47 protein-coding genes and 1 riboswitch (2 of these 48 running past the window's edge) are annotated in these 57671 nt (G+C 60.0%); of the genes, 35 read left to right on the forward strand and 12 right to left on the reverse strand.

The annotated features are described in order from the left end of the window. The 5 genes from LOH53_RS01915 to LOH53_RS01935 all read left to right on the forward strand — a co-directional run. Positions 1–3114 carry the 3' portion of an FtsK/SpoIIIE domain-containing protein gene (locus LOH53_RS01915; RefSeq protein ID WP_230066019.1) on the forward strand. Its footprint begins 1323 nt before the window's first position, so 3114 of the gene's 4437 nt are visible here — the last part of the coding sequence; its start codon lies off the left edge, out of view; its stop codon occupies positions 3112–3114. Positions 3115–3302: 188 nt separating this feature from the next. Then, the gene (locus LOH53_RS01920) at positions 3303–3569 is read left to right on the forward strand and encodes a hypothetical protein (protein ID WP_230066020.1); all 267 of its coding nucleotides are present in this window, start codon (positions 3303–3305) and stop codon (positions 3567–3569) included. 84 nt (positions 3570–3653) lie between these two features. Then, positions 3654–5993 carry an NAD-dependent DNA ligase LigA gene (ligA, locus tag LOH53_RS01925; RefSeq protein WP_230066021.1) on the forward strand — a complete coding sequence of 780 codons (2340 nt, stop codon included), beginning with the start codon at positions 3654–3656 and terminating at the stop codon, positions 5991–5993. Continuing rightward, on the forward strand, positions 5990–6826 hold the full coding sequence (locus LOH53_RS01930; RefSeq protein ID WP_230066022.1) for an inositol monophosphatase family protein: 837 nt from the start codon (positions 5990–5992) through the stop codon (positions 6824–6826). The genes ligA and LOH53_RS01930 overlap by 4 nt, the downstream gene beginning before the upstream one ends. A gap of 38 nt (positions 6827–6864) precedes the next feature. Further along, entirely contained in the window at positions 6865–7416 is a 552-nt protein-coding gene (locus LOH53_RS01935) for a DUF2087 domain-containing protein (protein WP_230066023.1), read from the forward strand. 48 nt (positions 7417–7464) lie between these two features. Here the strand turns inward: LOH53_RS01935 and LOH53_RS01940 are convergent, their stop codons facing one another. Next, positions 7465–8400, reverse strand: a complete 936-nt coding sequence (locus tag LOH53_RS01940) for a hypothetical protein (RefSeq protein WP_230066024.1) — start codon at positions 8398–8400, stop codon at positions 7465–7467. Here LOH53_RS01940 and LOH53_RS01945 point away from each other — a divergent pair. The 8 genes from LOH53_RS01945 to LOH53_RS01980 all read left to right on the forward strand — a co-directional run bounded on the left by LOH53_RS01945 (position 8399) and on the right by LOH53_RS01980 (position 15861). Then, entirely contained in the window at positions 8399–8635 is a 237-nt protein-coding gene (locus LOH53_RS01945; protein WP_230066025.1) for a hypothetical protein, read from the forward strand. The genes LOH53_RS01940 and LOH53_RS01945 overlap by 2 nt on opposite strands. After that, positions 8632–9129, forward strand: a complete 498-nt coding sequence (locus LOH53_RS01950; protein WP_230066026.1) for a GNAT family N-acetyltransferase — start codon at positions 8632–8634, stop codon at positions 9127–9129. Before LOH53_RS01945 ends, LOH53_RS01950 begins: the two co-directional genes overlap by 4 nt. Before the next feature lie 87 nt (positions 9130–9216). Next, positions 9217–10569 (forward strand): LssY C-terminal domain-containing protein, encoded by a 1353-nt coding sequence (locus LOH53_RS01955; protein ID WP_230066027.1) that lies wholly within the window; start codon positions 9217–9219, stop codon positions 10567–10569. A 65-nt stretch (positions 10570–10634) separates the two neighbouring features. Continuing rightward, positions 10635–10931: an Asp-tRNA(Asn)/Glu-tRNA(Gln) amidotransferase subunit GatC gene (gene gatC, locus LOH53_RS01960; RefSeq protein ID WP_230066028.1), complete on the forward strand. Its 297-nt coding sequence runs from the start codon at positions 10635–10637 to the stop codon at positions 10929–10931. Between the two features lie 3 nt (positions 10932–10934). After that, the gene (gatA, locus tag LOH53_RS01965) at positions 10935–12473 is read left to right on the forward strand and encodes an Asp-tRNA(Asn)/Glu-tRNA(Gln) amidotransferase subunit GatA (protein ID WP_230066029.1); all 1539 of its coding nucleotides are present in this window, start codon (positions 10935–10937) and stop codon (positions 12471–12473) included. Then, complete coding sequence (gene gatB / locus LOH53_RS01970) at positions 12473–13981, forward strand: Asp-tRNA(Asn)/Glu-tRNA(Gln) amidotransferase subunit GatB (RefSeq protein WP_230066030.1); 1509 nt, start codon at positions 12473–12475, stop codon at positions 13979–13981. The genes gatA and gatB overlap by 1 nt, the downstream gene beginning before the upstream one ends. 108 nt (positions 13982–14089) lie before the next feature. Further along, complete coding sequence (locus tag LOH53_RS01975) at positions 14090–14902, forward strand: hypothetical protein (protein WP_230066031.1); 813 nt, start codon at positions 14090–14092, stop codon at positions 14900–14902. After that, positions 14899–15861 carry a phosphotransferase family protein gene (locus LOH53_RS01980; RefSeq protein WP_230066032.1) on the forward strand — a complete coding sequence of 321 codons (963 nt, stop codon included), beginning with the start codon at positions 14899–14901 and terminating at the stop codon, positions 15859–15861. Before LOH53_RS01975 ends, LOH53_RS01980 begins: the two co-directional genes overlap by 4 nt. Here the strand turns inward: LOH53_RS01980 and LOH53_RS01985 are convergent. The 3 genes from LOH53_RS01985 to LOH53_RS01995 form a co-directional block, all read right to left on the reverse strand. Next, entirely contained in the window at positions 15820–16728 is a 909-nt protein-coding gene (locus LOH53_RS01985; RefSeq protein WP_230066227.1) for a formylglycine-generating enzyme family protein, read from the reverse strand. The two genes, LOH53_RS01980 and LOH53_RS01985, sit on opposite strands and share 42 nt — an antisense overlap. 204 nt (positions 16729–16932) lie before the next feature. Beyond that, positions 16933–18294: a C1 family peptidase gene (locus LOH53_RS01990; RefSeq protein WP_230066033.1), complete on the reverse strand. Its 1362-nt coding sequence runs from the start codon at positions 18292–18294 to the stop codon at positions 16933–16935. A 65-nt stretch (positions 18295–18359) separates the two neighbouring features. Continuing rightward, positions 18360–19292, reverse strand: coding sequence for a LysR family transcriptional regulator (locus tag LOH53_RS01995; RefSeq protein ID WP_230066034.1), 933 nt, complete (start codon positions 19290–19292; stop codon positions 18360–18362). Between the two features lie 117 nt (positions 19293–19409). On the opposite strand from LOH53_RS01995, the gene tdh reads away from it, so the two are divergent. From tdh to LOH53_RS02055, 12 genes are all read left to right on the forward strand, one after another. Next, on the forward strand, positions 19410–20459 hold the full coding sequence (tdh, locus tag LOH53_RS02000) for an L-threonine 3-dehydrogenase (RefSeq protein ID WP_230066035.1): 1050 nt from the start codon (positions 19410–19412) through the stop codon (positions 20457–20459). 31 nt (positions 20460–20490) lie between these two features. After that, positions 20491–21708: a glycine C-acetyltransferase gene (locus LOH53_RS02005; RefSeq protein ID WP_230066036.1), complete on the forward strand. Its 1218-nt coding sequence runs from the start codon at positions 20491–20493 to the stop codon at positions 21706–21708. A 5-nt stretch (positions 21709–21713) separates the two neighbouring features. After that, positions 21714–23678: a PucR family transcriptional regulator gene (locus tag LOH53_RS02010; protein WP_230066037.1), complete on the forward strand. Its 1965-nt coding sequence runs from the start codon at positions 21714–21716 to the stop codon at positions 23676–23678. 157 nt (positions 23679–23835) lie between these two features. Beyond that, positions 23836–25440 carry an ABC transporter substrate-binding protein gene (locus tag LOH53_RS02015; protein WP_230066038.1) on the forward strand — a complete coding sequence of 535 codons (1605 nt, stop codon included), beginning with the start codon at positions 23836–23838 and terminating at the stop codon, positions 25438–25440. Beyond that, positions 25437–26477, forward strand: coding sequence for an ABC transporter permease (locus tag LOH53_RS02020; protein WP_230066039.1), 1041 nt, complete (start codon positions 25437–25439; stop codon positions 26475–26477). Before LOH53_RS02015 ends, LOH53_RS02020 begins: the two co-directional genes overlap by 4 nt. 1 nt (position 26478) lies before the next feature. Beyond that, positions 26479–28308, forward strand: a complete 1830-nt coding sequence (locus tag LOH53_RS02025; protein ID WP_230066040.1) for a dipeptide/oligopeptide/nickel ABC transporter permease/ATP-binding protein — start codon at positions 26479–26481, stop codon at positions 28306–28308. Then, positions 28305–29144: an ABC transporter ATP-binding protein gene (locus LOH53_RS02030; protein ID WP_230066041.1), complete on the forward strand. Its 840-nt coding sequence runs from the start codon at positions 28305–28307 to the stop codon at positions 29142–29144. The genes LOH53_RS02025 and LOH53_RS02030 overlap by 4 nt, the downstream gene beginning before the upstream one ends. Beyond that, on the forward strand, positions 29141–32554 hold the full coding sequence (locus LOH53_RS02035; protein ID WP_230066042.1) for a serine hydrolase: 3414 nt from the start codon (positions 29141–29143) through the stop codon (positions 32552–32554). The genes LOH53_RS02030 and LOH53_RS02035 overlap by 4 nt, the downstream gene beginning before the upstream one ends. Continuing rightward, positions 32547–33749, forward strand: a complete 1203-nt coding sequence (locus LOH53_RS02040) for a M20 family metallopeptidase (RefSeq protein WP_230066043.1) — start codon at positions 32547–32549, stop codon at positions 33747–33749. Before LOH53_RS02035 ends, LOH53_RS02040 begins: the two co-directional genes overlap by 8 nt. Next, a complete protein-coding gene (locus tag LOH53_RS02045) occupies positions 33746–34534 on the forward strand; it encodes a GNAT family N-acetyltransferase (RefSeq protein ID WP_230066044.1) in 789 nt (262 codons plus the stop codon). Before LOH53_RS02040 ends, LOH53_RS02045 begins: the two co-directional genes overlap by 4 nt. Beyond that, a complete protein-coding gene (gene menC / locus LOH53_RS02050; RefSeq protein ID WP_230066045.1) occupies positions 34531–35679 on the forward strand; it encodes an o-succinylbenzoate synthase in 1149 nt (382 codons plus the stop codon). The genes LOH53_RS02045 and menC overlap by 4 nt, the downstream gene beginning before the upstream one ends. Before the next feature lie 184 nt (positions 35680–35863). Continuing rightward, positions 35864–36691 carry a M55 family metallopeptidase gene (locus LOH53_RS02055; RefSeq protein WP_230066046.1) on the forward strand — a complete coding sequence of 276 codons (828 nt, stop codon included), beginning with the start codon at positions 35864–35866 and terminating at the stop codon, positions 36689–36691. Positions 36692–36764: 73 nt separating this feature from the next. On the opposite strand, the gene LOH53_RS02060 is transcribed toward LOH53_RS02055, so the two are convergent. Next, entirely contained in the window at positions 36765–37406 is a 642-nt protein-coding gene (locus LOH53_RS02060; RefSeq protein WP_230066047.1) for a LysE family translocator, read from the reverse strand. Positions 37407–37541: 135 nt separating this feature from the next. Here LOH53_RS02060 and hutI point away from each other — a divergent pair, with 135 nt between their 5' ends. The 6 genes from hutI (at position 37542) to LOH53_RS02090 (ending at position 43712) form a co-directional block, all read left to right on the forward strand. Continuing rightward, on the forward strand, positions 37542–38747 hold the full coding sequence (hutI, locus tag LOH53_RS02065) for an imidazolonepropionase (protein WP_230066048.1): 1206 nt from the start codon (positions 37542–37544) through the stop codon (positions 38745–38747). 192 nt (positions 38748–38939) lie between these two features. Then, positions 38940–39854 carry an SIS domain-containing protein gene (locus LOH53_RS02070; protein ID WP_230066049.1) on the forward strand — a complete coding sequence of 305 codons (915 nt, stop codon included), beginning with the start codon at positions 38940–38942 and terminating at the stop codon, positions 39852–39854. A gap of 221 nt (positions 39855–40075) precedes the next feature. Further along, entirely contained in the window at positions 40076–41044 is a 969-nt protein-coding gene (locus LOH53_RS02075) for an ROK family protein (RefSeq protein WP_230066050.1), read from the forward strand. After that, positions 41041–42003 (forward strand): 1-phosphofructokinase family hexose kinase, encoded by a 963-nt coding sequence (locus LOH53_RS02080; RefSeq protein ID WP_230066051.1) that lies wholly within the window; start codon positions 41041–41043, stop codon positions 42001–42003. Before LOH53_RS02075 ends, LOH53_RS02080 begins: the two co-directional genes overlap by 4 nt. Before the next feature lie 9 nt (positions 42004–42012). Then, positions 42013–42852 carry a class II fructose-bisphosphate aldolase gene (locus tag LOH53_RS02085; protein ID WP_230066052.1) on the forward strand — a complete coding sequence of 280 codons (840 nt, stop codon included), beginning with the start codon at positions 42013–42015 and terminating at the stop codon, positions 42850–42852. A gap of 68 nt (positions 42853–42920) precedes the next feature. Beyond that, a complete protein-coding gene (locus tag LOH53_RS02090; RefSeq protein WP_230066053.1) occupies positions 42921–43712 on the forward strand; it encodes a DeoR/GlpR family DNA-binding transcription regulator in 792 nt (263 codons plus the stop codon). A gap of 49 nt (positions 43713–43761) precedes the next feature. On the opposite strand, the gene efeB is transcribed toward LOH53_RS02090, so the two are convergent. The 4 genes from efeB to LOH53_RS02110 form a co-directional block, all read right to left on the reverse strand. Beyond that, positions 43762–45090, reverse strand: a complete 1329-nt coding sequence (gene efeB, locus LOH53_RS02095) for an iron uptake transporter deferrochelatase/peroxidase subunit (RefSeq protein WP_230066054.1) — start codon at positions 45088–45090, stop codon at positions 43762–43764. Then, complete coding sequence (gene efeO / locus LOH53_RS02100; protein WP_230066055.1) at positions 45090–46319, reverse strand: iron uptake system protein EfeO; 1230 nt, start codon at positions 46317–46319, stop codon at positions 45090–45092. The genes efeB and efeO overlap by 1 nt, the downstream gene beginning before the upstream one ends. Positions 46320–46526: 207 nt before the next feature. Beyond that, complete coding sequence (efeU, locus tag LOH53_RS02105) at positions 46527–48077, reverse strand: iron uptake transporter permease EfeU (protein WP_230066056.1); 1551 nt, start codon at positions 48075–48077, stop codon at positions 46527–46529. A gap of 211 nt (positions 48078–48288) precedes the next feature. Further along, positions 48289–48966 (reverse strand): histidine phosphatase family protein, encoded by a 678-nt coding sequence (locus tag LOH53_RS02110; protein ID WP_230066057.1) that lies wholly within the window; start codon positions 48964–48966, stop codon positions 48289–48291. A gap of 164 nt (positions 48967–49130) precedes the next feature. Between LOH53_RS02110 and LOH53_RS02115 the strand changes: the two genes are divergently transcribed. Next, positions 49131–49883: a CPBP family intramembrane glutamic endopeptidase gene (locus tag LOH53_RS02115; protein WP_230066228.1), complete on the forward strand. Its 753-nt coding sequence runs from the start codon at positions 49131–49133 to the stop codon at positions 49881–49883. 188 nt (positions 49884–50071) lie between these two features. On the opposite strand, the gene LOH53_RS02120 is transcribed toward LOH53_RS02115, so the two are convergent. Beyond that, positions 50072–50710 carry a VOC family protein gene (locus tag LOH53_RS02120; protein WP_230066058.1) on the reverse strand — a complete coding sequence of 213 codons (639 nt, stop codon included), beginning with the start codon at positions 50708–50710 and terminating at the stop codon, positions 50072–50074. Between the two features lie 141 nt (positions 50711–50851). Between LOH53_RS02120 and LOH53_RS02125 the strand changes: the two genes are divergently transcribed. From LOH53_RS02125 to metX, 3 genes are all read left to right on the forward strand, one after another. Beyond that, the gene (locus LOH53_RS02125) at positions 50852–53380 is read left to right on the forward strand and encodes a Tex family protein (RefSeq protein WP_376992034.1); all 2529 of its coding nucleotides are present in this window, start codon (positions 50852–50854) and stop codon (positions 53378–53380) included. A 178-nt stretch (positions 53381–53558) separates the two neighbouring features. Next, a riboswitch (SAM riboswitch) is annotated at positions 53559–53674 on the forward strand. Positions 53675–53757: 83 nt separating this feature from the next. Further along, positions 53758–55074: a bifunctional o-acetylhomoserine/o-acetylserine sulfhydrylase gene (locus tag LOH53_RS02130; protein ID WP_230066059.1), complete on the forward strand. Its 1317-nt coding sequence runs from the start codon at positions 53758–53760 to the stop codon at positions 55072–55074. Between the two features lie 43 nt (positions 55075–55117). Beyond that, positions 55118–56317 carry a homoserine O-acetyltransferase MetX gene (metX, locus tag LOH53_RS02135; protein WP_230066060.1) on the forward strand — a complete coding sequence of 400 codons (1200 nt, stop codon included), beginning with the start codon at positions 55118–55120 and terminating at the stop codon, positions 56315–56317. A 57-nt stretch (positions 56318–56374) separates the two neighbouring features. Here the strand turns inward: metX and LOH53_RS02140 are convergent, their stop codons facing one another. Both LOH53_RS02140 and LOH53_RS02145 read right to left on the reverse strand, forming a co-directional pair. Then, positions 56375–56854: a hypothetical protein gene (locus LOH53_RS02140; protein WP_230066061.1), complete on the reverse strand. Its 480-nt coding sequence runs from the start codon at positions 56852–56854 to the stop codon at positions 56375–56377. 170 nt (positions 56855–57024) lie between these two features. Further along, positions 57025–57671 carry the 3' portion of an SGNH/GDSL hydrolase family protein gene (locus tag LOH53_RS02145; protein WP_230066062.1) on the reverse strand. It continues 220 nt past the right edge of the window, so the window shows 647 of its 867 coding nt (coding positions 221–867); its start codon lies beyond the right edge, outside the window; it ends in the stop codon at positions 57025–57027.

The raw sequence follows: 57671 nt of genomic DNA on the forward strand, positions 1-57671 counted from the left end.
ATGACGTCCATGGAATCCAAGGCTCGCTGGGAATGGTTGCAGTGGCTACCCCACGTGGGCTCGGTGCACTCTCCGCTGGCGGCGGACCACCTCGGTGCCGGCACCGGTGCGGCCAGCATCTTGCTTGCGGCCCTCGAGGACTTGATCGTCACCCGAGGCGCCAGCCTGGCAGCCAACTCTGCTGCCCACCGCGGGCCAATCGTCGAGGACAAGGAAAAAGTCCCCGTCCCCGTGGTTCCCGCACTGCTGGTCATCGTCGAAGATGACGTCAAAGTGGACCGCGCCAGACTGACCCGTCTGGCCGAGCATGGGGCCGACGTCGGCGTGCACATTTTGTGGGTGGCCAGTTCCCTGCAAGCACTACCGGCCAGCTGCCGAGATTTCATTCACGTTGCCGAAACCGCCACCACCGGACAGGTCAGACTAGGCGCCCTGACGTTCCCGGTCAGCTGTGAAAGTGTCGACGCCGAGCTGGCAGCTACGCTGGCACGCATGTTGGCACCCGTGGTGGATGTGGGTAAACCGGTGGATGATGATTCCGATCTGCCCCGCAGCGTCTCCTATGTGGCTCTTGCCGGACACGAGCTGGTGGAGGGTACCTCCACGATCGCAGACCACTGGCTGGAAAATAACTCTGTGTCATCCCGGGCCGTCAAGAACCGCAAGTACCAGGGTTCTTTGCGTGCCTTGGTCGGCTCAAAGGGTGTGGCACCGATGTACCTGGACCTGAAAACTGAAGGTCCGCACGCACTCGTCGGAGGGACCACGGGAGCGGGAAAGTCAGAGTTTCTCCAGGCATGGGTTTTGGGGATGGCCGCGGCCTATAGCCCGGATCGGCTTTCTTTTCTCTTCGTGGATTACAAAGGTGGGGCGGCCTTCGCTGACTGCGTTAAACTTCCGCACACCGTAGGACTTGTCACCGATCTCTCTCCGCACTTAGTACGCCGGGCCTTGACGTCGCTACGAGCGGAACTGCACTACCGCGAGCATCTGCTCAATCGCAAAAAGGCGAAGGACCTGCTCGCCATGGAGCGAGAAGCGGATCCCGAGGCGCCGCCGTCGTTGGTGATCGTGGTCGATGAGTTCGCCGCGCTGGCCAAAGAAGTGCCGGAATTCGTCGACGGCGTGGTGGACGTCGCAGCCCGCGGCCGCTCACTTGGCCTGCACCTGATCCTGGCCACGCAGCGTCCCTCCGGCGTCATTAAGGACAACCTTCGAGCCAACACCAATATGCGCATCGCCTTGCGCATGGCCGACGTGGATGACTCCCAAGATATTTTGGGGGAGCCGACGGCGGCGTACTTTAGCCCCAGTATCCCCGGCCGTGGAGCCGCGAAGACCGGGCCTGGCCGCATTCAGGGATTCCAGACCGGCTATGCCGGTGGCTGGACGACCCGAACGCCACAGCGTCCCCGCATCGACATTGTGGAAATGGACTTTGGTGCAGGCGCGGCATGGGAGCAAGAACTCGAACAGGTTCCCGTAGAGGATTCCGCCGGGCCCAATGACATTTCCCGGGCGGTAGCCAATATCTCCTTGGCCGCCGTCGAACTGGGTGTGAAACCGCCACGTAAACCATGGCTCAGCGAGCTTCCGGACACGTACGATTTCTCCAAGCTCCCGAACCCGCGTACGGATGAAAAACTGTTGCTGGGCGTCATGGACGATCCTGCCCACCAGTCCCAGCCCACTGTGTTTTTCGAGCCGGACCGGGACGGAAACATGGCGATCCTCGGTGCCAGCGGTTCGGGCAAATCCGCTGCCCTACGCACCCTCGCGATCTCTGCTGCGATCACCCCGCGCGGCGGACCCGTGCAAGTTTACGGAATTGACGCCGCGTCCAACGGTTTGTCGATGCTTCAGGTGCTCCCGCACGTGGGCGGCATAATCAACTCCGAGGACGCCGAACGCGTGGGCCGGCTCCTGCGGCATGTGCGCGGGATCATCGAGGAGCGCTCCGAAAGTTTCGCGGCCCAAAAAGCTGGCAGTATTGCCGAATACCGGCGACTGGCGGGAAAGCCGGACGAGCCGCGCATCATCATTATGGTCGATGGCCTGGCCACGTTCCGGGAACAATACGAATTCCGGGTGGGCATGAACCAATTCGAGACGCTGCAACAAATCGCCACAGACGGCCGTCCCATGGGCGTCCACATTGTCATTGCCGGAGATAGCGCCAAGTCCTTGCCCGCATCGCTAGCCGCCTCGGTACAGCGACTGTTGGTGCTGCGTATGGCCACGATGGACGACTACTCCAATCTGGGCCTGCCCCGCGATGTGCTCAATGCTGCTTCCCCTCCCGGGCGGGGTTTGATCGACAACGGAGAAATCCAGTTAGCGATCTTTGGTGGCAATGCGAACTTAGCCCTGCAGGCGCGGCAAGTGGAGAAACTCGCCGAAACATTGAGGCGTCAAGGCGTGGCACAGGCACCGCGCATCGAGTCGTTGCCGGAGTCGCTGGACTTGAACGTGCTGCCCGCCGGGACCCCGGGAAACGCCATCATCGGCGTGGACGACTACAACCTGGAACCGGCGTCACTGCTGGCAAACGGTGCACTCATGCTGACCGGTCCGCCCGGATCCGGACGCACCACGGCGCTGGTCACGCTCGCAGAGGCCCTGAAGCGTTCGACGCCGGCCGTCCGTCGGGTGTATCTCGGATCGCGGAAGTCAGCCATTGCGCACATGCCAGTATGGGACGAATCGTTTACTACCAATCATGGCGTGGAGCCGGAGCTTGGGCGTCTGATCGAACTGGTGGAATCCGAAAGCGTGGATGTGGCGCTCTTCATCGAAGGGGTGACTGAATTTGCCGACTCCGAGGTCGAAATGGACTTGGTGAACCTGATCAAGGCGGCTGTGAAGGCGAACCATTTCGTGGTGGGTGAAGCTGAATCCTCCACCTGGGCCGGTGCGTGGAGCCTCTCCGGACTGTTCAAGTCCGGACGTCGTGGTTTGCTCATGAACCCAGGAGACCTCGAAGGGGATTCCCTCATGAGCACTCCGCTAGGAAGGCTGCACAACAACAAGTTCGTCCCCGGCCGTGGCTACGTGGTGGGCCGAGGCAAAGCGTTCAAGCTGCAGGTCGCCACCACCATGGACCACGAGCGGTAGTTGTTTCATTTTGCTCCGGTCTTGTTCCGGTCTTGCTCCGGTCTTGTTGTGGGATCGGATGGGGAGAGCTATATGGGGAGTCCAGCCCATCGACGGAGATCGCCTGCGTGGGATAGATTCATATCAGTCGCCACCCGGAAACCCGGGGCTGCGAATCACTGACAACTTCGATTCAAAGGATGTGCATCATGGCCGGTTTGATTGGTAATGACCCCCAGGACATGGCGGATTTGGCAAGCAAGATTGCCCACGCAGTCGATCAGATCCACACCATCACGAGCACCTTGGATTCCAAGGCAAACTCCGTTCAGTGGCAGGGTCCGGATGCTAGCCGCTTCAAGACCAGCGACTGGCCTTCCTACAAGAGCTCACTGACCCGCGTGGCAGCTGACCTCGAGACGGTCAAGGCCACTGTGCTCAAGCAGAAGCAGCAGCAGGAAGCAGCTTCCGCTTAAGTCACGCAGAAACATTTTTTCCAAGAGGCCCGGCATGAATTTCATGCCGGGCCTCTTGCCTGTCTTGACAGTCCTTACAGCGGCATGGCTGGATCATGCGGCATTGAAGGAAACGTGCGGCGCTGGGCGGAACGGCCCCGGATACGGCAAGATGGAAGAGTGACTAGCCAGCCGGATTCCGCCCAGACCCCTGCCCCGAGCCAAGCCCAGGATTCGCCCGTGCCCCCGGCGCCTGAACGGGAACGGCATGGCGAACTCGTCGAACTGATCCAGAAGTACCGGGCCGCCTATTACAACGACGACGATCCGCTGATCAGCGACGCTGAATTCGACGTTCTCTACAGTGAACTTGAGCGGCTGGAGGGGCTTCACCCGGAACTGGCGAGCAATGACTCGCCAACCCAAGTGGTAGGCGGGGATGTCTCGGTGGCGTTCGCCGCCGTCGAACATCTGGCACGGATGTACTCACTGGAGGACGTATTTTCCCTTGAAGAGCTCACAGCGTGGCTGGCGAAGACAGAAGCATCCGTAGCCAAACTGCATGGGAAGTCTCCCCAATGGCTGACGGAATTGAAGATCGACGGTCTGGCCGTGAACCTGCTCTACCGTGACGGCGTTCTGGTGCGCGCTGCCACCCGCGGGGATGGAACCACGGGCGAGGACATTACACACAACGTCGCCACCATAAAGGACATCCCTCAACGTCTGCACGGCAGCGGTTTTCCGGCGGAGGTGGAGATTCGCGGAGAAGTATTTATTGCTTCGGCGGATTTCATCGCCCTCAACGAGTCAATGGTAGCGGCAGGCAAAGCACCGTTTGCGAACCCGCGAAACTCAGCGGCAGGCTCCTTGCGGCAGAAAGATCCGGCGGAAACTGCCAAACGGCCCCTGAGTATGTATGTTCACGGCATCGGCGCCCGCGAGGGGTTATCGACGCTCAGCCAGTCAGAGACGTATGAGCTGCTGAAATCTTGGGGCATGCCCACCAGCCCATACTTCAAGGTCTTGTCTTCGTTTGAAGAAGTGCTGGACTTCATTGCACACTTCGGCGAACACCGTCACGACCTGATCCATGAAATTGACGGAATTGTGGTGAAAGTGGACGACTTCGGCACGCAGCGCGCCTTGGGACACACTTCCCGGGTTCCGCGCTGGTCAGTGGCCTACAAATACCCGCCTGAAGAGGTCAATACCAAACTGCTGGATATCCGGGTCAACGTGGGCCGCACGGGCCGGGTCACCCCCTATGGGGTGATGACGCCGGTGAAAGTGGCTGGTTCTACTGTGGAAATGGCCACCTTGCACAATCAAGAAGTGGTCAAGGCTAAGGGCGTTTTGATTGGTGACACTGTGGTGCTGCGGAAAGCGGGGGATGTCATACCCGAAATTGTTGGGCCGGTAGTTGCGCTGCGTACCGGTGAAGAACGCGAATTTGTGATGCCAACGCACTGCCCATCCTGCGGGACCGCTTTGGCACCAGCCAAGGAAGGCGACATCGATATTCGCTGTCCCAACGCCCAGTCCTGCCCCGTCCAGCTGACCGAACGCGTGGCACACCTGGCGGGACGTGGAGGATTCGACATTGAGGCGTTGGGTTACGAAGCCGCGGCGGCACTGACGACGGGGCCGGGGCCGAACCCAGCTGACGGCGCCGGAGCCATCACTCCGGCGGGGCCTGGTCCGTTGAGAAGTGAAGCGGACGTCTTCTCCATCGGCGAACTTGACCTGTCCGGCGTCGTGGTGTGGCGTGAGATCCGGGCCAACGGTGCCGGGACTGGCCGCTTCCACCAAGTCCCTTACTTTTACACCAAGGCGACCCCGAAGAAATCGTCAGTACCAACCAAGACCACGGAAAAACTGTTTGAGGAATTGGAAAAGGCTAAGGCGCAGCCGCTCTGGAGGGTGTTGGTCGCCCTGAGCATTCGGCATGTGGGGCCGACGGCCTCACGCGCGCTTGCCACAGCATTTGGTTCCATGAAGGGGATTCGGGAGGCGTCCCAAGAAACTTTGGCGGGCGTGGACGGCGTTGGAGCTATCATTGCTGAAGCCTTGATCGAGTGGTTCTCCGTTGACTGGCATCGCGACATTGTTACGGCGTGGGATGCCGCGGGCGTGCGAATGACTGACGACACCGATGAATCTACGCCGCGCACCTTGGCAGGGCTGACCATTGTGGTCACCGGAACGTTGCCTAACTTCAGCCGTGACGAAGCCAAAGAGGCCATCATCACCAGAGGCGGCAAGGCCTCCGGATCGGTCTCCAAAAATACTTCCTATGTTGTGGCCGGGGAGAACGCGGGCACCAAATTGGACAAAGCCGAATCGCTGGGCCTCACCGTTTTAGACGAGGACGGTTTTGTGAAGTTGCTAGCTCACGGTCCGGCACCGAAATTTGAAAACGACGCACACGAGGAGGACGCATGAATCAGACACCATTGGACGAATTGCTGGAGGTGGCGTTGCGGGCAGCCGCAGCTGGAGCGGACGTGTTGGCGAAACGCGATCCTTCCGGTTTCAGTGCACAGGAAAAGTCGTCTGACGCCGACTGGGTGACGGCGTTCGACGTCGCAGCAGAGCGTGCCGTGCGTACCGTGATCGAAGAGGCACGCCCACACGACGTCATCACGGGTGAGGAGTTGGCCCCGGCGCTGCCGCAGTCGCCCTCCGGTTACCGATGGAGCGTGGACCCACTGGACGGAACCATGAACTTCATTCGCAACATCGCCTATTACGGCACATCGGTGGCCGTGATGGGACCCGCCGGGGAATGGCTGGCAGGGGTCGTCCATGCCCCTGCACTTCGACGAATCTACTTCGCTTCCAAAGGAGAGGGCGCCTGGCTGAAGGAAACCCGGGCCGACGGCGTCGAATCGATCCGCCAGCTCACAGGACCGCTCGAAGCCCGTGGAGGCACACTACTGTCGACGGCGTTGACGTATGAGCCAGCTGTCCGGCGTCGGCTAATATCTGAACTGGACGGACGCATGGACCACTTCGGTGATTTTCGCCGCCTTGGGTCCGCCGCCTTAGAGCTGTGCGCCGTAGCCGAAGGCGGGGTAGACGCCTACCTCGAATACGGACTCTTCGAGCATGATTTCGCTGCCGGGGGACTCATTGCGCAGGAAGCCGGCGCCTGGGTGCACCGCCCTGAGCTCAGCCCAGCTATGAGTGGACTACCCACCCGCGCGGAAGTGCTCGCCGTGTGGACAGCTGCTTGTGTTCCCGGATTAGAAGGATCGTTCGCGCCAAAGAAGTGAGCGGCTCTTCTGAAGTGTTGATGCGCGGTAAGGAAGCTATGAGAACGGATGCCCAGATTTCGGATCAGAAACCGCACCAATCCCTGCCCTGGCAGCCGGTACTGGCGGCGCTGGCTAACGAGTACGCCATGAAGGTTTATGCGCGGCAAGTGCTTATCGATACCCCAGCGGGGATGGCTGAAACGGGAGTTCCTTACCCGGTTGATGCACGTGAGCGGCAGGCGCTGAATAGATTAGTAGCGGTGGGTTTACTTGATCCTGACACCTTTTTACCAATACCTGGAGCCCTCGCTAGGGTTCTTGCGGCTAACGCGACGCCGAAGCGAGAAGGCATTGAGAGGTTTTTTGAAAGCGGAATGCTTACCCGGCTGCCGATGAACGCGGCGCAGCGCCTGGAAGTGCTCGAGCATCTGGCCCAGCGACTGATCCCGACCGAGACTGACCTGGCTGAACTGGATATCAATCGTCTCCTGGCAACCGTAACGCGGGATATTCCCACCCTGCGCCGTGCGCTGGTGGACCATGGGCTGCTGTTGCGCAACGTTGAGGGGAGCCGGTATCGCTCGCCTTCGCATTCATTTGGCAGCTGATGCGGGTTCGGGCGCCGTGGACCCGCATCAGATGCACAATGAGTGGAGTCAGCCTGGCCGCCATCCGTGCTGAGCCAGAGCCTGGGCGAACATGGCAGCTACGTGTTTCTGGCCCCGAGCGAAATCTGCGCCGTACACTTTCACCTGTAGCCACCCGCGGGCGGCAGCGCGCTCGTCACGGGTCCGGTCGTAGAGCTGTTTCCTCGTTGTCTGGTGAATAGCCCCTTCATATTCGCCGCACACCTTGTACTTTTCACACGCCAGATCCGGGTAGGCATCGTATTCTCCTGGTTCGCCATAGATGGTGTGGTTTGGCACAAATTCGGGCAACCCGGCGCTGCGAAGTAGAAGCCGCAATTTAGTCTCTGGAGGCGAGTCAGCCCCCACCCGCATCAACCCCATTGCTTCACGGGCCCTGCCTAAACCCGGCAAATGAAACTTTTCGCCAATGTAGTCCCGCAATTTAGCCTCTGGGACGATTGCGCGCTTGCGTGCTTCAAAATGACGATTGTGTGCACAGATGAGGAAGTCCGCGACCGCGACTAAATCATCCAGATCCAGCACGGAAGCCAGATCCAAGAACGTCCGAGCTGGAGTTGTCACCGGTACGCCGTGGATGGTCATGATCTCACTTCCAGAAAGCAGCATGCTGTGTCCGGTGGCGCCCTTCCGCCGGGGCGTCGACATCCCCGGTTGTCGAGTGAGATGAAGTGTCTTGATATCTTCTGCAAACCACGGCAGCGGCATACCGTGAATCAACGCCGCCGTCACATGGGAAATGCAGACGTCCTGACCCAGATGCACATAGGGCCGGACCCGTTCCACCAACGTTTGCGGGGCATCGTAGGGAACCCGTATTCCCCGGCTGGGACACTGGAGGTCTTTAGCTCGCAGCCGGCTCAGCGTTGCACCTGCCGCCAGCCCCTCACGGAAAGTAAAGGACTGGCTGGCAAGTATGCCGGGAAGTCGGGGTCTAACCACCATGAAAGAAGTCTCGCCTAAAAAGGGAAACCGTGATCTGAGTTATCCACAGGGGCAGTGCTGCTGGCATTTCCGCTCGATTCATTGTGCAGCAGATGCGGGTAAGAGCCGCCTGCACCCGCATCTGCTGCACAATGAATCCGGTGTGCACGTTAAGGACCAGATGAGTGCGGCAGAATGGGAAGGTGCCCTCACCGGCACGTCAACCTGCAAAGTACAAGGAAAATCCCGCGCATGAGTCTGACCGTCCGCCCTATAACACCAACCGACTACGACGCCGTCGCTCGCATCACAGCAGATGCATACCTGGGCGCAGGATACTTTGACAGCACTCAACACCCGTATATGCAAAAGATTCTGCGAGTGGGAGAACGGGCTGCCTTGGCGCCAATCATTGTTGCCGAGAACGGTGACGGGGTCGTTGCTTCGGCAACTTTGGCCCTGCACGGGGATGAATGGGCCGACATCGCGCTACCTGACGAACTTGAATTCCGGCTTCTTGTGGTGGACCCAAATCTCCAACGTAGCGGTGCAGGGACCACCATGGTGAAAGCCATCCTTGAACGGGCACGGGCCATGAATGGTATTTGTGCCGTCAGTCTTACGACGGGCGATGACTGGCACGGTGCCCACGCACTATACGAAAAATTAGGATTCGTCCGCGAACCCGAGCGGGACTGGGTTGTCCCCGAAAACGGCAAACAACTCCTTGTCTATCGCTTGGGACTATAGGGAATCGATGTTGGGGCGCCAGGGCCAGATAACGGAAGAACGTTTCGCCAGCGGATAGGATGAAGTCGACTAATTGGAGGCGGGCGAATGCCACGGACGATGACAACTTCTCGAAGGCACCTCACCGCTGAAAGGCGCCCTGACGCCAACTTCGTTTGGGATAACATCTTCTTTGCCCTCAGCGGCTTGGGCGCACTATGGCTCGCATGGTTGCTGCTCTCGGAATCTCTTTCAGTTGGTTGGTATCTGGTTCCGCTATTCATAGTCTTCTGGCTGGTACTTGCCTACTTGGTGCTGCCACGACTGCACCGGATACTCACATCCATTTACGTCCCCGACTATTTCATTGGTCGTGCCCGCACCAGTGACGGACTTTTGGGAGATCCGATCAACGTGGCTGCCGAGGGCTCCGAAGCTCAGGTTCACGCCGCTATGGTGAGGGCGAACTGGATCAAAGCCGATGATGTGGACCTGCACTCGAGCTGGCGCATCATTACCTCAACGGTGCTGCATCGCAGTTATGACGAGGCTCCGGTGAGCCCACTACTGCTCTTTGGTCGCCAGCAGGACTTCGCCTACCAGCAGGAAGTCGAAGGAAATCCGGCCAAGCGCCACCACGTCCGGTTTTGGCGTTGCCCGGAAGGTTGGTTGCTGCCGGGCGGGTACAAGGCCGACTGGATGGCTGCCGGAACGTTTGACCGGGCCGTGGGCTTTTCCTTGTTCACCTTGCAAATAACGCACAAGATCGACGCCGATACGGACATTGAACGCGACCACATTGTCAAAACGTTGAGCCATAGCGATCCTGCTGTGGGCGTACGGACCATCAAGGATTTCTCCACCGGGTACCACTCACGCAACGGTGGCGGGGACAGCATTGAAACAGACGGCCACTTGCCCGTCGTCGAACTTGGTGAGGTAGATGCCAGCGGTGCCCCGTCATTCATCGGGGCTAAGGCGCAGCAAAAAGCCCGTGCGCGAAAGCGTCCTGTCTCCACACTGATGGGCGTGCTGCTGATGATATTGCGGGTGGTGGTGGGACTAGTTGCAGTGGTCACACTCGAAATGGAACATCAGCAAATCCTCGCAGAGTTGACGTCCGGGGCCGACCCTCTTGAGCGTGAAGTAGTGGATGTGATTTTCAACATCGGGGTTGTGATTTCGGGTATTTGGGCTGTATTTTATCTGTTTCTGGCCATCAAAGTCTTCCAGGGTAGGAACTGGGCCAGGATTACCGCCATGGCGTTCAATGCGTTGACCATTGTGATTACGGCCATAACATTTTTCGGCGGAACGTCAGTGACTCTGCTGGGGGACGTCTTCGGCCTTCCGCTAGATATCCTGATCCTTCTGGCACTTTCGGCCCGGCACTCCAGCATCTGGTCTCGACGCAAGCGTTCCCCCAAGCCCGCTTTGAAAGCGGCCAGGAGCGCACTGTGAATCAACCTGTGGCACGGGCGATAAGCTAGAGGGATACATTTTCTTTTTTCTTACAGGGGAGATCCATGGCTGCGATCAACCGTGAGGACGTGGCGCACCTAGCGCAACTGGCTCACATCGAGATGAGTGACGACGAACTGGACCGCATGGCCAATGAACTGGCAGTGATCGTGGACGCCGTTAAGAGCGTCAGTGAGGCTGCCGGAGACGACGTTCCGGCTACCTCTCACCCAATTCCGCTGACGAACGTCATGCGTGAGGACGTGGTGGGTCATGTGCTCACCGCCGAAGAGGCCCTCTCCGGTGCCCCCGACGCCCAGGACGGCCGCTTCAAGGTGCCCGCAATTTTGGAGGAGAGCTAATCCATGAGTGCCAATGAATTGATCCGTTCCAGCGCCGCCGTGATGGCCGCGAAGCTGGCCGCCGGAGAAGTAACTTCCGTTGAGCTGGTGCAGGCGCACCTTGATCGCATTGCGGCCGTCGACGGCGGCGATCGGGGCGTCCACGCTTTCCTGCACGTCAACACCGAGGAAGCCCTCGCTGTTGCTGCCGACGTCGACGCCCGCCGTGCTGCCGGCGAAGAATTGCACGAACTTGCAGGTGTCCCCATTGCCGTCAAGGACTTGATCGTCACGAAGGGCCAGCCCACTACGGCAGGCTCAAAGTTCCTTGAGGGTTGGATGAGCCCCTATGACGCAACTGTCATCAAGAAGCTCCGCGCCGCCCGTATGCCAATCCTGGGTAAAACCAACCTTGACGAATTTGCCATGGGTTCCTCCACCGAACACTCGGCCTACGGTCCCACCCGCAATCCGTGGGATTTGGACCGTATCCCCGGCGGTTCCGGCGGTGGCTCTGCGGCCGCAGTCGCCGCCTTCGAAGCGCCACTTGCACTGGGCACTGATACGGGTGGTTCCATCCGCCAGCCAGGTGCCGTCACGGGCACCGTTGGCGTTAAGCCGACTTACGGTGCGGTTTCGCGCTACGGAGCCATCGCTATGGCCTCCTCGCTGGATCAGATTGGCCCGGTCTCACGCACGGTCCTGGACTCGGCTTTACTCCAAGAAGTTATTGGTGGGCACGATCCCTTCGATTCAACATCGCTGAGTGACCCCTCCACAGGGCTTGCCGCCGCTGCCCGCTTGGGCAATGTTGAGGGCATGAAGATCGGCATCATCAAGGAACTGCACGGTGAGGGCTACCAGAGCGGGGTTGAGACTCGTTTCAACGAATCCCTGGAGCTGTTGCGCGGTGCTGGCGCCGAGATCATCGAGATCTCCTGCCCGAATTTTGGCTACGCCTTGGGCGCCTACTACCTGATCATGCCCTCTGAAGCGTCTTCGAATTTGGCCAAGTTCGACGGCGTCCGCTTCGGTATGCGCACATTGCCCACCGAGGGTTCAATCACCATTGAGCGGGTCATGTCCGCCACCCGCGCAGCTGGTTTTGGTGATGAAGTTAAGCGCCGCATTATCTTGGGCACCTATGCTCTTTCGGCTGGTTACTACGACGCCTACTATGGTTCCGCGCAGAAGGTGCGCACGCTGATCCAGCGAGACTTTGCTGCAGCCTTTGCTCAGGTCGATGTACTGATATCCCCGACGACGCCCACAACGGCGTTCAAACTTGGCGAAAAGATCGATGACCCGTTGTCGATGTACCTGAACGACGTCGCTACCATCCCGGCGAACTTGGCCGGAGTTCCGGGCCTGACGTTGCCAGGGGGGCTGGCTGACGAAGATGGGTTGCCCGTCGGCATTCAGTTGCTGGCTCCGGCACGTGAAGATGCCCGACTGTACCGCGTGGGCGCTGTGCTGGAGTCCTTGCTCGAGGCCCAGTGGGGCGGACCCCTGCTTGACCGTGCACCTGCGTTGGCACAAAATTCAGCCAAGGAGGCTAACTAATGAGCGTTGATACCATCTTGAGCTTTGAAGAAGCCATGGAAAAGTATGATCCCGTCTTGGGCTTTGAGGTCCACGTGGAGCTGAACACCAAGACCAAGATGTTCTCCTCCGCGCCTAACGAGTTTGGCGATGCGCCGAACACCAACGTCAACGAGGTGTGCCTGGGACTGCCCGGGGTGCTCCCGGTGGTCAACAAGAAAGCAGTGGAGTCCTCGATCCTGATCGGTTTGGCGCTGAACTGCAAGATTGCTGAGCATTGCACCTTTGCTCGTAAGCAGTATTTTTATCCTGACACCCCGAAGAACTTCCAGACCTCCCAGTACGAGGACCCGATCTGCTACGACGGTTGGTTGGACATTGAATTGGAAGACGGCACGATCTTCCGTGTGGAGATCGAACGCGCCCACATGGAAGAGGATGCTGGCAAACTCACTCATATGGGTGGTGCTACGGGTCGTATCCAGGGCGCAGACTTCTCCTTGGTGGATTACAACCGCTCCGGCGTGCCGCTGGTGGAAATCGTCACCAAGCCAATCGAGGGAGCGGGTTCCCGCGCCCCTGAACTGGCGAAGGCTTACGTCGCCGCTGTGCGGGAGATCGTGAAGAACTTGGGCGTCTCGGATGCCAAGATGGAACGTGGGAATGTGCGTTGCGACGCCAACGTTTCATTGCGTCCGTATGGCCAGGAAAAGTTTGGGACGCGTACAGAGACGAAGAACGTGAACTCCTTGCGCGCCGTCGAGAACGCTGTGAAGTTTGAGATTCAGCGCCATGGCGCCGTTCTGGATTCTGGTGTGAAAATTATTCAGGAAACCCGCCACTGGCACGAGGACACCAAGTCGACGACGTCCGGGCGCCCCAAGTCCGACGCCGACGATTACCGGTACTTCCCGGAGCCGGATTTGGTGCCGATTGTCACCACATCCGAATGGGTGGAAGAATTGCGCTCCCGCCTGCCCGAGCCGCCAGCTGCCCGCCGCAAGCGTCTGCAAGCGGATTGGGGCTACACGGATCTGGAGTTCCGCGACGTTGTCAACGCCGCACTGTTGGACGAAATTGAGGAGACGGTCACTGCCGGAGCCTCGGCTGCGGCAGCCCGCAAGTGGTGGATGGGTGAGATTGCTCGGCGCGCAAAGCTGGCCGACGTCGACCCCGCAGCTTTGGGTGTCAGCCCTGCCGTCGTTGTGGAAATTGAGAAGCTCATCGCTTCCGGTGCCATCAATGACAAGCTGGCCCGCAAAGTTCTGGACGGCGTTCTTGAAGGTGAGGGGACGCCGAGCGAAATCGTTGCGAAGCGTGGCCTCGCAGTGGTTTCCGACGATGCCCCGCTGCAAAAGGCGATCGATGAGGCACTAGCTGCACAGCCCGATGTTGCTGCGAAGATTCGCGCTGGGAAGATTCAGGCAGTCGGAGCCATCGTGGGCGGTGTCATGAAGGCCACCCGTGGACAGGCCGACGCCGGCCGCGTGCGTGAGCTGATCTTGGCCACACTTGGAGTCGAAGGCTAACACCAGGTCATGGCGGCGCCTGTTTGCGCTTTTCGCGCCCGGTTAACCGGGCGCGAAAAGCGCAAACAGGCGCCGTTGCTGTAACTGGCGGCATGGGAGGATGAACGCATGAGTTATGTTTGGGAAATCCGTGCCCGAGTCCAGTTCGAGGGGGACTCCCACGTCATGGAGGACAGCTGTGGATTTTTCGGCCGGCACGCGTGGGTGATCGACGGTGCCACACCATTACTTGAACAAATAGGACTACCTGCAAGTTCTGACCCGCAATGGCTGGCCCAGACACTGTCTCTGGCGTTCGCTACGGCCGCTCTCCATGCTGCTGATAGCCGTTCGCTACTTGCGAGTGCTCTAGAGGCCATTGATGCTGCCGCTATACCGTTGGTAGGTCACGAAATTACGCGTTTTCCGAGTGCGGCCGTCTCAGTTTTGACCCTGACCGACGACGGCGTAGAGGTCGCTGGGCTGGCGGACTGCACCGTGGTGGTCGGCACCCTGGAAGGTGGAGTGCATATGGTGCGTGCCGAAGCTGCGGATGCTCGGGTGGACCTTGAGGCTGCACGCCGCACCGTGGACGCGCCAGAACGGCACCGACTCCTTCGGCGTGATCGTGAATTGCGCAATACGCCCGGCAATTTGTGGGTGGCGCGGAGGGAAGCCAGAGCGGCGGACCATGCCCACGTGGAGCGTTTTGGGATGCCCGAAATCGTAGTTTTGGCCAGCGATGGAGCGTGGCGTGCGGTGGACCTTGGCTTGGTCAGCGGCCCCGAGGAGTTTCTTCAGCGCACCAGTTCCACTCTTGGTGCGCTGAATTTGATGCACGAACTACGGCGCAAACAAGCTGATATCGGCGAGGTTTCCGACGATGCAACGGTGCTGACGCTGGCTCCCATCCCGGTCCAGGCACTGATCCCCTCGCCGTGAACACGCGCATGGGTTGGCTGGAGTTGCCGCCGAACGTCAGAACTGGCGTCGAGGAACTGCTTGGAGAGCGGGTGATCGAGGCGGCCACACAATCTGGTGGTTTCTCTCCGGGCTCCGCGGACCGGGTGCGCTTGGCCTCCGGCCGGCGGGTATTTGTCAAAGCCGTCAGCTCCGAAGTCAACCTGGACTCCGCGCTCTTGCACCGCCGCGAAGCCATTATTACCGCAGCGCTCCCGCCAGGTGTACCCGCGCCGGATCTGCTGGGCATCTACGACGACGGCATCTGGGTCGCGTTGGCCTTAGCCGACGTTGACGGATCGCACCCGCGTAGACCGTGGGCTGATGCGCAGGCTTCCTCGGTGCTGACAGCGTTGGAGGAAATTGGTGCGGTGCCCCTGCCTCCCGGGTTGGAGTTGGCGCGCAGCGAAGTTACTTTGCGGAGAGCGTTTATGGGTTGGGAAAAGCTGCACAAGCACCCACTCGACTCATTGGATTCTTGGGCGGACAGCAATCTGGAGTTGCTGATTCAACTGGCCCGCCGAGGGACAGCCGCCATGGCGGGGGAGTCGTTGGTCCACGGGGATCTAAGGGCTGACAACATTCTCTTAACCACTCAGGGCGTCATGTTGATCGACTGGCCCCACGCAAATCGGGGTGCTCCTTGGCTTGATTGCCTCTCAGTGCTCATTGATGTCAATACTGACCACCCGCCCGGTCATGCGCAGTCAATGGTGGCTCGGTCTAGAATCCTGGCTGGGGTCGATCCGCGTGATGTGACTGGAGTCCTCGCTGGCTGGGCCGGCTACTATTTGGAGATGTCCCGACGGGAGCCACCTCCCGGTATTGACTCATTGCGCAGTTTCCAGCGAAAAGTGGCCGACGCCCTAATCCGGTGGTTGCGTCAACGCCTGGGCAACTCACCCGGCGACGGTGCGGAATCCGGCGTTGCCACTGGCTGATTCGGGGGAGTTGGAACTACGGGCTGCCAGACGGTAGCGGTTGCAGTAGGACTCATGGCATAGGTAGGAACCTCCGCGCATGACGCGCCCACGCCCGATCGTTGGTCCGGGAGGATCATCAACGATGCCTTTGGCGAGGCAGCTTTTATAGTATTTGGGTAGGAACCAATCAGCACACCACTCCCACACATTCCCGCTGGTTTGGAATAGTCCGTAGCCGTTGGGCAAAAAGCTGCGCACCGGCGCTGTGGTGAGAAAACCGTCCTCGCCCGTGTTCTCGTCCGGGAACGTGCCCTGAAAAATATTGCAATGGTGAAGTGTGCGTCCGTCCTCGGCCGTGCCATGCAACTCGTTGCCCCACGGATACCGGTTCTGTGTCAGCGTGCCCCGGGCGGCGTACTCCCATTGGGCTTCAGTGGGCAGCGCCCGCCCGGCCCAGGCACAGTAAGCAAGTGCATCGTTGTGGGATACCTGTGTCACTGGATGATCCGGGATCTCGACCCAGTTCGAGGAAGGGCCGGCGGGGTGTGCCCAGTCGGCGCCGCGCACGTTAAGCCACCACGGCGTTCCGGCGGCGGTGCCAAGAATGTCTTTCTTTTGGGCCGCAACGGCTAAATGAAATACTGCGGAGCTGCCGTAAACTTCCGATTCCGTGCGGTGGCCGGTGGCATCAACGAACTCCGCAAACTGGGCGTTGCTGACGGCGGTCGCATCGATTCTGAACGCGGAAATATTTACTGGGTGGACGGGTGTCTCTCCGTCGGCTGGATAACCTTCGTCAAAAGGGTCACCCATACTAAAACAACCGGCGGGAATGGGAACGTCACGGTTGCTGGCCCCTGTGCTGGCAGAAGTGCGTGCAGACATCGGGTTGGCCGCCGGGTGCCGTCCCACACTGAGGGGGGACGGCACCGCGATTCCGGGCTGTTCGCCGGTGATGGGGGGACGTTCGCCTGGGCTGCAGCAACCTGACAATGTGCTCTCCTTCGAAGGGTGATTGATGGTGAGTTTTTGATGTCGGCGGCAAAACCCAAGTAAGTCGTATCTTGCACAAGCTAGGTGAGCACCAGCTTATGCGAGTGCGCCCATGGGATCCCATGCTGGCAGCACGGTGGGTTCGGTCTCAAGTGCCTGCACTAGCTCTGAAGATAGACGGCTCTTCTCCACCACAATCTCGAAGACGTAGTCATCGAACCAGTTGTCGGCCATGGTGTAAAAGCCTTGGTCACCATTTTCTTCGCCCCAGCTGTTCTCTACGCGCCAGCGGCGAGTCTGGCCTTCAAGAACATCCACACCGGTCAGTAGCATGGCGTGCGTCATAGCTGATGCCCCGTAACGGACGCGGGTTTCTTTATCCATGGCTAGCTCGGCGTCGTAGAGACCCGCGTAGTCGTAGAGACGTGCATCCCAGATCCCGTCTTTTCGCGCCATCTGAGGTCCTACATCACAGCCGAACCAAACGGGCTGCCCGTCCAAAATGGCTTCCTTGGCTAAACGTTTGGCAAGGCTGATGTCCACGTTCAGGTAACGTACCGGTGCCGCCCCCACCACATTGCCCAGGTGTTCCACTGTTAGAGTGCTGCCCTTGGGATGCTCGGCTCGAGGATCATCAACCAAGCAGACATAGTCGCTAAGAGTGATGGTGGTGTATTTGGCTAGGAATTCCTGCGGGGTCAGCACTCCCTCGCGATGGAACACTTTCTTGTCATCGCTATAGTCCCATTCGAAGGAAGTGGGCGGTGTGCCAAGGTGCAGGGAGAGGATCCGGTGAACTTCGGTGATGATCCGTTCACGTGCCTGATCTTCGCCGGCCACGTCACCGGCATTGCGCAGAGTGCGTAATTCATGTGCGCCGCGGCGCAATAAGGAGGCGAGAACTGAATTCATCCGGCCAGTGTTGGAGGAGGATTCAGTTTCCGGCATGGCGGACTTGGGGACGGCACCGTACTTGGTGAAGATGTTCACGGCCATGTCCCACTGGCCGCCGTCGCCCATCACCGTCTGGAGCAGGTAGGAAACCAGGCGGTCGTCCTCGGGCCGCTCCGCGGTTTCCAGGATGGACTGCATAAAGTAGTTGGCGCGCTCCAACTTATCGAAGTACATGGCGTAATTTTGGGAGAATTCAAACTCTTTGACATCCATGACCTCCTTGGCGCCGGTGCGCAAAAGGTTCAATGCTGCGAAGAGCCAGCACCTTCCGGACTTCTTCTGGTTGGTGACTTTCCAGTCATCGATGCGGTTGGAGACAGTAGTGGAAAGAGAAGTGGCCAGCTGATGGTCGACGGCGAGCTCGTCAACGCTGACTCGTGCAATGGCATTTTGCGTACGTTTGAGGACCGGATCGGCGGCGAATGAGTTGTGCAGGGCCGCGACGTGACCGGGAGTCAGGGAAGAGGCGTGGGAAGTGACGGAGAGATCTGTGATCGTAGTCATGTCTTCCGTTCTATCCTGATTCGGGTGCCGCAGCAAACTTCCAGCTAAGACTGATAGTGCGAAGTTCAGCGCACCATCTCGCTCATGACGAGCGCGAGGGCATCAGCGACCAGCATCACAGATGTGCGTTTTAGATTCTCCGGACGGACCAACAGGTCGATCCGGCGTCGCGTGCTGATCCCTGTCAGCGGCCGTAGCGTCACGCCGGGGCTCAGCGCGGGACTTGACGTGAACCGGGGAAGTAAGCCGATGACGTCCCCGGTGGAGACCAATGCTGCTGCCGTGGAGTAGTCGTTGATCCGATGAACCACATTTACCGGGCGGCTGGCCACCGCACCAATAGCGGAAAGGACGTCGGCAGGAGAGTAACCGCTGCGGCTGGCAACCCACGGATAGTTCACCACGTCCTGTGGGGACAAAGACTCGTGCGCTGCCAGGGGGTGATCCACGGCCAAGGCGATATCCAAGGGTTCGTGGGCGAGAGGGATCACGTGGACTTGCTTCTGTGGCCAGGCAGGGCTGTGATCCATCCTGTGTGCTAGCACCAGATCGTAGCGCGCCGTCAGTGCGGGAAAGTCTTGCTGGGCAACGTCCTCGTCGGTGAGCCGGACCCGGGGAACGCCCGCTGCGCCGTCGCTCTCATTCTCACGCAGTAGCGCCAGCCGGCGCACGAGTGGGGCGAAGAGCGCCTGGCCTGCGCTGTGGAAGCCGCTCACAGAGACGGTGCCGGAGCCGTCGTGCTGGTAAACGCCAATGGCAGCGTGTGCCGTGGCCATGGCGTTGATGACGTCGGCGCCGGCGTCGGCCAGTACCTTTCCAGCATCCGTGAGGACCAGATTTCTGCCGTCTTTGCGGGTCAGCGGCGTATCAACTTGGCGTTGCAGGAGGGAGATTTGCTGGGATACGGCGGATGGGGTGACAGACAGGGCCTCGGCGACAGCTTTGACACTCCCCAGTTCGCCGAGCTCGCGCAGCATTTGCAGTTGATGAAGTTCCACGCCGCCAGCTTATCATTTAGCATTCGCTTAATCGATGATGGAGTAAATGTCGATTGTGCTAAATGATTTTAAAGACTGTAATGGGTAAGCCAACCCCTAAGAACAGGAAAGTCGCCCATGAAAGCTCTGTATAAGTCCGGCGCTCACGCAGGATTCGAACTTGTCGACCGTCCCGAGCCGGAACCTGGTGTCCGCGACGTGAAAATTAAGGTCGCAGCAGCGGGCCTCTGCGGCACTGACTTACACATCCAATCTTGGGACGCATGGGCCGCCGCAAACATTAACGCTCCGCTGATTGCCGGGCACGAATTTTACGGAGAAGTTGTAGAGGTTGGCCGGGACGTCCACAGCGTGGCGGTGGGAGACCGGGTATCCGGAGAAGGCCACGTGGTCTGCGGAATGTGCCGCAACTGCCGTGCGGGCCGCCGCCATATGTGCATCAACACGGTTTCTGTGGGTGTCCAGCGCGACGGCGCTTTCGCTGAGTACGTTGTTATCCCAGAATCAAATGTGTGGGTCCATCACGATCCAACGGTGACCGCTGAACTAGGCGCCATCTTCGACCCCCTGGGCAATGCCGTCCACACGGCCCTCAGCTTTGGCCTGGTGGGAGAGGACGTGCTGATTACCGGTGCTGGGCCCATTGGGCTGATGGCCGTGGCCGTGGCTCGTCATGCCGGAGCACGCAAGATCGCGATCACCGACGTCTCCGAACCGCGCCTGGCGATGGCAGCTTCGATGGGTGCCGATTTGGCCGTCAATGTCGCCAAGACCCGTCTCAAGGACGCCCAACGCGAGCTTGGTTTGCGGGAAGGCTTCGATGTAGGGATGGAAATGTCTGGCCATCCCACTGCTCTGCCGGAGATGATAGAGAACATGAACCACGGCGGCCGCATAGCTATGCTGGGCTTACCCAGTCAATCGATCGATATCAATTGGGGCAAAGTGGTCACCCACATGCTCACGCTCAAGGGAATTTACGGTCGGGAAATGTTTGAAACCTGGTACGCCATGAGCGCCATGCTTTCCTCGAACCCGGTGTTGCGTAAGGCGGTATCTTCCGTGGTCACCGACAGGCTTCCTGCCACCGAGTGGGAGCAGGCGTTTGAGATCGCACGCTCAGGCCGGGGTGGCAAAGTTGTCCTTGACTGGTCCGTCTTCTCTTAGAACGCACGCCACTTTTTTACGAAGGAGCACCATGTACACCTCGATGAAGGACCAGCTCAACGCTGAACTGGCAGAAATTCGCACCGCAGGCCTGTTCAAAACTGAGCGCGTCATCACTTCCGCCCAATCCAGCCACGTCACGGCCGGCCCGCTGGACGGTGCAGCGGCCCCCGTGCTGAACTTTTGCGCCAACAATTACCTTGGTCTCGCCGATCATCCCGAGATCATTGCCTGCGCCAAATCTGCCATGGACAGTCACGGTTTCGGCATGGCTAGTGTGCGCTTTATCTGTGGCACACAGGACCTGCACTTACAGCTGGAGGCAGCGGTCTCGCGCTTCCTGGGCACCGAGGACACCATCCTCTTTTCCTCCTGCTTTGACGCCAATGGCGGCGTTTTTGAATCGCTGTTCGGTGCCGAGGACGCCATCATCTCCGACGCCCTGAATCACGCCTCCATCATTGATGGCATCCGGTTGTCCAAGGCTGCACGCTTTCGCTATGCCAATCAGGACATGGCTGATTTGGAGCTTCAGTTGCAGGCCGCATCCGCATTGCACGACGGCGCCGGGGCACGACGTACGGTGATCGTCACTGACGGTGTGTTCTCCATGGACGGGTTTCTAGCTCCGCTGGAGGCGATCTGCGATCTCGCCGAACAGTACGGGGCGCTTGTCATGGTGGATGATTCCCATGCTGTTGGCTTTATGGGTTCCACCGGTGCCGGTACTCCAGAACATGCTGGCGTCAGCGAACGGATCGATATCTACACAGGTACCTTCGGAAAGGCTTTGGGAGGAGCCTCCGGTGGTTATGTGTCTGGCCGCCGCGAGATAGTAGCGATGCTGCGTCAGAAGGCACGTCCTTATCTGTTCTCCAACTCCCTGGCTCCGGCCATTGTTGCCGCCACACTCAAGGCGCTGGAACTTGTGGCTGGTTCTGCGGAGCTGCGCACCAAGCTCTTCGAAAACGCTGCTCTGTTCCGGCGTCGCATGTCCGAGGAGGGCTTTGAACTTCTGCCCGGCGAGCACGCGATAGTGCCCGTCATGTTCGGCGATGCTCTCGAAGCCGCCCGGGTGGCCGATTCCATGCTGTCCCATGGTGTCTACGTCACCGCGTTCAGCTTCCCCGTGGTGCCTCGAGGGGCCGCGCGCATCCGGGTCCAGCTCTCCGCGGCTCACAGCGCGGACGACGTCGAAGCCTGCGTGGGCGCTTTTGTCGCCGCGCGCAGCGGTAACGAAGCGGTTTAGCGGCCATGCGCTCGCGGCCTATCCCTCGGGTGGTACTCGGCGTACCGCCGAGTGCGCCGCCTGCGCAAGCGGCAGCTGCAGAGCCCGCCGGACCTGCTGAGCCTGCTGGAACTGCTGAGCAGGCCGGGCAGCCTGCAGAGGCCGCTGGAACTGCTGAGGCCGCCGGACCTGCTGAGCCGGCCGGACCTGCTGGGCCACTGTCCGAGGATCAGGTGGCTAGCGGGCTGGCGTCTGATGTGCTGGCTGCGCAGCCTGCTGCCGTTCCTGCTGCCGATCCTGCTGCCGTTCCTGCTGACATGACTTCTGCTCTGGATGTCCAGCCGGCGGATAGCGCTTCGAGTGGCTCGACGTTTACGCTTGCGGCCACTGCGCATCGACTGGGGGAGACACTCCTTGACTTCGCGGCGCCGTTACCCGTGCCAGCGCGGGATATCACTGGCGTTTGGCTTGCGGAGACGGGTGCCCAGTTGCTGCTCCGAGCGGGCACCCTGATTTTGGCACCAGGTGCACGAACAAGTGACGAGACGTCTTTGCTGATGACTGCGGCCTTGAAAGCGGAGGCCGCCGGTGTGGTCTTCGGCGCCCGAGCGAACGTTGACGCGCAGCGGTGTCAAGACGCAGTGGACGCGGGACTGGCAGTGATCACCCTGGCACCTGGCGCCTCCTGGTTGCAGTTGGCCTCCGTGCTGCAAACCTTAGTGGGTGGTCACAGTGAGGTCCCTGCGGACGACTACCGTGAGGGCCAGTCCACTGACCTTTTTGATGTAGCAAACTCTGTGGCCGCCATCTTGGGTGGGCCAGCGACCATCGAAAACATGGACTCTCGAATTCTGGCGTTCTCCGCTGACCAGGCCGCCGGGGATGAGATCCGCAAACAATCGGTGCTGGGCCATCAGGTGCCCTACGAATACGCGCAGCAGCTTCGGCAACTTGGCGTGTTCCGGGCCGTTAATGATTCGGACGAACCCGTCTTTCTTCCGTCGCTTGGACCTGGTGTCCTACCGCGCGTAGGGATGCGAGTACGTGCCGGGAGCCAAAATTTGGGCTCCATCTGGGTTGTCGTGGATGAACCGCCCAACGCGCACCGCAACCGTACCTTGATGGAGGCGGCAGACATTGTGGCCTTAAGCATGCTGCGAACACGCACAGCCGCCGACGCCGCTGCCAGGCTTCGTTACGGACTGCTGGTCATGCTGTTGGAGGGGGGTGCCGCCGCCGAGGAAACGGCCGCCCGTAGCGGCTTTGGTGGGCAGGCTGCCGTCGTCATGGCCGCCGGGCTGCGCCGCAGCGACGCCGATACGGCCGAAACCGATACAGAAGCCGAGACTGAGGCCGAGCTGGAAAGACTCGCGAACGCCGTCGGCCTGCATCTTCATGCAGCCAACGCGCTCTCTGTAGTGGCCCGCCTAGGAGGGCACGTTTACGCGGTGTTCCCCGTGGGTCGAAAGTCCGGCGGTGAGCAGTCCGCACGTCGGGTGGCCGGTGAGGTTGCAGCGCGGCTGCACAGCTCCCAGGTGGTGGTGGGTCTTGGCCCAGTGGTAGCTTCGGCAGGCCGCCTCAACCGTTCACGCGTTGGCGCTGACTCGGCACTGAGGGTACTCCTCTCGCGACGTGGGAGTGAAAAGTCCGCAATGGTTGCGAGTGGAGATGAGGTTCAGGTCGAGGCGGTCATGCTTGCCCTGAGAGACTCCTTGGTGGCAGGACGGGAACGGCCAGCCGGGCCGCTGGCCTTGCTCATAGCGCATGATGCGGCACATGGAGGGGACCTGGTAGCCACACTGGCGCTTTGGCTGGATTCCTTCGGCGACGTCGCAGCGGCGTCCGCGGCGCTGCATGTTCACCAAAATACGTTCCGATACCGGCTGCGCAAACTGCGTGAAGTGGCCCGGATCGATCTTTCCGACCCCGAAGAACGATTCGCGCTCATGCTTCAACTCAGACTTTTTGAGGTAACCGCAAAAAATTCCTAAATGATGAACTCGACATATTTACATATTAGATTCGTCGAATTCACCAATGCATATGCGTGTGATCCGGGCCATAGTTAGTGAAGGCCGGACAGCAGTTAGTGGGCATCCGGACGTACCCGCCGCGGGGTTGCCGTGGACTAACGGCTCCGGAGGAATAATGTTGAGAAAGACGAAAACAGTGGTGGCAGTGGTCGCCTCCACCGCTCTCATGATGACTGGCTGCAGTAGCGCGGGCACTACTACCGGCTCGGCGGGAACCGCTGACTATGCCATTGACGGGACGTTCACGGCATCCATGGTCAGCGACCCCGGTTCCCTGAGTCCGCTCATGACCGCTTCCTCCGATGCGCGCAGAGTTTTGGATTATATGTATGACAGGCTGGCGTTCGCGGACCCAGCCACTGGAGTCCTCCACCCTTGGCTCGCTACCGCATGGACTGAGGCTCCCAGTGAGGTGACCTTCACCATGAAACCGGGAGTCACCTGCTCCGACGGGTCCGCACTGACGGCCCAGACAGTTGCAGATAACTTCAACTTTGTGGCGAATAAGGCCAATAATTCCCCACTGCGGGGAGTGTTCGTTCCCGCCGATGGGACAGCAACTGCGGATCTTGCCACCGGGATTGTGACGTTGAAGACCCCCGAGCCGTCTCCGTTCATGCTGGCCAATGCTACCTCTTTGAACATCATCTGTGACGCCGGCATCAAGGATCCCAAGGCGGCTGACGCCGCGTCGATCGGATCCGGGCTCTTCAAGCTCAAAGACGTGGCCGCTAACGACCATTACACGCTGGAACGGCGAGCCGGTTATGACTGGGCCCCTGATGGGAAAACGACGTCGGAAACCCCCGGTGTGCCGGCCACCGTCATCTTCAAGGTGGTCCCTAACGAGAGTACTTCGGCAAACCTTTTGCTCTCAGGCGGGCTGAACATGGCAACTATCAACGGCCCGGACCAAGCCCGTGTTCAGGCGGCGAATCTAACCACGGTCCCCATAGAGCGGGGGATCGGGCAAATGTATTTCAATCAACTAGCTGGCAAGGCGACCGCTGACCCAGCCGTCAGAATTGCGCTGACCGCAGGTCTTGATCTGGACAATGTCACAAAGGTGATGACCGCTGGAAAGGGCACACGCACTAAGCAGCTCTCCACGATCGCTCCTGTGGCGTGCACCATGACGACCACCGGGGCATTACCTGGCTTTGACGCAGCCGGAGCGGCTAAAGATCTGGATAAAGCCGGCTGGAAGCTTGGCGGTGACGGCAAGCGCAGCAAGGACGGCAAAGATCTGAAGCTGACATTGCTCTATGAGATCCTCGATGACACCACGACGGCTGCCGCCGAATATGCACAGCAGCAATGGGCCAAGCTGGGCGTCACCATCGTTTTGCAGGGTGGGGACTCCAACACTGTCGGCACCAAGTTGCTCTCCGGAGCCGACAACGGTGGGTGGGACATTTCATGGGAGCCGATTCTGATGAGCACTCCTAGCCCCATAGTCTCTTATCTGTCCGGGCCCGCACCGGCTGAGGGCACCAACTTCGGTTCAATGAAGAACCCAAGCTATGAGGCCGCTGTCCAGAAGGCTTCCGCCCTTGTTGGCGAACCAGCCTGCGCAGCATGGGGGGAAGCTGAGAAAGCGCTCTATGCGACGGCGGACGTCGTACCGTTTGCGAGTACCACGGTGAGTGTGTTCCTTTCGAAAGCCAGCTTGGCGTTCGAGAAAACCTTCTTCGGGCCTAGCATTCGCCTTCTGAAATGAGTAAGTCACCGGCCCCGGAGATCACAGCCGCGCCGGGTGTCATCCGCTCCAGTAACCTAACGAGCGGGGGAGGTCACGGATGGTTTGCTTCTGGGTCCTGGAGCCTGTTTGCCGTGCGACGAGGGGGACGGTTCGCCGGCTCGGTAGTGGCACTTGTCACCGTTGCATTCTTGATGCTCCAGCTAATTCCAGGAGATCCAGCCCGCGCCTCCCTTGGGCCCACTGCCTCGATTGAAGCAGTGGCGCTGCGCCGGCATGAACTCGGCCTGGACCAATCTTTGGTGCTGCAGTACTTGCAGTTCTGGCGTGGTTTGCTCACAGGCCAGCCCGGGGACTCCATCAGTCTGCGGGTTCCCGTGGCGGACGTCATTGCTTCCCGATTTCCGGCCACCGCCCAGCTGGCTCTTTTGACCTTGGCAGTGGTACTGGTGCTGGCCATTCCATTGGGGCTCCTAGCAGCAGCCATGACACGAGGTGGACGGCGTCGCGGTATTGAGCTGGGGTTCAATTCAACGGCAGGTTTCTTCGCCGTTATCCCCGAGTTCCTTCTAGGCGTGGGCTTAATCTACGTGTTTGCCGTGAGCTTTCACGTCTTTCCCGTGGCGGGCCAGTCCGGTCCTCTCTCCTATGTCCTTCCCGTGGCGGCACTGTCGATTGGTAGTACTGCCGCGTTGGCTCGGATTGTGCGTTCGGAGGCTCTGGGGGTGTTGGAGCAGGATTATCTGCGCACCGCACGGGCCAAGCGGATGCCGCCCCTGCGTGTGTATCTGCGGCACGCTCTGCCCAATCTGATGACATCGACACTGACTATTGCCGGGCTGTTCCTGGGCTCGTTGATTGCCGGCACCGTCCTTGTGGAAACCATTTTCGCGTGGCCCGGTCTCGGAACAACCATCGTTAGTTCCATTCTCACTAAGGACTATCCGCTGGCACAGACCCTGGTGGTTGTGTATGGGGGGATCGTGTTGCTGATCAACTTGCTGGTGGATGTCTTGCTGGCAGTCCTGGACCCTAGATCCACTATTAAGGAGAGCTGAAATGGCCTCTCAATCCGCCCGACGCTGGGCCAGTGCGCTGCTCTCACCCACCGGTATTGCAGCAGTCCTGGGCCTGGCCGTGGTAGCGGTCGCTGCCGTACTGGGACCCATTATCTGGGGCGAAAGGGCTAGCGCTACCGACTTGCTCGCCTTGTCACAGCCGCCCACCCCGGAACATCTTTTTGGAACTGACGCGGCTGGCCGTGACGTCCTCGCTAGGACACTGGTAGCCACGCGACTTTCCGTGTTGATGGCCCTGGCAGCCAGTGGTTTCGGGATCGTTGCCGGTGTCCTCTTCGGATTGCTGCCGGGAGTGCTCCCTGCACGGGCGGGGCGCTTCGTCGTGGCTGTGTTTAATTTTGCTATCGCTTTCCCGGGACTGCTGATCACCATCTTCCTGTCTGTCATCTTCGGTCAAGGAAGCTTGGGCGCAGTGTTGGCGATCGGGCTCTCCATTGTCCCCGCTTATGCCCGCCTCACGCATACGCTGGCTTCCTCCGTGGACGGTCGGGACTTTGTTGCCGCCGCCAGAATCCTCGGCGTTGGTAAGTCCAAAGTGGTGTTCCGGCACATCTTGCCCAATATTGCGGGGCCGCTGATTGTTAATGCCTCGGTCACCGTTGGCGGGGCATTGATTGCTTTCGCCAGTCTCTCCTTCCTAGGTCTGGGCGTGCAGCCACCTGAATTCGACTGGGGCCGAATGCTCAGTGAAGGGTTGGGGAGGATTTTCGTCAACCCAGCCACAGCCCTGGCACCAGGGATCGCCGTCGTTCTTGCCGGCATCACGTTTACCTTGGCCGGGGAGACGATCGCCCGCGCTACTGGTGTGAATCCGGGGCCATCGTCCCGGCTGCGGCCATGGCGTTTCGCCAAGATCCTCGCGAACGATGCCACGGCCGTCGCTGCGCAGAATGCTGGCACCGCTGACAAGGTGCTGAGTGTGCGTAATCTGCGAGTAGCAGTCCCCACGGACGCGGGCTGGTTTGAGCCCGTCAAGGGCATTTCCTTTAGCGTGGCCCGTGGTGAATTGGTGGGCATGGTGGGTGAGTCCGGATCAGGGAAGTCGCTCAGTTGTATGGCTGCTGCGGGTCTGGTTGAGTACCCTCTGCGTGTCTGCGCAGATTTGGTGGAGTTCGACGGCGTTCCCCTCCTGCAGGGTGAGCGTCGGCCGCCCGGGTCCTCAGGACGAAAAATTCAGAGGCTCTTAGGAACCCGCCTGGCCATGGTATTTCAAGACCCCATGTCCTCCCTCAACCCGGCCTTGAAGGTGGGCACCCAAGTGGCGGAGCCAGGCTTTCTCCACGGAGGTTTGAGCCGTCGAGCCGCATGGGCAAAGGCGGTGCGTCGTCTTGAGGACGTCAAAATCCCTCTGGCCACCAAGCGGGCCCACCAGCATCCGCACGAACTATCCGGTGGTATGCGCCAACGGGTCATGATCGCCATGGGTCTGATGGGAAGCCCGGCTCTGATCATTGCGGATGAGCCCACCACCGCGTTGGATGTGACCGTTCAGCGAGAGGTGTTGAGCGTACTCAACGACGTCCACAATGACACCGGAGCGGCAATCTTGATGATCTCCCATGACATGGCTGTGGTGACGGGTCTGTGTACCCGTGTCCTGGTCATGTATCAGGGACAGCTTGTCGAGGACTTGCCGACGGCGGAATTACTTGCGGGCAAAGCCAGACATCCTTACACCAGGGCGTTATTGGCAGCCGTGCCGGACATGGACACGGACCGAAGTTTGCCGATGCCCACCATCGCTGAAGGCATGGACTTTTCAGCTGGCCCATCGGCGCGTGGAGAAGAACTGGAGGAGGTACTTTCATGAGTGAATTAGAGTTCCGCAATGTCAGCGTCCGGTTCGGACGGGGTCGTCATAGCTTTCTAGCCGTTGATGACGTGAACTTGATAGTGCCACCACGGAGCATTGTTGGGCTTGTGGGTGAATCTGGATCGGGAAAATCAACGCTGGCACGGGCCGCCGTTGGCTTGTGTGAGCCGGTGACCGGCACGATCCTTCTAGACGGGGATCCGATTTCTCATGCCCGGGGTGCCAGAGCGGCTGCGCGCCAACGCGTACAGATGGTTTTTCAGGACCCTTACGCTTGTCTGGACCCGCGTCGCACCGTGGGCCAGTCTCTGCTCGAAGCCCTGGAAACTGCGGCACGCAGGCGGGGCGAGCGGCTGTGCCGGAACGGGAGTGCCGCGGAGGTGACTCGCCTGCTCGAGTCCGTGCACCTGTCGGCTTCCTATGCGGCCGTGATGCCGGCGACGTTATCCGGAGGTCAGCGCCAACGTGTGGCATTGGCCCGCGTGCTCGCCGCAGAGCCCCGCGTCATCCTTGCTGACGAGGTCACCTCGGCCCTGGATGTCTCTGTCCAGGGTTCAGTGCTGAACCTTCTTAAGGAACTGGCGGCGGAACTAGGTTTCAGCGTGCTGTTCATCAGCCACAATCTGGCGGTAGTGCGGTACCTGTGCGACTCCGTCGCCGTTATGAAGTCCGGTCGCTTGATTGAACAGGGCGGTGTGGACCAGGTCCTGCAGAACCCGCGCGAAGATTACACCCGCAAATTGTTAGCAGCTGTGCCCCGCATGGGTCACGCGCTGTTCGCTACTGGCGGCAACGAAAACATGAGCCAACCGATACCTCAAGGAGCACCGTGAAACGTACATTTGATCCCACTGATCTAGCCCGGCTCGTTCTGCCGTCGCAGCCCGCGCTCAGCCCGGATGGCACCGCAATCGCGTACACGCTCACGGGCGCTGATGAACTGCGGGGTACGCCCGAATCCAGCCTATGGCTAGTGGCCGCCGACGGCGGTTCGCCCCGAAAGCTGACGTCGTCCGGCGTGGATTCTTCACCGGTTTGGAAGCCGGACGGTACGGTTGTGACGTTTCTGCGTTCCGTTGATGGACAGCCCGCCCAGATCTGGCGCATTCCGGCCGACGGCGGGGAGCCGGAACCGTTGACGGATGCGGGCCGATTCCCGCTCGGGGCGGGCACGCCTGTATGGGCACCGGTTGATGACACCCTGTACTTTAGCGGGCCCATCGACTTCGGCACATCCGGGCCTGCAAATGCGCCGATCGTCACTGATCGCATCGATTTCAAGAGCGACGGCGTCGGCTACCACGGAAACACCCGCCATCACCTTTTTGCCCTAGACACACTCACCGGTGCCGCCCGTCAACTCACCGACGGGGACTGGAATGCTGGTGAGCCAGCGGTGTCCGCGGACGGGCAAAAACTAGCCTTCACCGCCGCCCGCGATCACGACCGTGACCTGACCTTGACCAGCCACGCGTGGTGTCTAGACTTGGCCGATCCGCAACTCAAGCCGCGCCGTGTGGGTCAGGCGTCCTTTGTTGCAGGTCCCCTCGTGTGGGACGCGGATGGGGAATCTGTGATCGCGGTGGGCATGGCCACCCCAAAAATTGGAAACGCCGGACTCTGGCGCCTCCAGCTCGACTCGGAACTGCTGGATGCGGCACTGACAGACTCGCTGGACCGCAATGTCATGCCCGGCGGAACCGGCTACCCCGGCGGCCGCCCGCAGCTCACACAAGAAGGCAACATCCTGTTTTGCTTGCGCGACGGTGGTAACACCCACCTGTATTCGATCACCCCTGACGGGAGCTGCGTGGCACTCGTCAACGCTGATCATCTGGTGATCTCTGGGCTGTCCCACTCAAATGGGCGCACCGCCATGGCGGTGGCCACTGCGGAACTCTTTGGTGAGATCGCCTTGATTGGCCCAGATGGGACACTGGATGTCCGCACGGAGCATGGTGCGACGTCCCTGCCCGGGGTGGAACTATTCGTCCAGGAACCGCGCCGCTTCACCATCTCAGACGGCAGCACGGTGGCGGGTTGGCTGATCCGCGACTCCGCCATCACGGGTCCGACCCCGCTGCTGCTGGATGTCCATGGAGGTCCGCATAACGCCTGGACTGGAGTGGCGAACTCTATTCACCCTTACCACCAGGTACTAGCCGCCCGTGGATGGACGGTTCTGTTGCTGAATCCGCGCGGCAGCGACGGCTACGGGGAGGACTTCATGCGCGGCGTCGTGGATGGTTGGGGAGTCGCCGACTACAACGACCTGATGGAACCGGTGGATCAACTTGTCGTCGAGGGTGTAGCGGATCCGGACCGTTTGGCGCTCACGGGCTACAGCTATGGTGGTTTCGCCTGTTGCGTGCTGACCAGCGCTGGAAACCGTTTTGCGGCCGCCGTGGCGGGCGGGCTCCTTGCAGACCTGAGGCACTGCGCCGGAGCGTCGGACAGCGGGGTCTACTTGGACAAATTGGAGCTCTCGGGCATCCCGGGACGGGCCGCCGAACTTTCTCCGATCACACGTGTCGAGCAGGTCACCACGCCTACCTTGATCCTCCATGGCACGAACGACGCTGACTGTCCCGTCGCCCAAGCGGAACAGTGGTTTGCAGCGTTGCGCGTCAATGGCGTGGATACCCGGCTGGTCCTTTACCCCGGGGCAGGGCACGCATTTCTCCTCAACGGGAACCTCAACCACAAAATCGACTACAGCAACCGGCTGGTTGACTGGTTAGAGCGCCACGTCCCCTCATCTGAAAAGGGGGGAACTCCCGAGCTGGATGCCGCTCACTGGCAACACCGCCTCGAGACGGTCATCGCGAAGTACCAGGTACCTGGCGCGGTATTCGGCATACTGCGCAGCAACACCGCCACTCCCGGAATTGGACGCGAGGAACGAATCGTCGTGGCTGCCGGGGTCACCAACACGAATACCGGACAAGCCGTCACGCCGGCGGCGTTGTTCCAACTGGGTTCCATCAGTAAAACCTGGACCGCTACTCTTGTCCTCCAATTGGTTGCGGAGGGAAAACTTGACCTCGATGCCCCTGTTCGGGATGTGCTGCCAAGCTTGCGTCTCTCGGACGAGTCCGCTGCGGCAACGGTGACGATGCGCCATTTGCTGACCCACACAAGTGGGATAGACGGAGACATCTTCACCGACACAGGCCGTGGGGATGACAGCGTCGCTAAGTTCGTTGAATCCTTGGATACTGCCGCGCAAATCTTCCCACCCGGGGCAACCTGGTCATACTGTAATACGGGCCTGACAATCGCAGGGCGGGTCGTGGAAGTACTGCGCGGGATGACGTGGGACCAAGCACTGGAAGAGTACATTTATGCGCCGCTGGAGTTGACCGATACCACCACCTTGGCTGAAGACACGGTGTCGCACGTTTTCGCCGTCGGCCATATTGATCAGGACGGCGCCAACACGCCGAGCAGCATTTTCGCGGTCCCGCGTGGCAACGGGCCCGCTGGCGGTGTCACCTCCAGTGCCGATGACGCCATGACCTATGGGCGCAGTTTCCTTTCTGGCGGCACGGCACTGCTCCCGGAGCGCGAACTGGCACAAATGCTGGAAAGCCAAGTGGACATGGGCCACGCGTGCACGCAGGCTGACGCCTGGGCACTGGGTTGGTGCTTGCAGGACTGGGGCGGCGTGCCAACCATCAGCCATGACGGAGCCACCTTTGGCCAGTATTCCTACCTGCAACTGTTCCCGGAACAGGGCTTGGTGTTATTCCTGTCCGTGAACGGTGGCCAGGTGGGTAAGGTCTCTGGGGAATTGTTCGCCGAAGCTGCCGCCGTGTTGGCCGGGGCTGTGATGCCCGCCGCTTATACGCCCGAACCGTCCAACGGGGTAGCCACGGCGATCCACGAGTACGCCGGGGTGTATGAGGCGGCCGGCATGCGGATCCAGGTGTTGCAAGCTGATGCCAAGCAAGCTGATGCCAAGCAAGCTGTTGCAGAGCAAGCTGATGCCGCCGAATCCGGTGCTGAGCAAGCTGGCGCTGGGCAGGACAGAACTTGGCATGCTGTAGTCACAAACACCAGTGGACTTGAGGGTCCCGATGGGCCGCAAATCTTTAAACTGGTTTCCTCAGGTCCCGGCGTCCTTGGTGCACTCTTTCCGGGGACTATGGACTGGATCAGGGTCACTTTTGAGACGTTTGGCGACACCCGCCTGATGCACTTTGGAACCCGTGCTTACCCTGAGGTGAGCGTCAATGCGTAGCGCCGCGTCGAAAACAGCTGCGGCGAATGTGAATCTGCGCCTCGCCGCACAGGAACGTTTAGACCAGATAATCTGCGATATTCGCGCCTTGGTGGAGGTCCAGTCTCCGTCCTCCGACGTCGGGGCAGTCGCCACAAGCGCTGAGGCTGTCTCCGCTTTGGGGGAGAGGCTGCTGGGTGTTGCTGCCGAGCGCCTCGACGTCGACGGCGTCGCTCACTTACGCTGGCGCTTAGGCGAGGGTCCGCCCCGGGTTTTGTTGCTGTGCCACCATGACACGGTGTGGCCCATCGGCTCTTGGGGGAGCGCCCCGGTGTGTTCGCAGAAGCTGACAACCCCAAACGGGGACGGGGAAGGCGAAGAGGCACTCTTTGGTCCCGGCGTCTTTGACATGAAGGGCGGATTGGTCCAAGCCATGCATGCGTTATCGCTTCTGGCTCAGCAGGGAACTGCCCTGGATGGCGTCAGCATCCTTGTCACGGGAGATGAAGAGACGGGATCGGTAAGTTCCCGTACCCTCATTGAATCCGAGGCTGCACTGTGCAATGCCGTTTTGGTGCTGGAAGCCGCGGCACCGGGAGGGGCGCTGAAGACATCCCGCAAGGGCGTGGGCTCATACCGGCTGGACGTGCACGGCCTGGCAGCACATGCCGGGTTGGAACCGGAAAACGGCATCAATGCAGCAGTCGAGCTGGCTCACCAAGTGCTCGCCGTCGCTTCTTTGAGTGGTCCCGGAACCACCGTGACTCCAACCGTCATGACGGCAGGGACCACCATGAACACTGTGCCCGCCAAGGGTTCTTTGACCATAGATGTTCGGGCGTGGACTGCGGCAGAACTTGAGCGGGTGGACGCAGGGCTTCGCAGCCTCGCTGCCGTGCTGCCCGGCGCAACCCTGGAGCTCCACGGCGGAATCAATAGGCCCCCGCTTGAAGAGTCATCGTCGGCGTCACTCTACGAACGGGCCCGCACGACGGCGCAAAAACTCGGGCTGCCGGAGCTAACTTGCGTCGCCGTTGGAGGGGCCTCAGACGGGAATATCACGGCTGGGCTAGGTGTGCCGACTCTTGACGGTCTAGGAGCAGTCGGCGGGGGAGCCCACGCCGTGGGTGAACACGCTCTGCTTGCGCCAATCGCCGGACGGACGGCGCTGCTGGCGGCCCTGATCGAGTCACTGCTCTGTGGGGAAGAACCATGACCGAGGTTTTAGGGACGATTGCCGTGGCTGCTGAATTCCGGGAACTGCACACCATGGCGGAGATGATCCAAGCCAACCAGCTGCTGGATTCCATCTGGCAGGGCGACGCTAGCAGCAGATTCGATCCGGCTCTGTTGGTGGCTATGGCCCACGCCGGAAATTACGTGGTGGGAGTCTTCCGTGATGATGAGATGGTCGGTACCTGTGTGGGCTTCTTTGCTGCCCCGGCGGGAGGGACACTGCATTCCCACATCGCCGGTGTCCGGTCCGATCAGGTGGGACAAGGGGTGGGACGTGAGCTGAAGGAACACCAGCGTCTTTGGTGTATGGCGCGTGGAATCTCCACCATCACGTGGACGTTCGATCCATTGGTGGCCCGCAACGCCTATTTCAATATTTCCCGGCTAGGTGCTGCGGCCACCGAATACGTTGTGAACTTCTACGGAGCCATGTCGGATAACGTCAACGTCGGTCAGGCCAGTGACAGGATGCTCGCATCATGGTCGGTGAACAGTCCCCGCCTAGGTCCATTTAGCGCCCAGGGTCTGCCGCTTGTCCTGGATCGTGGACCTGACGGTGAACCTGTAGAGGAGAGTGCCGACGCCGGCAAGATAGCTTTGCGCGTCCCTTCAGATATCGAACACTTGCGCACTACTGACCCGGAGCAGGCCATTCGATGGCGCCTGGCCCTGCGCAGGCAGCTAGGTGACCGCATGTCCGCAGGCTGGCATGTCACCGGCTTCGACAAATCAGGTATATACATTATGGAGGCATTGGAAACGTGAAAATAGAGTCAGTTGAATTGTTGCGAGTGGACTTGCCCCTCGTGGCACCCTTCACGACATCGTTCGGTACCCAGACCATACGCCGGGCACTGCTGCTGCGCGTCGTTGGTAAGGCACCGGATGCTGCCGGAGAGCTGGTTCCGGTCGTCGGCTGGGGCGAATGCGTTTGTCTGTCGGATCCTTACTATTCACCAGAGTATCTGGACGGCTGCGCCGAGCTGATGCGGCGCTATTTACTTCCGGCACTGTTTGCCGCTCAGGCGGACGGCCACGAGATCACAGCCGAGACAACAGCCCATTTTCTACGCCGCGTGATTGGTAACCCGATCGCCAAAGCAGCCGTAGAAATGGCCATTCTGGACGCACAATTGCGCGGCCGGAGTCAATCGTTGGCCAACTACTTCGGGGTCACCCGCACCATGGTGCCCTCGGGAGTGTCCGTGGGCATCATGGATACGATTCCCGAATTGCTGGACACGGTTGCCGGTTACGTGGATCAGGGATATGTGCGGATCAAACTCAAAATCAAGCCCGGCTGGGATCTGGCCCCTGTGCGGGCAGTCCGGGAACGGTTCGGCGAGGAACTACTACTTCAAGTTGACGCAAATGCTGCTTATTCCTTGGTTGATGCGCCGCTGTTGCGCCGACTCGACGATTACGGCCTGCTACTCATTGAGCAGCCACTGGCCGATGATGACCTGTACCAGCACGCCCAACTAGCTCGCATGTTGCGCACACCCATCTGCCTGGATGAATCCATAGTTTCGGCCAAGTCAGCTGCCGATGCTATTGCCCTGGGCGCCGTGGAAATCATCAACATTAAGCCAGCGCGTGTGGGAGGTTATCTGGAAGCACGCAAGATCCATGATCTAGCCCAGGCTCACGGAAAAGCTGTCTGGTGCGGCGGGATGCTGGAAACCGGTCTTGGACGTGCTGCCAATGCAGCGTTGGCCGGGCTCAGCGGTTTTACACTGCCGGGGGACATTTCCGCCTCGGACCGCTTCTACACCGAGGACATCACAGAGCCCTTCAAGCTTGAGGATGGGCAGATTCGCATCCCAACAGGCCCGGGCCTGGGCGTGGAGCCGATCCCGGAAATGCTAGCCAAATACTCGCAAGGATCGGTAACTGTAGAAGCTAACTAGAACAGGCCGGCTAGAACAAGCTGGCTAGAACAGGCCCACCGAAACAGACCCCATGGTGCGGGCCAACGCAGCGCCTGATTAAGTATTTCACCCCGGCATCTGCATTCCAACTATCACCCGCCAGCACTGCACGGGTCCGTCAACTGTGGTCCATAAAACTGTGGCCAATAGCGAGGAGTAAGTCGTGAAGGTTTATATTTCCGTAGATATGGAAGGTATTGCAGGGGTGGCAACCTTCGATCAGATTTTTCGTGGTGGCACCGGCTATCCCCGCGCTCAGGAACTGATGACGCAGGAAACCAACGCAGCGATCGAAGGCGCCTTTGAAGGCGGCGCCACGGAGGTCTTGGTCAACGATAGCCACGGAACCATGGACAACCTTCTCCATGAGCGCTTAGACCCCCGCGCCCGGCTCATTTTTGGTTCACCCAAAGCATTTTGCATGGCGGAGGGTCTCACCTCTGATTTTGATGTAGCCCTGTACGTCGGCTACCACGCCCCCGCAGGTTCCGAAGGCGTATTGGCCCACACTTTTTCGAGCTACTTCACCAGTTTTTTGGTCAATGGGGAGATTGCTTCGGAGGCGGCCGTGAATGCATTGTTTGCGGCAACGAGGGGCGTACCCGTCGGGTTGGTCACCGGCGACGACGTCATCTGCGGTATCGCAGAACGTTCCTTCCCGGGAGTACGGACGGTTGAGGTCAAGGTAGCCCACGGAGTGATGGCTGCGAACAGTCTTTCCCCGACCTTGGCCCGGGCAGCTGTGCGTGCAGGCGCCAAAGCGGCGGTCCGGGGTGTGGACAAGACCCGGTTGCTGGTGGTGCCGGATCGTCTCCGGCTCGAGATCGGTTTCCAAAATGCCATCGCCGCTGAGCTCGTAGAAGCCGTTCCAGGAGTCAAACGGATCGGGGCGCTGACAATCGCCCGGGATGTTGACTCTACGGAAGACCTTCTAGGAATGATTATGACTAGCTACAGCCTCGCCGGGGTTGCTGCCGCAGTGCGGCGCTAAACCAAGCACCATGAAAGGCCCGAGTGAGCGCAACCCGAACTGTGGCTGGTGTTCAAGCCTGGCCCGCTGGTGGTCAGCTGGTGGCGCCGGATGCCATGACACCGGCACCCAAAACCGCCAAGATGGCGCTGCTGCTGCGCTCAATGACCTTGTTCACCTTGGGCTTGCGAAGCCACTTCATCGTCTTGTAGGCGAGCATGGCAATACTGAAAAGATACAAGGTTCCAATGATTCCCAGCGTCAGGCCCAGCATCATCGCCATGGCCAGTGTGTTCCCGCCGTGCGGGATGAACTGGGGAACCACGGCTAGAAAAAATAGGCCAACCTTGGGATTTAGGAGCGTGGATACTAATCCGGATGCGTAAGCACTGCGTTTGGAATAGCGAAGGGGCTCTTGGTTGCCATCGCTGGGCGCACCCTCTTTAGCTGCCTTGCGTGCTTTCATGAACGATGAGATGCCCAAATACAGTAAGTACAGGCCGCCGGCGATCTTAATCCAGCGGAAGGCTTGCGCGGATTGCTCTAAAACGGCTGCCAGACCAAAGCCTACAAGGGCCGCCCAGATCAGCGTCCCGGAACCGGAACCTGCGGCGGCAGCCATACCTGAGCGGACATTGCTCAGTGATATCCGCAGGACCAAAAACGTGTCTGGGCCAGGGATGAGGGCCAGCATCAAACACAGGCCTGCGAAGGCAAGCAGTGAAACAAGAGTCATGGTCTTATTCTCCGGCATCGTCGGCGCCGCTTCCCCCCATCACCTAAATAAACGGAAATATTACTTATCTGCCATCCCAGACGGAGGGCTCGGATGACTGCCCAAGCCTCCCGCCCGGCGTCGTACGCTGGAATCATGAGCGAACTGATCACCAACATCGGTGAATTGATGACCCAAAACCTAGAAGTCGGCACCGTGCATAATGCCGCCGTCGTGCTGGACGGGGAACGTATTGCGTGGATTGGTGATGGCGCAAAAGCGCCTGCCGCGGACACCGTCACCGATGCGGGTGGCCGGGCTCTCCTGCCGGGGTGGGTTGACTCGCACTCCCACCTAATTTTTGCCGGGGACAGGACGGCGGAATTCGAGGCCCGAATGGCGGGAGAAAGCTATAGCGCCGGCGGGATTGCCGTGTCCATGAATGCCACCCGCGCCGCCAGTGATTACGAGCTGACGCGGCTTGCTCTGGGCCGGGCGGCCGAGGCCCTTTCGCAGGGAACCACCTATCTTGAGACGAAGACGGGGTACGGACTGGACGTGGAGAATGAGGCTCGCAGCGCTCGGATCGCCGCCTCCATGGCCGACGAGGTCACTTATTTGGGGGCACATTTGGTTCCAGCCGGCTCTGACCCGGAAGACTACACGGACTTGGTGTGTGGGCAAATGCTGCGGGCTGTGCGCCCCTATGTGAAGTGGGCCGACGTCTTTTGTGAGACCGGTGCCTTCACGCCGGCGCAGTCTCGCCGTGTGCTGCAGGCGTGTGCCGATGCCGGATTGGGGCTTCGCGTGCACGGGAACCAGCTGGGGCGAGGTGCCGGGGTGGCGCTGGCCGTTGAATTTGGGGCTGCGAGCGTGGATCACGTGAACTACCTTTCGGACGACGACGTTGCTCTCCTCGCCGGGTCTTGGTCGGCTTGGGATGGGGGAGCAGGAACTAGAGGCACCGTCGCCACAGTGCTGCCAGCCTGTGACTTGTCCACGCGCCAGCCCTTGGCCCCTGCCCGGCGCTTGCTTGACGCAGGCGTCCAGCTAGCGATTGCTTCCAATTGCAATCCGGGCACGTCCTACACATCGTCCATGGCTTATTGCGTGACGACGGCGGTCCTCCAGATGCACCTGAGCGTGCAGGAAGCTGTCCGCGCAGCTACTTGGGGCGGCGCCTTGGCGTTGGGCCGGGAGACGGGAGTGGACCTGGATGGTCGACGTGCCGTTGGGTCCATCGCGGTGGGGCACCGCGCGGATCTGCACATGCTCAATGCGCCGTCGGCGACCCATCTGGCCTACCGGCCGGGTATTCCACTGACACACGCCGTGTGGCGTGCTGGACTACGCGAACGCTGAGGACTGTTCGCGAGACGTAGGGATTGGCCGGACGATGGAAGATGGGCGGCATCCAAACCGAATATAGTGATTGATGATGACGTTTTCATATCTCTTGCAATCATCTTGTGCTAAAGTTGGCATAAATTAGCCAGCACGTGTCGCCTGCAGAAAATTGCGCCGACGCCGTTTTTCCAGAGGAGAACCCACACGATGAGTGAAAACACCGTTAGCGAACTTGGCCCCTTCATGGAAGCCGAGCTCACGAGCCAACCTCAGGTTTGGACCACAGCAATTGCCCAGGCTAAGAGCGAATCGCTCTTGCCAGCTGACGGCCTCCGGGTTGCGGTCATCGGCTGCGGTACGTCCTGGTTCATGGCCCAGAGCTACGCAGCCGCCCGTGAAACGGCGGGCAAGGGAGTCACAGATGCGTTCGCCGCGTCCGAGGCTTTCTTGGGCGCGCAGCGCGGTTATGACGCCGTTGTCGCTATCACCCGTTCCGGGACCACCACCGAAGTTTTGGAAATCCTCACGGCCCTTAAAGGTACTGTGCACACGGTCGCGCTGGTGGGCGATCTTTCTTCGTCAATCAGGACCCTCGCTGACGCCGTCGTCGAACTTCCCTATGCGGATGAAAAGTCCGTCGTTCAAACACGCTTTGCCACGACCGCCTTGGCATACCTCCTAACCAGCGTGGGCATGGATCTTCTCGGAGCCGTCGAAGAGGCCAAAGATGCGGTCAGCGCCCCGGTTGAGCAAGAGCTAATTGACGCCGAGCAGTTCACGTTCCTAGGCACGGGCTGGACAGTTGGCCTGGCGAACGAGGCCGGACTGAAAATGCGCGAGGCAGTGCAGGGCTGGACAGAGTCTTACCCCGCGAAGGAATACCGTCACGGCCCCATCTCCATCGCCGCCCCGAACCGTGTTACTTGGATGTTTGGTGATCAGCCCGAGGGACTGGATAAGGACGTTGCCAAGACCGGCGCGCTGTACATCAACACCACCATGCACCCGCTGGCTGAGCTGGCCCGCGTCCACCGCGTCACACTTGAACGTGCCCGCGCTCGCGGCATGAACCCGGATTTGCCCCGCAACCTCACCCGCTCCGTGATTCTGACCGACTCATAAGTGCTGGCAGGCTGGCCTCTGCTGGCTGGCATGCTGCCAAGTTTTCTCGCTCGCCTGCCGATGAGCTAACCTGCCGGCTGGATCACGTCTGCGCGCGAACGTGAGCCGCCGGGTTGGTCTTCGGTTGGCTCCGGCAACATACCCTAGGAAATGACCGTGGCATTTCTCCTGTTTCCTGCGAAAGTTACGTATTGATGAACTCTTTGACGCACAATTCACAGATGATGCCCAGCGTCCCCGTCTCTTCGGATGCTGGGGTCGTTCTAGCCTTTGACGTCGGTGGGACTGATATGAAGGTCGGGTTGGTGGTCGGGGATCTTGGCGTCGCCAGCCATGAGGTCTTGGACCTCCAACGTCACCGCACACCGTTGGATGGCGCCCGTTCAGGAGATACTGTCTGCGCGCGAATCGTGGAACTGTTCCACGAGTACGCACAGGCGCACCCGCAGCAAAAGATCGCGGCCGTGGGCGTGACAGTCCCGGGGATCGTCGATGAGATCAACGGGGTGGGCATCTATTCCGCTAATTTGGGGTGGCAGAATTATCCCTTTACTGCCACCTTGACCGCCGCATTAGGGGTGCCGGTAGCTTTCGGCCACGATGTGGCGATGGCCGGAGAAGCGGAGTTTAACTTAGGGGCTGCCACCGGGAAATCAGATGTCGCCGTGCTGGTGATTGGAACCGGAATTGCGGGAGCTTTCTTTGCTGATGGACACCGGATCCAGGGTGCCGGATATGCAGGGGAGGTAGGTCATGCGCTGGTGCCGGGGCCCGACGGGAAGCTCGTCATTTTAGAGTCGTTGGCCTCCGCTGGTGGTATTGCACGGCGCTATGGGGAAGCATGTGGCACGGTGGTTGGCGGTGCGCGGCAGGTCCTTGAGCGTGCCCGCGCTGGCGACGTCACAGCAGTGCGTATTTGGGCGGAGGCGGTGGATGCACTGGCGTTCAGTGTTGCCCAATGTGTAGCGATGCTGGGAACAAATACAGTAGTGCTCGGCGGCGGCCTGTCAATGGCAGGAAGCGACTTATTTGTTCCACTCGCACGGCGCGTCGATGAACTTCTGACCTTCCAGCGCCGGCCTGATTACGTGCCCGCTTCACTGGGGGAAAATGCTGGCCTCATCGGATCCGCGTTGAAAGCCCGCTCCCTGCTGACTGGAGGCACCTTGCTGACTGGAGGCACCTTGTGAAGGAAAGAAATTTAGTCCTGACGGTAACGCCCAATCCGGCCGTTGACGTCACGTACACCGTCGACGGGATTGAGTTGGGCACCTCCCACCGAGTTCCCACACCGCTCTACCGTGCCGGCGGGAAAGGGCTCAACGTCTCCCGCGTTGCCCACCAGTTGGGGCACCCCACCTTCGCTCTTGCCACGGCGGGGGGCCTCTCTGGAGTGCAGCTCAGAGATGACTTGGTGGCTTCCGGAATAGAGCACCACCTGATTCCCGTGGCGGTATCAACTCGGCGCAGCATCGCCATGGTGGACACTCGCAACAACGCCACCAGCATTTTCAATGAAATCGGTCCCGCACTTCAAAGCTCCGAATGGCAGGCTTTAGTCACCGCGATCATTGACCAGCTATCAGGGCAGCAAATGGCCGACGGCGTCAGGGTGCCAGGCGTGTTGGTCGGCTCAGGTTCCCTGCCGGAGGGAGCCCCCGCGGACTTCTATCCGGGCCTCGTTACGCTGGCTCACCATGCGGGTGTGCCCGCCATCATCGACACCTCCGGCAGTGGCATACTCGCCGCGGCGCGGGCCGGGGCGGACTTGCTCAAGCCCAACAATCACGAACTATGCGCGGCCGTGGGCGAATCTGACATTGTCACGGCTGCGCGCAAACTCATTGACTTGGGCGCCCAACGGGTCCTTGTCAGCGTGGGTGAAGAGGGCATGCTGGCGTTTGAAGCCGGAGTGGCAGGCTACCTGAAAGCTCGACTCCCGGAACCGCTGCTCGGAAACCCCACAGGTGCCGGGGACGCGGCGGTGAGTGCGGCCGCCGTCGCACTAGCCAACGGGGTCAGCGACTTGGGGGAAATCCTTCGCCGAGCCACCGCCTGGAGCGCAGCTGCCGTACTGATGCCCGGTGCGGGGGAGATTTCCTCGCGGTATGGGGAACTGGCCGAACAACTTATTCTCACCAACCACTAAGGACCTTTCATGACATTGACCAACACGCGCAACATCATGGAACTGGCCTCCAGCGCAGGCACTGGGCAGGGAGCTTTTAACGTCATCCACTTGGAGACGATCGAAGGTCTGATCGGTGGAGCACAGGCGGCCGGGCTACCCGTCATCTTGCAAATTTCAGAGAATTGCGCCACCTACCATGGAGGGTTGGAACCGGTCGCACGGGCCACTCTGGCTGCGGCACGCATGGCGTCGGTGCCCGTGGCCGTGCACTTGGACCATGCGCAGGATGAGGCCCTGGCATACCAGGCTGTGGACTTGGGGTTTGGTTCAGTTATGTTCGACGGCGCCCACTATGACTACGATCAAAACGTGGAAGTGACAGCCCGTGTAGCCGCCTACGCTCATGAGCGTGGCGTGTATGTGGAAGCTGAGCTAGGAAAGGTGGGAGGCAAAGACGGAGCTCATGCCCCCGGAGTCCTGACAGACCCGACGGAGGCTGCAGCTTTCGTAGCTGCCACCGGCGTGGACGCCTTGGCTGTGGCCGTGGGGTCCTCCCATGCCATGACTGAACGCAGCGCAGCGTTGAACTTGGCGCGCATCGCCGAGCTTAAGGCTGCCTTGGATGTGCCGCTGGTGCTGCATGGATCCTCCGGTGTTTCCGATGCGAACATTGTGGCAGCCATCGTGGCTGGTATGACAAAGATTAACGTCTCCACCCATCTCAACGGCTTCTTCACGCGGGCGGTGCGCGAGTACCTGGCGGATAACCTGGACGTGGTAGATTCCCGCAAGTACTTAGGTGCAGGACGAGCGGCGCTGGTACCCGAAGTTGCCCGGTTGTTGGCGCTGTTCGCCAGCGCCAAATAGTCCACGCCTGCAAGTTTTCTGTGGACCGGTCCTGTGCGATCACCATCATATTCTAGGGAAGTAGCGTCATGAATCGGACCGAACGCTTGGCGGCAATTTTGGACCTACTGGCGGCAGATGGCCAGGTCGAAGTTGAGGGGATCGTAGAGACGTTGGGAGTTTCTCCGGCCACCGCTCGCAGAGATCTGGACTCCTTAGCCAATGAAAGGCTACTGACCCGTACACGCGGAGGTGCCACCTCCGGTTCGGTCTCCTACGAGCTACCGGGCCGGTATAACCGGGATGATCATTCTGCCCAAAAGCACGCCATTGCTTTGGCAGCCAGCGCCTTAGTTCTCAAAGGCGCTGTGATCGGGCTCTGCGGGGGTACTACCAGCACGGCACTGGCCCAGGTGCTCTCCACCCGGGAGGATCTGATGGAACAATCCAACCGGCCAACCTTGACGGTGGTCACCAACGCCATCAACATCGCAGCGCAGCTTGCTATCCGGCCCAACTTTAAGATTATGGTCACGGGCGGGATCCTCAACCCGCGTTCCTACGAACTGGTGGGTCCGTATGCTGATTCCATTTTGCAAAAGGTGGCACTGGACATTGCGTTCATCGGGGTCAACGGCATCGAGGCCAGAACGGGTCCGACGATCAACGACGAAGGTGAGGCGCTAGTGAACTCGCGCATGGCCCGCCGAGCATCTGAAACTTACATGCTGGCGGATTCCTCCAAGATTGGTCAGCGCGCGTTTGCCACTATGGAAGATCATCGATTCCACAAGCTCATCACGGATTCCGGTATCACGGAGGAACAATTAGCCGCGTTCCAAGAAGCCGGTACCGAGGTCACTGTGGCCCCCACCGCTTAAGTTTCGCATCGCCCAGGTTTCAGCGCCTGCATTTCAGCGCCTGGAAGCCTCAGCGGAAGAACTCTTTGCCGTAGTAGTTACCGGCCTCGGGCAGCCCGGCAGGCACTGCGAACACCGCAGAACCCACGTGTCGGATGTATTCATTGAGCCTGTCGGAAAGGCCCAGCTTCCTTTGCAACTTCACAAACTGCTCAGGATCCTTTTGGAAGCACAGGAACATCAGACCAGCATCGAGGCGGCCCACAGAATCCAGCCCATCGGTGAAGTTATAACTGCGTCGCAGAACCTTTGTCCCGCCATTGTTCTCGTGTGCGACTAATGACATGTGCGCGTCGGCCGGAATCAGTGGATCGTTCCCTTCCGTTGCGTGGAAGTTGGGCACGTCGTGCTCGAGCTTTCCGGAGAGCGGGGCGCCTTCTTGTTTGGTGCGGCCAAAGATGGATTGCTGATCGCCGATCGTGTCCTCGTCCCACGTCTCGATGAGCATGTGGATTTTACGGGCCACTAAGTACGTTCCGCCTTCCATCCATGGCTGCCCGGCCTCCTTTCCGGTCCATACGTGCTGGGCGAAGTCGTCCGGCGTGCTGACATTGCGGGTGCCGTCCTTGAAACCGAGTAGGTTCCGAGGTGTTTTCTGTGCGGGCCCAGCGGAAGCCCGGCCGAATCCCAAGACGGTCCATTTGGTACTGACTTGGGTGCGTGCCATTCGGGCCAGGTTCCGCACCGCGTGGTAGGCCACCTGGGGATCATTCGCGCAGGCCTGAATACACAGGTCTCCGCCCGTGTAAGCGGGATTCAACGATTCCCCGGCCATTGCCGGCAGGTCGTCGAAATTAAGGGGTTTGAACTTTTCCAGCCCGAACCGGCCGTCAAATAATGATGGGCCAAAGCCCAGCGTCAGGGTCAGCCCCTGGGGTCCTGTGTCAAACACTTCACCGGTGTCCACCGGGATGCCGTGTTCACGTGTTGGCTCGACTTTGCCTACGGGCCGCCCGGCCGTCATTTCTGCCATGGCTGCGGACCACTTTGCCAACACCAGCTGCAACTCCACCGCACTGGTGGCTCTCACATCGAAGGACGTGAAAACCAAGTGGTTCTGTGGTGGGGTGGCAATTCCGCCTTGATGCTCTCCATAGTAGGGATAGCTGAGGAGATCGTTTGCAGCCTCCCCTCGTGTCAGTAAAGCGGCTGGTGAGGTGTCCTCGCCAGACGCCGTCGTTGCAGTGGCCGCAAGCACGCCACCGGCACCAAGGACGAAGCCACCCGCGGTGGCCGCGGTTGCCGTGCCGGCGCCTCCGAGGAAGCGTCGACGGCTTACGCCCCCAACCGGTCTGGGTGGCGCAGAGTCGGGTGACTCGTGGCGGTCTTGAGCGCTCATTAGACGGTAGCTACCTTTTCGGCAATCTTGGCCAATGGGGCCTGGAGAGCTTGGATGAGCCCAGTGAGTTTCGCGGCATCGGATTGCTTGAGTTCATCGGTGTATGACTTGTATCCGCCCAGTGCGTTGGCGTCCTTATAGCTTTCCATGGCTGTGTTGACGGTATCGAACTGTGCTGAAATCTGCGTTGTCAGGTCCGGATCAATCTTGGTGAGAGCCGGCTTGAGATATTCGAAGGCTTGCTGGGAGCCTTCGATGTTGGCCACAAAATCAACAAGATCCAGCTTGGAATATGCTTCTTCCTCTCCGGTGATCTTGGCGGATTGCACTTCCTCCAACAATCCACTGGCTCCATTGGCCAGTTCTTCTGGTTGATAGTTGAGCCCGTCGGTCAGCGTCTTGAGTTTAGCGATGTTAGTGACGATGCCAGCAGCCAACGCTTTAGTGTCAGCTGTGATGGTTTTAGCCGTGAAGAGGTCTTTTTCCAGAGGGTGGAAGCCTGTCCATGGTGTACCTGGTTCGACGTCGGCCACACGCAGATCGAGTGCCGGGTCAAGATCCGGGAAGCTCTCTGCCACCGGTTCTATCCGCTCGAAAAACGGCCGTGCAGCCGCATAGGCCTTTTGGCTCGCCTCCACGTCTCCGGAATCAACGGCAACTTTGAGGGCCGCTACGGCCGTCACCAGGCTTTCCACCTGTCCGGAAACATATTTCGCATAGCCGTCAGTGCCTTCTTTGAGGAGGTCAGCGGTGCCTCCAGCGGCCGCGGTGGAACTTCCGCCCGTGACGGTGAAGGGTACTGTTTCGGTGCCAGCGCCAGGACAGTAGATCTGGTAGCTGCCACCGGCAAGAGTGAGCGTGAAGGTGACTGGCTTGAGTCCCGGGATTACGTTCTCCCGTTCGCCAAGAATTCTCTTCTCACTGAGCAATTCCACTTCGCTGATGCCAGAGGCGTCCTTATTAGTGATGGTGAATGTGACGGGACCGGCTGCCGCGCTGGTGAAGCTGGGAACACATTGGTCGGTGCCGTTGACTCTTTCAACACTGATCGCAACCTGAGCCGCTCCGTTGCTAGCTGGAGCGGCACCCGCCCCTCCTGACGCCGTCGGCACCCCCGGGGCTGCTGTCCCGCCACAGGCTGCCAGAGAAAGGGCCAGGACGGCGGAACCTGCCAACACTGCGGGAGTTAGTGCACGGAAACGGATGATGGATGAAGTGGCCGTAGGCATGAAGCGGTCCTTAGAATCGGTGGAACAGGAAACGGTCAGAGAAAACGTGCGTATAGAGCTATGACGATAAAACTGTGTCGATATAAAGCAGTGGGAGATGGCGTTCTGGAGCGGTGGTGGATGTAATTGTTGTGCGGTTCGTGAGTAGATAGGGAACATGGGTTCATGCGGCGAGCGGCAACGTTTCCTTGCGTTCGAACAGGATTTTTACGTTTGCATGTCACGTTGCCGGGCGCGGCGGTGGCTCTTGCGGCCCAACCGGAGCAGGAACAGGGCTGAGATGAAAATGACGATCGGCAGGTAGACGCTCCAGAGTGAGATCTCCGAAACGGCCGATTCGTGGGCAGTAAGCTCCTTGGCTGACGCGCTGACAAGATCCTCTGGCACATGCCATTGTCCGACTGCGGCCACCGCGATGGTCCGCGAAGCAGCGAGCCCACCTCCTCGAAGCGTCAGCGTTGCCGCAGCGTCATTGACGGCATCAAGGACTACCCCGTTGACAAGCCAGACGGTGAGCTTGCCTTTGTGGTTCCAGTCGGCGTCGAAGGGGCCAGGGTTTTGCTGAGCACTGATTCCGACTGGCATCCTGCCCCCGTTCAGGCCTGCTAGATCGGCAGAACTGACCTTTTCTGGGTCCGCCGTTTCGCCCTGTACGGCCTCCGCAGTGAATACCTCTGCAGTGCGGCCTGCATGTGACTCGGTGCCATGGCCGGTCAAAGCGAATGTTGAGGATGGACCCTCAACGGGGTTCATGGACAGTTCTATGCCACTCTTTGCCTTGGCCACGGTGACGCGGATGGTTCCTGCCGGCTGCCCGCTCGCGGTGAGAACCGGCGTCGAAGCTAAAGGAGAGGGGGCTGGTGCAAGGGCGAGAGGCGCACAAATAGCCAATGTCAGCGCCGCAACGCCAAAGGAGCCAGCAGCGGCGAACTGGAAGCGGGGGAGTGAGCCAACGCTTGGACGCCACGTGCGAGGCCACAGCACAAAAGCGAGCATTGGGAGTAGATACAAGGCCCAGCCAAGGACCTCAACGAGGCGGGGATCGTTGGGGATTCCGAAAACGCCGGTGAGGATGGCGGCCCTAGCGCTGCCATTGGGGGCCAGCCGGGCCAAGCTGAGGGTGGCGTCTTGGCCGATGTTCAGCCAGCCAGCCTCGTGCGCGGTGCGCAGCGACTTCATGACCAGCCCAGCAGCCACGAAAACAAGAAATGCGCCGGTGACAGCGAAGAATCTAGTGAGGTTGATTTTGATAGCGCCGCGGAAAAGCAACAAACCAATTCCCGATGCAATGACCAGACCGAGAACGGCGCCAGTCCCGGCCGAGACAGGACTGAGTGAGGATTGGAAGGCTGCCACCATGAACACAGCCGTCTCAATACCTTCGCGTAAGACCGCTAAAAAAGCCATGCCAGCCAAAGCGAACACTGAGCCAGCTTTTAGTGCGGCCCCGGCATGCGTCTCCAGGGCGGACTTCATGGAGCGCGCGTTTTTGCTCATCCACAAAATCATTAACGTCACGATCGCCACAGCTGCTGCGCCAATGAGGGTCTCCATGGCTTCTTGCTGCTGCTGAGGGAGTGCTGCTGCGAGCAACTCCAAGACAATCCCGATGCCGGCACTAATTAGCACTGCAGCGCCGACTCCCAGCCACATGGGTTTAAGTGAGGAGCCATTCCGGCGCAAGAACGCCGCGATCATTCCGACGATCAGTGCCGCTTCGAGCCCCTCCCGCAGGCCTATTATCAAGGTCGCCAGCACCTAAAACTCCATACGTCGTCTCGTCGTTGACAATGGAATCCCAGCGCCTAGGCTAGGCTACCCTTACCTTTCCTAAAATCCCTAATTAGGACAGTGAACTCTTACGTATTGGGTTTCCGCCGCGAGTCAGACGGAGCGCTGCGAGAGCGACGGAGAGCTCCGCCGCTCTCGCAGCGCTCCGTCTGACTCGGCGATTGCTCACCGGATCCCGCTACCAAAGATGAGTGGGCGCATCCATAACGGTGGTCCCAGGATGCGCATAAGTCCATTGTTCAAACGGGGTGTCGAGTCGGTAACGGCCAGAATCGGCCAGTAATGAGCGGATTTGTGCATTGCCCGGGTTGTTCAGCGATTCAAAGTACTCCACGGACCAGTGGAACCAGCGCATGCAAAATAGCCGCATGGTCAGTCCGTGGGTGACCAGTAGCGTGTTGGGCGCATAATCCGGTTTGGACCAATGACGGTAGAGGGTCTCCATGAACGAGGACACACGATCGAACACGTCTGAGCCGGACTCGCCCTCCCTGAATCGATAGAAGAAGTGCCCGTACGCGTTGCGTAACTCCTTCTGATCCGCAATTTCGGCCGGGTTTTGAAAGTTTGCCCAATCCTGCTCGCGCAGACGTGGCTCCTCTATGGTCCGCTCTACCAGGTCACCCAAATTCAGGGCTTCTAGGGTTTGGTAAGCGCGTAAGTAGGGCGAGACGTAAACGCACACCTTCTGCCCGTCCAGTTGCCGGCGGATCGACTCTCCGGCCACTTTGGCCTGGGCCACGCCGCTTTCCGTGAGCGGAATCCGGTAATCCGGAATCCGGTTGTAAATACTCTGGTCAAAATTGGCGGCCGACTGTCCGTGGCGGACCATGATGATCTGGCGTGGAGCGCTCATGGGACGAGCCTAATACGTCCACTCACCCAAAATGGGCTGCGGCGGGGCATGATGTATTTATGACTGTGGAGCCGACCGCTAATCCCGCGCACGACGCCGGCCTTGTCCCCTTGGGTAAAAATGGTTCTGTTGACGCGGTGCCTGACACCCCAGCAGGTTCCGGTATGGCGATCCAAGGCTGGGGGAAACGGGGGCGGCGCAGACTTATTTTTGAAGTGTTGCTGGTCTTGGGGCTCTCACTGGGGCAATCGGCCGTGTATTCGGTGGTGCAGTTGGCGGAAAAGATGTCCAAGGCGCCCATTTCAGCAGGTACATCAACGCTGAATGTGGTGCGCAACAATCGCGAAATCTTCGATCTGACGTATCAGCTTCTGGGGATCTTCTTCGCGATCGTCCCGGTCTTGTTGGTGTTCTTCCTCTTGGCAGAACCCGGAAAGTCAGTGTTTCGACGCCTGGGTTTGGACTTAGCTCAGCCCTGGAAGGATGGGCTCAGCGCTCTGGGGCTTCTGGTGGTCATTGGGGTGCCGTCGCTAGGCCTATACGCTGCGGGACGAGCCCTTGGCATCACTACCGAGATCATTCCCAGCGCCCTGAACCAATACTGGTGGACCATTCCGGTTCTGGTGCTCTCCGCCATCCATAACGGGCTTCTTGAGGAAGTCATCATGGTTGGCTATTTGCTGGGGCGGTTAGAGAAAATTGGTATGTCGGCAGTGGCCGCAGCGGTGCTGAGCTCTGCTATCCGCGGCAGTTACCATCTCTATCAGGGCTTTGGACCGTTCTTCGGCAATTTCCTTATGGGCTTATTGTTCTGCTGGTTGTACAAAAAGTATGGGCGCCTCATGCCGCTCGTTGTGGCGCACTCGCTCGTGGACATCGCCGCGTTCACCATGGGACCGGCCCTCGGCTTCGGCTAAGACGTAGGAAAGCGAGCCGGTGTAAGCAGAGTGCAAGGACTCCGTCGTCGGGGCCCGGGCCGCATAAAGCCGGGTGGCATAAAGCCGGGCGGCAAACAAAAGGGCGCTGCCGCAGTGCGGCAACGCCCATTGATCTCGCGTAGTGAAACTCGATCCCACGGGTCTGCCCCATGGAGTCTTTAGAAAATCTAGATCGTGACGGGCCCTTTTGCTGTCTCAAAGGTCACGCTCATGATGCCGGGGGTTCCGCGGGGGGCGATCCATTCAACGGAGACGTCCTCCAGCGGGCATTCAACGGGCTGCCCCAGCCATTCAGTGACGCGCTCGGCGCTGCCCGCTATGGTCAGGGAGGCAAGTCGAACCTCGGAGGGGCGCGCCTGGGAGGGGTGAAGGGCGGGGTCGCCCTCCCATTTAAGCATGTAGGGAACCTGTGGATCGGCGATCAAGCCCTTGATGCCAATCTGCTGCCAGACAAGTTCTTGTCCGTCAGGGAACTTTCGGTTACCGGGAACTGCGCTGCGTCCTAGGCGTTCCTCGAACGGGGCAAGGTCTTCCACGGCAACACACCAGCCCATCCAGCCCCCTCCTGCTGCGGATCGGGCGCGCACGGCTTGGCCGAACGGTGCCTTGTCCGATGCAGGGTGGTCCAGCACCTCAACCACTTCGAGATAGTGGTGATCGGTGAGGGGGATGATCATATTGCGGGTGCCGAAGCGGGGGTGGACTCCGCCACGCACTGCATCGATTCCCAGGGCGGAAGAGATTCGCTCCGTGGTGGCAGCCAATCCATCTGATTCACAGGCGTAAGAAACATGATCCATTCGCATGCGTTCATCTTGGCACTTTGTGATGAGCCTCTCGAGTTAGGCTTACCTAAGCTAGGTGGGGCATGGAATGAGACTGTGCGTGCTAGTTGCTCTTCGGTGGGGCAGAATTGAGGTGTGACTGATTCCTGCGCGCCAGCAAATATCCCAATCCAACCTGCTTTAGTTCTGCCCGATGCGGCCGCGGTTGAGGCTCGCATTAGCGCTACCATCGCCGCTGAATTGGGGGTGCGTGCAGGCCAGATTCGTGCCGCTGTTGGGTTGCTGGACGACGGCGCCAGCGTCCCGTTTATTGCGCGGTACAGGAAAGAAGCGACCGACACACTCGATGACGCGCAACTGCGCGAGCTCGAGGAGCGGTTACGCTACCTTCGTGAGTTGGAGGCCCGCCGGCGCGGTGTATTGGAAACCATCCATGGTCTCGGGAAGCTGAGTCGTGAACTGCGGGTAGCTATTGATGCTGCCGCCACTAAGTCTGACCTTGAAGACCTGTATCTGCCATACAAGTCGACACGTAAAACGAAAGCCGACGCTGCCCGCGAAGCTGGGCTTGAGCCCTTGTTGGATCTGCTTTTGAGAGACCCGTCCACGGCGCCATCCGTCGCGGCGGAGAGATTCGTTTCGGGGGAGCACGGCATTGCCATCGGTGACGATGCACTGGCAGGAGCCCGTTCGATCCTCATTGAGCGCGCTGGTCAGGACGCCGTCTTGCTAGGTACTTTGCGGGAGCGACTGTGGACCACAGGACGTTTGCGCTCATCCGTGAAAACTGGGAAGGACGCCGCGGGAGAGAAATTCAAAGACTACTTCGACTTTGCCCAGCCATTGCATACGCTGCCGAGTCACCGAGTATTGGCTCTGCTTCGCGGTGAAAAAGAGGGTGTACTTGCCCTGGATCTGGCCGAGGCCGATACCCGCGATGCGGATGCCCAGACGCAGGCCAGAGCCCGCTATGAAAACGCCGTGGCTCATTCGTTGGGTATTTCCGAAGGCGGTCGAGCCGCTGACAGCTGGCTGATGACAGGCGCCAAGCTGGCGTGGCGTACGCGTATTTTGACGCGACTCTCGATCGATCTACGCGTGCGTTTGTTCGCGTCCGCGGAGGAGGAATCGGTGCGCGTTTTTGGCGCCAATTTGCGTGACGTATTACTTGCAGCTCCCGCTGGGAACCGTTGCACGCTGGGCCTGGACCCAGGACTTCGGACGGGCACCAAGGTCGCCGTGGTGGATGGTACCGGCAAAGTGCAAGCCACTGACACTATTTATCCGCATGCGCCCGCAAAACGGTGGAACGAGGCCTTGGCAAGCTTGGTGATCTTGTGCCGGAAATACAACGTGGAGCTTGTTGCCATCGGAAACGGCACTGCCAGCCGCGAAAGCGATAAGTTAGCCGGCGAACTACTTGCCGAACTAAAGCGTGTGGACCCACAGCGCTCTGTGGTCAAAATGGTGGTGTCGGAAGCGGGTGCATCCGTGTACTCCGCCTCTGCTTTGGCCGGCGCCGAGCTGCCCGGTATGGACGTCTCGCTACGGGGCGCCGTCTCGATCGCCCGTCGTCTCCAGGATCCCCTGGCGGAACTAGTCAAGATCGATCCAAAATCGATTGGTGTGGGTCAATATCAACACGATCTCACCCCGGCCAAATTGGAACGCTCCCTTGACGCCGTGGTGGAGGACTGCGTGAATGCCGTAGGCGTAGATCTCAACATTGCCTCTCCTGCACTGCTGGCAAGGGTTGCCGGAGTGGGGCCCCTGCTCAGTGAGAACATCGTTGCCCACCGGAATGAGCACGGGCCATTTGGGAAGCGCCGGGAGTTGCTGAAAGTTCCAAGATTAGGGCCTAAAGCGTTTGAACAGTGTGCCGGATTCCTGCGGATTACAGGAGGTGCTGAGCCACTGGATGCCTCCAGTGTGCACCCTGAGGCCTATGGTGTGGCGCGAAGAATTCTCGCTGCGGCCGGTGCTCGTGGCACCGACATTTCCGGTGGCGTGCCGGCGGTGGCGTCCGTGGATCCCACCGCGTTCATCGACGGTGACTTTGGCCTCCCTACTGTGAAGGACATTGTGGCGGAGCTGCAAAAGCCTGGCCGGGACCCTCGACCCCGCTTTGAGAGCGCCACATTTGCCGAAGGGGTTGAAAAAATCACGGATCTGCGTGTGGGGATGATCATGGAAGGCATTGTCTCCAATGTGGCCGCGTTTGGTGCGTTCGTTGACATTGGGGTGCACCAGGACGGGCTGGTTCACGTCTCCGCGATGAGCAACACCTTTGTCTCCGATCCGCACTCTGTGGTCAAGTCCGGGCAAGTGGTCCGTGTCAAAATCCTGGAGGTGGAACCGGAACGCAAACGCATCTCCCTGACCCTGCGCCTCGATGACAATGCCCCGGCGGGGCGCGGGAACGACGCCGGATCCAGAGGTGCGCGGGGAGGTTCGCCCCGGGTGCTGGCTGGCTCGGGCGACGGCAAAAACTCTCCTCAGTCCAGTGGAACGGGACGGCCAATCAACCGGTCACGACCAGCCAATCAGGGACGGTCCGTCAGCCAGGGACGGTCCGTCAACCCGGAACGAGCAGTCAACCCGGAACGAGCCGCAAAAACTGAAGGCCGCAGCGCCCCGGCCGCTGACACTGCCATGGCGGAAGCGCTGCGCAGAGCGGGACTCAAACCGTAGAGAACCCAGGAAGCTCCGGCGTCGTGCTTTAAGTATAATGAGTCCAGAAAACGATTTTTGGATGCATTTATTCGGCCCAAGCGACTAAAAACAAGAAAAGTCCAGCATTAATTCGACAAGAGTCATATAGCCGTCATATTGTTGCATTGCGTGCGGATTCTCTCGCACACTAGATATAGGTCATGAGTGCCAGCGACAAGCCCCGGCTCGCTGGTCGGCAACCCTCCACCGCGGTGGGGTGCCCCGGGTGAAGACCTGGCACCGAACCGCCCGGTTTCGGTGCAAGCGCGGACACACTGCACTTTCGAGCTCAATCCTGCCGTCATTACGGTCTGGGTCGAACTTTTGGTGGGTCCATAGTGTCAAAGGAGCTCACAGTGAGCAACGGTTGGTCATTTGAAACCCGTCAGATTCATGTAGGTCAAGAACCGGATGCCACTACTGGCGCCCGGGCACTTCCGATCTACCAGACAACGTCGTTTGTCTTCCCCTCCACGGAAAGTGCGGCGGCACGCTTTTCACTCGCGGAGCTGGAACCGATTTACACGCGCATCGGTAACCCGACCACTGACGCCGTCGAGCAACGCATTGCCAGCTTGGAAGGTGGCGTTGGTGCGCTCCTGCTCGCGTCTGGGCAGGCCGCCACGACCTTCGCGATCTTGAACTTGGCGCAGGCCGGGGACCACATCGTCTCCAGCCCCAGCGTTTACGGTGGCACTTTCAATCTGCTGGCGCATACGCTCAAGCGCCTAGGTATTGATGTCACGTTCGTCTCCGACCCGGACAACCTGGATGAATGGCGGGATGCCGTCCGCCCGAACACCAAGGCCTTCTTTGGGGAGACGGTCTCCAACCCGCGCCAGGACGTGCTCAACCTTGAGGACATCAGCGAGATCGCGCACGAATCCGGTGTACCGCTGATTGTGGACAACACCCTGGCTACCCCGTACCTGATCCGTCCGCTGGAATGGGGCGCAGACTTCGTGATCCATTCCGCCACGAAGTACTTGGGCGGGCATGGGACGGCCATAGGTGGGGTGATCGTCGACGGCGGCAAATTCGACTTCGCCGCCGAACCAGCAAGATTCCCCGGCTTCAACACCCCGGATGAGTCCTACAACAGTCTGGTTTACGCGCGAGATCTAGGTGTTGGTAGCGCCCTGGGTGCAAATCTGGCCTACATTCTCAAGGCTCGCGTGCAGTTGCTGCGCGATCTCGGCTCCGCAATTTCTCCATTCAACGCCTTCCTCATTGCCCAAGGGATAGAAACGTTGAGCTTGCGCGTGGAACGCCACGTGAGTAACGCTGTCACCGTGGCAAAATGGCTAGAAAGCAATGAAAACGTCGAAGCCGTAGCCTATGCGGGAATCCCTTCCAGCCCATGGTTTGAGCGTGGCCGCAAGTACGGGCAGAAGGGCGTCGGTGCCATCGTCTCCTTTGACATTGTTGGCGGATTAGAAGCTGGAAAGCGCTTCGTGGACTCTCTGGAATTGCACTCCCATGTAGCAAATCTGGGAGATGTTCGATCACTTGTGATCCATCCGGCGTCAACCACGCACGCCCAACTCTCCGAAGAGCAGCGACTCGCTGCTGGCGTACGTCCTGGCCTTGTCCGCCTCTCCGTGGGTCTGGAAGGCGTAGAGGACATCATTGCCGATCTTGAAGCCGGATTCCGCGGCGCAAAATCTGTGTGAACTTTTGCCACAACACGTGCGATCGAGCGTAGGAGAGGCGAACATGGCGACGCCGAAGATTGACATGGGCGCCCCGGCAACGGATGGGTGCGAGCCCGTGACGGCAGAGAGCTCGTGGTCGGCCGCCGTCGGCCAGGGTGGGGGTGTCTTGCGTTCGGTACAGATCGGGGCGTTGGAGCTCGAAACGGGGGGATTGCTCACCTCGGTGACGGTGGCCTTTGAATGTTGGGGAACACTGAACGCGGCCGGCACGAACGCAGTGCTCATCCAGCATGCTCTCACGGGGAGCACGCACGTTAGTCGCGGCGACTCCGAGGAAGATGGCTGGTGGGAAGGTTTGGTTGGCCCGGGGGAGGTTATCGATACCAACAAGTACTTCGTTCTCTGTGCAAATATGCTCGGTGGTTGCTACGGTTCCACCGGCCCGTCCAGCATTGGAGACGACGGCGTCCCGTACGGCTCGCGCTTCCCGTTCGTCACAATCCGCGACTCGGTTAATGCCGAAGCGAAGATGGCTGACAGATTAGGAATTACCTCATGGCACGCCGTCATTGGCGGCTCCATGGGTGGGGCACGCGCGCTTGAATGGGCCATTACGTTCCCGGAGCGTGTACACCGGTGCGCCGTGGTGGCTGCTTGCGCGGCCAGCACCGCTGAACAAATTGCTTTTGCTCAAGCCCAAGTGCTTGCGATTCGTCAGGATCCCAACTTTGCCGGAGGCGACTACTACGACGACGTGGCACCGACAGCAGGCTTGGGTCTTGCCCGGCGGATCGCGCACATCACGTACAGATCCGAGGCTGAGATGGGTCAGCGTTTTGGCCGGGCTGCACAAGATGGCGAGAACCCTGTAAGCGGAAAGCGACTGCCGTCAAAACCTGGAAGATCGCGAACTGAGCGCTACCGGGTCGAAAGTTATCTTGACCATCAAGCTCACAAACTCGTGGGCCGTTTTGACGCTAACAGTTACATTGTCATCACCGAGGCTCTGATGAGCCATGACGTCACGCGCGGACGTGGAACCCTCAAGGAAGCACTATATCGGGCCCAGGACGTTGAGTTTCTCGTGGCGGCCGTTAACAGCGATCGACTATATTTTCCGGCGCAGTCCGAAGAACTGGCCGCTGCACTGCCCGGGGAGAACACGGTGCGTCGGATCGATTCGCCCATAGGCCACGACGGCTTTCTGACCGAGGTGGAAGCTGTGGGTAATCTCTTGAAGGCATCGTTCTTCCCGGTTTAGCTGCGGGCCCCGTGATCTGTGGTTTGCCCAGCTAACGGCGGGGTGGCGCGTCGGCGTCTAGAAATTCTTGAAAATTGCCTCGCGGTGCATGGCGTATTGCTCCGCAGTGACCTGGCCCGCGCGTCGTGCAGTGTCCAGAGCATCGAGCTGGCGCTTGAGTTCGGCTTCAGCCTTCATGCGCTCGTTGGCGAACCCAGCACCCATCTGATTGGGATCGGAGCCGTAGCCCTTGATAGGGATTCCGTTCAGGAGCGTTCCCTGGTAGGGAACGGCAGTGTTGCGTGCAACAGTGCCCTGAAGACCGCCAGCGTGCTGGCCGCTCACAGTGGAGTCCCGCGAGAGAGAAGCCGCCACTATGCTCCGGCCAGAGGACGGGTAGCCGTTACGGGACTGCTCTGCGGCTCGCTTCTTGCGGTTAGCGGCTCTTAGGACGCTGGATAACATCGCAATGCCGACAATGACAAAGACAAACCACGGCTGAAAAAACGAACTGGTCGAAGCTGACGACGCCACATCAACGCCTGCCAGGGGGTTCAAAACTCCAAGCACAACGAACCTCTTCCATAAGCCGGTACGAAAACACCGGGGCGCCGACCTTCACGCCTTACTCCATCCTAGTCGCCCGGACATCACTTCGACGGTCCGCAGGCGTGGCATAGTAACCAATCTTGGTGGGCTTTTATGGCATGCTCTGGGGCGCTGTGCTCTTACCCTGCCGTTCCGCCGTCGGCTTCCTGTTCCAGCCCCGAGGTAAAAGCGGCACCAAAGACGGGTCCTGGGGTAGGGCGTTTGGCCAAAATGCCATCACCTGAGGACTGGTGGCGGAGCCGTCGAAGCACCCACGGCATGAGGAACTCGCGCGCCCAGACTAGGTCCTCGGACCGAGCAGCCTGCCACTTCTGTGCTGGCAGTGGCTTGGGCAGTGCGGGCACCAGCGAATGTGGGACGTTCAAGGCGTTGAGCGCCATGATGGCAATGGTGTGGTGGCCCAGCGGAGCAAAGTGCAGCCGATCGTCCGCCCACATTTGTGAGCCCGTCAGTTCGCGCAGCGACCACATATCTGCCACGACGGCGTCGTGGCGGGCAGCGATGGTCCGCAAGTTTTCGTTATAGATGGCCACGCGTCCGCGGACCATGCCTAGCACGGGGGTATCGCGGATGTCCGGGCCGTTGAACAGGAGGACTGTTGCGCCAGCTGCGCTCATGCGGCCCACCGCTACATCCAGTCTTTCCGCCAAGGCATCGGGATCGGAACCTGGCCGGATGAGATCGTTGCCGCCGGCGGAGATACTGATGAGATCCGGTTTGAGTTCCAGTGCTGGCTCCAGCTGTCCGTCCAAGATTTGGGCCAACA

It is taken from the genome of Arthrobacter cryoconiti, from assembly GCF_020905375.1.
In the GTDB taxonomy this organism is placed as follows: domain Bacteria; phylum Actinomycetota; class Actinomycetes; order Actinomycetales; family Micrococcaceae; genus Specibacter; species Specibacter cryoconiti.

Coding starts and splice junctions, on each gene's coding strand:
- LOH53_RS01920 (WP_230066020.1), top strand. CDS start 3,303: ATGGCCGGTTTGATTGGTAATGACCCCCAGGACATGGCGGATTTGGCA.
- ligA (WP_230066021.1), top strand. CDS start 3,654: ATGGCTGGATCATGCGGCATTGAAGGAAACGTGCGGCGCTGGGCGGAA.
- LOH53_RS01930 (WP_230066022.1), top strand. CDS start 5,990: ATGAATCAGACACCATTGGACGAATTGCTGGAGGTGGCGTTGCGGGCA.
- LOH53_RS01935 (WP_230066023.1), top strand. CDS start 6,865: ATGAGAACGGATGCCCAGATTTCGGATCAGAAACCGCACCAATCCCTG.
- LOH53_RS01945 (WP_230066025.1), top strand. CDS start 8,399: ATGAAAGAAGTCTCGCCTAAAAAGGGAAACCGTGATCTGAGTTATCCA.
- LOH53_RS01940 (WP_230066024.1), bottom strand. CDS start 8,400: ATGGTGGTTAGACCCCGACTTCCCGGCATACTTGCCAGCCAGTCCTTT.
- LOH53_RS01950 (WP_230066026.1), top strand. CDS start 8,632: ATGAGTCTGACCGTCCGCCCTATAACACCAACCGACTACGACGCCGTC.
- LOH53_RS01955 (WP_230066027.1), top strand. CDS start 9,217: ATGCCACGGACGATGACAACTTCTCGAAGGCACCTCACCGCTGAAAGG.
- gatC (WP_230066028.1), top strand. CDS start 10,635: ATGGCTGCGATCAACCGTGAGGACGTGGCGCACCTAGCGCAACTGGCT.
- gatA (WP_230066029.1), top strand. CDS start 10,935: ATGAGTGCCAATGAATTGATCCGTTCCAGCGCCGCCGTGATGGCCGCG.
- gatB (WP_230066030.1), top strand. CDS start 12,473: ATGAGCGTTGATACCATCTTGAGCTTTGAAGAAGCCATGGAAAAGTAT.
- LOH53_RS01975 (WP_230066031.1), top strand. CDS start 14,090: ATGAGTTATGTTTGGGAAATCCGTGCCCGAGTCCAGTTCGAGGGGGAC.
- LOH53_RS01985 (WP_230066227.1), bottom strand. CDS start 16,728: ATGTCTGCACGCACTTCTGCCAGCACAGGGGCCAGCAACCGTGACGTT.
- LOH53_RS01990 (WP_230066033.1), bottom strand. CDS start 18,294: ATGACTACGATCACAGATCTCTCCGTCACTTCCCACGCCTCTTCCCTG.
- tdh (WP_230066035.1), top strand. CDS start 19,410: ATGAAAGCTCTGTATAAGTCCGGCGCTCACGCAGGATTCGAACTTGTC.
- LOH53_RS02005 (WP_230066036.1), top strand. CDS start 20,491: ATGTACACCTCGATGAAGGACCAGCTCAACGCTGAACTGGCAGAAATT.
- LOH53_RS02010 (WP_230066037.1), top strand. CDS start 21,714: ATGCGCTCGCGGCCTATCCCTCGGGTGGTACTCGGCGTACCGCCGAGT.
- LOH53_RS02015 (WP_230066038.1), top strand. CDS start 23,836: ATGTTGAGAAAGACGAAAACAGTGGTGGCAGTGGTCGCCTCCACCGCT.
- LOH53_RS02020 (WP_230066039.1), top strand. CDS start 25,437: ATGAGTAAGTCACCGGCCCCGGAGATCACAGCCGCGCCGGGTGTCATC.
- LOH53_RS02025 (WP_230066040.1), top strand. CDS start 26,479: ATGGCCTCTCAATCCGCCCGACGCTGGGCCAGTGCGCTGCTCTCACCC.
- LOH53_RS02030 (WP_230066041.1), top strand. CDS start 28,305: ATGAGTGAATTAGAGTTCCGCAATGTCAGCGTCCGGTTCGGACGGGGT.
- LOH53_RS02040 (WP_230066043.1), top strand. CDS start 32,547: ATGCGTAGCGCCGCGTCGAAAACAGCTGCGGCGAATGTGAATCTGCGC.
- LOH53_RS02045 (WP_230066044.1), top strand. CDS start 33,746: ATGACCGAGGTTTTAGGGACGATTGCCGTGGCTGCTGAATTCCGGGAA.
- LOH53_RS02060 (WP_230066047.1), bottom strand. CDS start 37,406: ATGACTCTTGTTTCACTGCTTGCCTTCGCAGGCCTGTGTTTGATGCTG.
- hutI (WP_230066048.1), top strand. CDS start 37,542: ATGAGCGAACTGATCACCAACATCGGTGAATTGATGACCCAAAACCTA.
- LOH53_RS02070 (WP_230066049.1), top strand. CDS start 38,940: ATGAGTGAAAACACCGTTAGCGAACTTGGCCCCTTCATGGAAGCCGAG.
- LOH53_RS02075 (WP_230066050.1), top strand. CDS start 40,076: ATGATGCCCAGCGTCCCCGTCTCTTCGGATGCTGGGGTCGTTCTAGCC.
- LOH53_RS02085 (WP_230066052.1), top strand. CDS start 42,013: ATGACATTGACCAACACGCGCAACATCATGGAACTGGCCTCCAGCGCA.
- LOH53_RS02090 (WP_230066053.1), top strand. CDS start 42,921: ATGAATCGGACCGAACGCTTGGCGGCAATTTTGGACCTACTGGCGGCA.
- efeB (WP_230066054.1), bottom strand. CDS start 45,090: ATGAGCGCTCAAGACCGCCACGAGTCACCCGACTCTGCGCCACCCAGA.
- efeO (WP_230066055.1), bottom strand. CDS start 46,319: ATGCCTACGGCCACTTCATCCATCATCCGTTTCCGTGCACTAACTCCC.
- LOH53_RS02110 (WP_230066057.1), bottom strand. CDS start 48,966: ATGAGCGCTCCACGCCAGATCATCATGGTCCGCCACGGACAGTCGGCC.
- LOH53_RS02115 (WP_230066228.1), top strand. CDS start 49,131: ATGGCGATCCAAGGCTGGGGGAAACGGGGGCGGCGCAGACTTATTTTT.
- LOH53_RS02120 (WP_230066058.1), bottom strand. CDS start 50,710: ATGCGAATGGATCATGTTTCTTACGCCTGTGAATCAGATGGATTGGCT.
- metX (WP_230066060.1), top strand. CDS start 55,118: ATGGCGACGCCGAAGATTGACATGGGCGCCCCGGCAACGGATGGGTGC.